This window comes from uncultured Rikenella sp., from assembly GCF_910579375.1.
GTDB lineage: Bacteria > Bacteroidota > Bacteroidia > Bacteroidales > Rikenellaceae > Rikenella.
In genome coordinates this window covers 1-55,301 of record NZ_CAJTUJ010000003.1, presented here as the reverse complement: position 1 = coordinate 55,301, position 55,301 = coordinate 1, and the positions used below count along the sequence as shown (strand labels likewise).

51 protein-coding genes, 2 tRNA genes and 1 other RNA gene are annotated in these 55,301 nt (G+C 55.0%); 36 read left to right on the top strand and 18 right to left on the bottom strand.

Going from position 1 to position 55,301, the window contains the following annotated elements; genetic code table 11:
- From QZ302_RS00845 to QZ302_RS00825, 5 genes are all read left to right on the top strand, one after another.
- Positions 1-552, top strand: a 552-nt coding sequence (locus QZ302_RS00845) for a 4-hydroxy-tetrahydrodipicolinate reductase (protein ID WP_294591425.1), incomplete at its 5' end; no start/stop codon positions are given.
- Positions 553-567: 15 nt separating this feature from the next.
- Positions 568-1,977 (top strand): signal peptidase I, encoded by a 1,410-nt coding sequence (gene lepB, locus QZ302_RS00840; RefSeq protein WP_294591422.1) that lies wholly within the window; start codon positions 568-570, stop codon positions 1,975-1,977.
- A gap of 55 nt (positions 1,978-2,032) precedes the next feature.
- On the top strand, positions 2,033-2,917 hold the full coding sequence (locus QZ302_RS00835) for an electron transfer flavoprotein subunit beta/FixA family protein (RefSeq protein WP_294591421.1): 885 nt from the start codon (positions 2,033-2,035) through the stop codon (positions 2,915-2,917).
- Positions 2,918-2,955: 38 nt separating this feature from the next.
- A complete protein-coding gene (locus QZ302_RS00830) occupies positions 2,956-3,975 on the top strand; it encodes an electron transfer flavoprotein subunit alpha/FixB family protein (RefSeq protein ID WP_294591419.1) in 1,020 nt (339 codons plus the stop codon).
- 17 nt (positions 3,976-3,992) lie between these two features.
- Entirely contained in the window at positions 3,993-5,747 is a 1,755-nt protein-coding gene (locus QZ302_RS00825; protein ID WP_294591417.1) for an acyl-CoA dehydrogenase family protein, read from the top strand.
- Between the two features lie 346 nt (positions 5,748-6,093).
- On the opposite strand, the gene QZ302_RS00820 is transcribed toward QZ302_RS00825, so the two are convergent.
- The 5 genes from QZ302_RS00820 to QZ302_RS00800 all read right to left on the bottom strand — a co-directional run bounded on the left by QZ302_RS00820 (position 6,094) and on the right by QZ302_RS00800 (position 11,563).
- The gene (locus QZ302_RS00820; protein ID WP_294591415.1) at positions 6,094-6,687 is read right to left on the bottom strand and encodes a peroxiredoxin; all 594 of its coding nucleotides are present in this window, start codon (positions 6,685-6,687) and stop codon (positions 6,094-6,096) included.
- A gap of 74 nt (positions 6,688-6,761) precedes the next feature.
- Positions 6,762-8,534, bottom strand: a complete 1,773-nt coding sequence (locus QZ302_RS00815) for a hypothetical protein (RefSeq protein WP_294591413.1) — start codon at positions 8,532-8,534, stop codon at positions 6,762-6,764.
- A 94-nt stretch (positions 8,535-8,628) separates the two neighbouring features.
- Positions 8,629-9,333, bottom strand: coding sequence for a hypothetical protein (locus tag QZ302_RS00810; RefSeq protein WP_294591411.1), 705 nt, complete (start codon positions 9,331-9,333; stop codon positions 8,629-8,631).
- A gap of 28 nt (positions 9,334-9,361) precedes the next feature.
- Positions 9,362-10,228, bottom strand: coding sequence for a 3-deoxy-8-phosphooctulonate synthase (gene kdsA / locus QZ302_RS00805; protein WP_294591409.1), 867 nt, complete (start codon positions 10,226-10,228; stop codon positions 9,362-9,364).
- A gap of 57 nt (positions 10,229-10,285) precedes the next feature.
- Positions 10,286-11,563 carry a replication-associated recombination protein A gene (locus QZ302_RS00800; protein ID WP_294591407.1) on the bottom strand — a complete coding sequence of 426 codons (1,278 nt, stop codon included), beginning with the start codon at positions 11,561-11,563 and terminating at the stop codon, positions 10,286-10,288.
- 65 nt (positions 11,564-11,628) lie between these two features.
- Here QZ302_RS00800 and QZ302_RS00795 point away from each other — a divergent pair, with 65 nt between their 5' ends.
- From QZ302_RS00795 to QZ302_RS00750, 10 genes are all read left to right on the top strand, one after another.
- The gene (locus QZ302_RS00795; protein ID WP_294591405.1) at positions 11,629-12,111 is read left to right on the top strand and encodes a metallophosphoesterase family protein; all 483 of its coding nucleotides are present in this window, start codon (positions 11,629-11,631) and stop codon (positions 12,109-12,111) included.
- A gap of 98 nt (positions 12,112-12,209) precedes the next feature.
- Positions 12,210-14,936 (top strand): N-acetylmuramoyl-L-alanine amidase, encoded by a 2,727-nt coding sequence (locus QZ302_RS00790; RefSeq protein ID WP_294591403.1) that lies wholly within the window; start codon positions 12,210-12,212, stop codon positions 14,934-14,936.
- Entirely contained in the window at positions 14,933-15,313 is a 381-nt protein-coding gene (locus tag QZ302_RS00785) for a VOC family protein (RefSeq protein WP_294591401.1), read from the top strand. Before QZ302_RS00790 ends, QZ302_RS00785 begins: the two co-directional genes overlap by 4 nt.
- Before the next feature lie 54 nt (positions 15,314-15,367).
- On the top strand, positions 15,368-16,123 hold the full coding sequence (locus QZ302_RS00780) for a hypothetical protein (RefSeq protein WP_294591399.1): 756 nt from the start codon (positions 15,368-15,370) through the stop codon (positions 16,121-16,123).
- Positions 16,120-17,565: a TrkH family potassium uptake protein gene (locus QZ302_RS00775; protein ID WP_294591397.1), complete on the top strand. Its 1,446-nt coding sequence runs from the start codon at positions 16,120-16,122 to the stop codon at positions 17,563-17,565. Before QZ302_RS00780 ends, QZ302_RS00775 begins: the two co-directional genes overlap by 4 nt.
- Positions 17,566-17,597: 32 nt before the next feature.
- On the top strand, positions 17,598-19,199 hold the full coding sequence (locus tag QZ302_RS00770) for a hypothetical protein (protein WP_294591395.1): 1,602 nt from the start codon (positions 17,598-17,600) through the stop codon (positions 19,197-19,199).
- Positions 19,196-19,660: an NfeD family protein gene (locus tag QZ302_RS00765; protein ID WP_294591393.1), complete on the top strand. Its 465-nt coding sequence runs from the start codon at positions 19,196-19,198 to the stop codon at positions 19,658-19,660. Before QZ302_RS00770 ends, QZ302_RS00765 begins: the two co-directional genes overlap by 4 nt.
- Positions 19,661-19,698: 38 nt before the next feature.
- Entirely contained in the window at positions 19,699-20,673 is a 975-nt protein-coding gene (gene floA, locus QZ302_RS00760) for a flotillin-like protein FloA (protein WP_294591391.1), read from the top strand.
- 81 nt (positions 20,674-20,754) lie between these two features.
- Positions 20,755-20,843, top strand: a tRNA-Ser gene (locus QZ302_RS00755).
- An 80-nt stretch (positions 20,844-20,923) separates the two neighbouring features.
- Entirely contained in the window at positions 20,924-22,252 is a 1,329-nt protein-coding gene (locus QZ302_RS00750) for an AbiH family protein (RefSeq protein WP_294591389.1), read from the top strand.
- A gap of 130 nt (positions 22,253-22,382) precedes the next feature.
- Here the strand turns inward: QZ302_RS00750 and dnaB are convergent, their stop codons facing one another.
- Genes dnaB through QZ302_RS00730 form a run of 4 tightly spaced genes read right to left on the bottom strand, consistent with a single transcriptional unit; the run spans position 22,383 to position 27,552 of the window.
- On the bottom strand, positions 22,383-23,903 hold the full coding sequence (dnaB, locus tag QZ302_RS00745; protein WP_294591429.1) for a replicative DNA helicase: 1,521 nt from the start codon (positions 23,901-23,903) through the stop codon (positions 22,383-22,385).
- A 47-nt stretch (positions 23,904-23,950) separates the two neighbouring features.
- A complete protein-coding gene (locus QZ302_RS00740; RefSeq protein WP_294591387.1) occupies positions 23,951-25,741 on the bottom strand; it encodes a YgiQ family radical SAM protein in 1,791 nt (596 codons plus the stop codon).
- Positions 25,742-25,751: 10 nt separating this feature from the next.
- Entirely contained in the window at positions 25,752-26,327 is a 576-nt protein-coding gene (locus QZ302_RS00735; RefSeq protein ID WP_294591385.1) for a DJ-1/PfpI family protein, read from the bottom strand.
- Positions 26,328-26,340: 13 nt separating this feature from the next.
- On the bottom strand, positions 26,341-27,552 hold the full coding sequence (locus tag QZ302_RS00730) for an S-adenosylmethionine:tRNA ribosyltransferase-isomerase (RefSeq protein WP_294591383.1): 1,212 nt from the start codon (positions 27,550-27,552) through the stop codon (positions 26,341-26,343).
- 37 nt (positions 27,553-27,589) lie between these two features.
- Between QZ302_RS00730 and QZ302_RS00725 the strand changes: the two genes are divergently transcribed.
- From QZ302_RS00725 to QZ302_RS00715, 3 genes are all read left to right on the top strand, one after another.
- Positions 27,590-28,792, top strand: coding sequence for a DUF2027 domain-containing protein (locus QZ302_RS00725; RefSeq protein WP_294591380.1), 1,203 nt, complete (start codon positions 27,590-27,592; stop codon positions 28,790-28,792).
- A 331-nt stretch (positions 28,793-29,123) separates the two neighbouring features.
- Positions 29,124-29,557: RNase P RNA component class A (gene rnpB / locus QZ302_RS00720), an RNA gene on the top strand.
- 280 nt (positions 29,558-29,837) lie between these two features.
- Positions 29,838-30,986: a DUF4784 family protein gene (locus tag QZ302_RS00715; protein ID WP_294591378.1), complete on the top strand. Its 1,149-nt coding sequence runs from the start codon at positions 29,838-29,840 to the stop codon at positions 30,984-30,986.
- A 270-nt stretch (positions 30,987-31,256) separates the two neighbouring features.
- Here QZ302_RS00715 and nadB read toward each other — a convergent pair whose 3' ends face one another.
- Positions 31,257-32,834 (bottom strand): L-aspartate oxidase, encoded by a 1,578-nt coding sequence (nadB, locus tag QZ302_RS00710; protein WP_294591376.1) that lies wholly within the window; start codon positions 32,832-32,834, stop codon positions 31,257-31,259.
- Between the two features lie 159 nt (positions 32,835-32,993).
- Here nadB and QZ302_RS00705 point away from each other — a divergent pair, with 159 nt between their 5' ends.
- The 10 genes from QZ302_RS00705 (at position 32,994) to QZ302_RS00660 (ending at position 39,938) form a co-directional block, all read left to right on the top strand.
- Positions 32,994-33,434 (top strand): SoxR reducing system RseC family protein, encoded by a 441-nt coding sequence (locus QZ302_RS00705; RefSeq protein WP_294591374.1) that lies wholly within the window; start codon positions 32,994-32,996, stop codon positions 33,432-33,434.
- A 6-nt stretch (positions 33,435-33,440) separates the two neighbouring features.
- Entirely contained in the window at positions 33,441-34,349 is a 909-nt protein-coding gene (locus QZ302_RS00700) for a Fe-S cluster domain-containing protein (RefSeq protein WP_294591372.1), read from the top strand.
- Positions 34,342-35,691: an electron transport complex subunit RsxC gene (gene rsxC, locus QZ302_RS00695; RefSeq protein WP_294591370.1), complete on the top strand. Its 1,350-nt coding sequence runs from the start codon at positions 34,342-34,344 to the stop codon at positions 35,689-35,691. The genes QZ302_RS00700 and rsxC overlap by 8 nt, the downstream gene beginning before the upstream one ends.
- 15 nt (positions 35,692-35,706) lie before the next feature.
- Positions 35,707-36,690 carry an RnfABCDGE type electron transport complex subunit D gene (locus QZ302_RS00690; RefSeq protein WP_294591368.1) on the top strand — a complete coding sequence of 328 codons (984 nt, stop codon included), beginning with the start codon at positions 35,707-35,709 and terminating at the stop codon, positions 36,688-36,690.
- Between the two features lie 4 nt (positions 36,691-36,694).
- On the top strand, positions 36,695-37,354 hold the full coding sequence (locus QZ302_RS00685) for an RnfABCDGE type electron transport complex subunit G (RefSeq protein WP_294591366.1): 660 nt from the start codon (positions 36,695-36,697) through the stop codon (positions 37,352-37,354).
- A gap of 9 nt (positions 37,355-37,363) precedes the next feature.
- Complete coding sequence (locus QZ302_RS00680) at positions 37,364-37,957, top strand: electron transport complex subunit E (protein ID WP_294591364.1); 594 nt, start codon at positions 37,364-37,366, stop codon at positions 37,955-37,957.
- 40 nt (positions 37,958-37,997) lie between these two features.
- Positions 37,998-38,570 (top strand): electron transport complex subunit RsxA, encoded by a 573-nt coding sequence (gene rsxA / locus QZ302_RS00675; RefSeq protein ID WP_294591363.1) that lies wholly within the window; start codon positions 37,998-38,000, stop codon positions 38,568-38,570.
- 90 nt (positions 38,571-38,660) lie between these two features.
- The gene (locus QZ302_RS00670; protein WP_294591361.1) at positions 38,661-38,855 is read left to right on the top strand and encodes a hypothetical protein; all 195 of its coding nucleotides are present in this window, start codon (positions 38,661-38,663) and stop codon (positions 38,853-38,855) included.
- Positions 38,856-39,006: 151 nt separating this feature from the next.
- The gene (locus QZ302_RS00665) at positions 39,007-39,486 is read left to right on the top strand and encodes a DUF456 domain-containing protein (RefSeq protein WP_294591359.1); all 480 of its coding nucleotides are present in this window, start codon (positions 39,007-39,009) and stop codon (positions 39,484-39,486) included.
- A gap of 146 nt (positions 39,487-39,632) precedes the next feature.
- Positions 39,633-39,938: a DUF4180 domain-containing protein gene (locus QZ302_RS00660; protein WP_294591357.1), complete on the top strand. Its 306-nt coding sequence runs from the start codon at positions 39,633-39,635 to the stop codon at positions 39,936-39,938.
- A 207-nt stretch (positions 39,939-40,145) separates the two neighbouring features.
- Here QZ302_RS00660 and QZ302_RS00655 read toward each other — a convergent pair whose 3' ends face one another.
- Entirely contained in the window at positions 40,146-40,805 is a 660-nt protein-coding gene (locus QZ302_RS00655) for an OmpH family outer membrane protein (RefSeq protein WP_294591355.1), read from the bottom strand.
- A 129-nt stretch (positions 40,806-40,934) separates the two neighbouring features.
- Here QZ302_RS00655 and ruvA point away from each other — a divergent pair, with 129 nt between their 5' ends.
- Together ruvA and QZ302_RS00645 are read left to right on the top strand one after the other, a co-directional pair.
- Complete coding sequence (ruvA, locus tag QZ302_RS00650) at positions 40,935-41,525, top strand: Holliday junction branch migration protein RuvA (RefSeq protein WP_294591353.1); 591 nt, start codon at positions 40,935-40,937, stop codon at positions 41,523-41,525.
- A gap of 127 nt (positions 41,526-41,652) precedes the next feature.
- Positions 41,653-43,893 (top strand): inorganic phosphate transporter, encoded by a 2,241-nt coding sequence (locus tag QZ302_RS00645; RefSeq protein WP_294591427.1) that lies wholly within the window; start codon positions 41,653-41,655, stop codon positions 43,891-43,893.
- 408 nt (positions 43,894-44,301) lie between these two features.
- On the opposite strand, the gene QZ302_RS00640 is transcribed toward QZ302_RS00645, so the two are convergent.
- The 6 genes from QZ302_RS00640 to QZ302_RS00615 form a co-directional block, all read right to left on the bottom strand.
- Positions 44,302-45,210, bottom strand: coding sequence for a fimbrillin family protein (locus QZ302_RS00640; RefSeq protein WP_294591351.1), 909 nt, complete (start codon positions 45,208-45,210; stop codon positions 44,302-44,304).
- Between the two features lie 68 nt (positions 45,211-45,278).
- Positions 45,279-46,190 (bottom strand): fimbrillin family protein, encoded by a 912-nt coding sequence (locus QZ302_RS00635; protein ID WP_294591349.1) that lies wholly within the window; start codon positions 46,188-46,190, stop codon positions 45,279-45,281.
- A 76-nt stretch (positions 46,191-46,266) separates the two neighbouring features.
- On the bottom strand, positions 46,267-47,250 hold the full coding sequence (locus QZ302_RS00630; protein WP_294591347.1) for a DUF5119 domain-containing protein: 984 nt from the start codon (positions 47,248-47,250) through the stop codon (positions 46,267-46,269).
- Positions 47,251-47,281: 31 nt separating this feature from the next.
- Positions 47,282-49,531, bottom strand: a complete 2,250-nt coding sequence (locus tag QZ302_RS00625; RefSeq protein ID WP_294591346.1) for a DUF3575 domain-containing protein — start codon at positions 49,529-49,531, stop codon at positions 47,282-47,284.
- Positions 49,532-49,861: 330 nt separating this feature from the next.
- Positions 49,862-49,935: transfer RNA gene (locus QZ302_RS00620), tRNA-Asp, on the bottom strand.
- 125 nt (positions 49,936-50,060) lie between these two features.
- The gene (locus QZ302_RS00615) at positions 50,061-51,470 is read right to left on the bottom strand and encodes a DHA2 family efflux MFS transporter permease subunit (RefSeq protein ID WP_294591344.1); all 1,410 of its coding nucleotides are present in this window, start codon (positions 51,468-51,470) and stop codon (positions 50,061-50,063) included.
- A 324-nt stretch (positions 51,471-51,794) separates the two neighbouring features.
- On the opposite strand from QZ302_RS00615, the gene QZ302_RS00610 reads away from it, so the two are divergent.
- The 4 genes from QZ302_RS00610 (at position 51,795) to QZ302_RS00595 (ending at position 53,436) form a co-directional block, all read left to right on the top strand.
- The gene (locus QZ302_RS00610; RefSeq protein ID WP_294591342.1) at positions 51,795-51,941 is read left to right on the top strand and encodes a hypothetical protein; all 147 of its coding nucleotides are present in this window, start codon (positions 51,795-51,797) and stop codon (positions 51,939-51,941) included.
- A gap of 137 nt (positions 51,942-52,078) precedes the next feature.
- Entirely contained in the window at positions 52,079-52,228 is a 150-nt protein-coding gene (locus tag QZ302_RS00605) for a hypothetical protein (protein ID WP_294591340.1), read from the top strand.
- A gap of 106 nt (positions 52,229-52,334) precedes the next feature.
- The gene (locus tag QZ302_RS00600; RefSeq protein WP_294591338.1) at positions 52,335-53,000 is read left to right on the top strand and encodes an MBL fold metallo-hydrolase; all 666 of its coding nucleotides are present in this window, start codon (positions 52,335-52,337) and stop codon (positions 52,998-53,000) included.
- On the top strand, positions 52,942-53,436 hold the full coding sequence (locus QZ302_RS00595) for a WG repeat-containing protein (RefSeq protein ID WP_294591336.1): 495 nt from the start codon (positions 52,942-52,944) through the stop codon (positions 53,434-53,436). The genes QZ302_RS00600 and QZ302_RS00595 overlap by 59 nt, the downstream gene beginning before the upstream one ends.
- On the opposite strand, the gene QZ302_RS00590 is transcribed toward QZ302_RS00595, so the two are convergent.
- Positions 53,430-54,719, bottom strand: a complete 1,290-nt coding sequence (locus QZ302_RS00590; protein ID WP_294591334.1) for a malic enzyme-like NAD(P)-binding protein — start codon at positions 54,717-54,719, stop codon at positions 53,430-53,432. The genes QZ302_RS00595 and QZ302_RS00590 overlap by 7 nt on opposite strands.
- A 22-nt stretch (positions 54,720-54,741) precedes the next feature.
- Between QZ302_RS00590 and QZ302_RS00585 the strand changes: the two genes are divergently transcribed.
- Both QZ302_RS00585 and QZ302_RS00580 read left to right on the top strand, forming a co-directional pair.
- The gene (locus QZ302_RS00585; RefSeq protein WP_294591332.1) at positions 54,742-54,996 is read left to right on the top strand and encodes a hypothetical protein; all 255 of its coding nucleotides are present in this window, start codon (positions 54,742-54,744) and stop codon (positions 54,994-54,996) included.
- A gap of 42 nt (positions 54,997-55,038) precedes the next feature.
- On the top strand, positions 55,039-55,191 hold the full coding sequence (locus tag QZ302_RS00580) for a hypothetical protein (RefSeq protein ID WP_294591330.1): 153 nt from the start codon (positions 55,039-55,041) through the stop codon (positions 55,189-55,191).
- The last annotated feature ends 110 nt before the right edge of the window (positions 55,192-55,301 follow it).

The following is a 55,301-nucleotide window of genomic DNA, read 5'->3' as shown; positions in this document are numbered from 1 at the left end:
TACGAGAATATCATGACCTGCCTCAAGAGCGGGATACCGGTCGTTTGCGGAACCACGGCGTGGCTAGACCGGCTGCCGGAGGTGACCGCGCTGTGCGAAGCGCAGAAAGGGGCGTTTTTTTACGCCTCGAATTACAGCATCGGCGTCAATCTCTTCTTCGCCATCAACCGGAAGCTGGCCGAGATGATGAATCGTTTTCCGGAATACGACGTCACTTTGAACGAAGTGCATCACGTCCAGAAAAAAGATGCGCCGAGCGGCACGGCGGTTACTTTGGCCGAGGATATCCTGGCGGGGATCGATCGGAAAACCGCATGGCATCTGGGAACGACTACTGCGCCGGACGAGTTGGAAGTCACGGCACAGCGGCGGGCGATGGTGCCGGGGATTCACACCGTGGTGTGGGAGTCGGACGCCGACATCATCACGCTCGACCACAACGCCAAGAACCGCAGCGGATTCGCTATGGGAGCGGTGTTGGCCGCAGAGTTTCTGGCCGATAAACGCGGCACGGGACGAGTTTACGGCATGAAAGACTTGCTGGGGTTCTAATCGAAACGACACGACATGAAAAAAGCTATCGAAAAGCTGCGCGCAATCTGGGGAAACAAGTGGGTTAAATTTTCGATCGTCAGCCTGATCTATATCCTGTGGTTCGTGGTCTGGACGCGGAACTTGTGGTGGCTGCTCGGCGTGGCGGTCATTTACGACCTATATATCACCCGGTTTATCGATCGCATCTGGCTGAACCGCTATCGGGCTTACAAAAAGGGACACAAAGGTTTCCGGCATGTGATGGAGTGGGTCGAAGCCTTGCTTTTCGCCGTGATCGTCGTCGTGCCGCTGAAGACCTACTTCTTCGGGATGTACGTCATCCCTTCGTCGTCGATGGAGCAGACCTTGCTCGTCGGAGACTATATTTTCGTGGACAAGACTTACTACGGGCCGAAGATGCCCAATACACCGCTCTCGTTTCCGTTCGTCCAGAACACCCTGCCGCTGACGAAGACCACGCCGTCGTATGTCGATTGGATCCAGTGGCCGTACAAACGCTTGGCGGGAAGAGGCGTCGTGAAGCGCGACGACGTGGTGGTCTTCAACTTTCCGGAAGGAGATACAGTCGCTTTGGGGACGGTGGCTGTGGCGGACGAATACGGACGGTCGATGGAGACCGACGTATCGACCACGAGTTATTACGATTTGGTGCGGATGTTGGGACGCGAGCAAGTTTACGACGAGCTGGAGGTACGCTACCGGCCGGTGGACAAGCGGGAGAACTACATCAAACGGTGCGTGGCTTTGGCGGGCGATACGGTGCAGGTGATTGACGGAGATGTCTACATCAACGGCCAGGCGCAGCGGTCGATACCGGGCGTACAACATCTTTATATGGTGCATGTTACGACTCCGATCGGCTCGAAAATATTCGAACGGCTGGGGATCGACCGCGAGGAGATCGGCTATCAGGCGGAGGCGGGGCGATACACCTTGCCGCTGACCGCTGAAGGGGTGGAGGTTTTGCAGGGACTGCCGGAGGTGACGAGTGTGACTCGATTCATCAACCGCATTCCGAACGAGGCGATTTTCCCGCACAACACCGATCTTTATCCGTGGACGGAAGACCAGTTCGGGCCGCTGTGGGTACCGCAGGCGGGCGTTACAGTGCCTTTGACGGTTGAGAATCTGCCGCTCTACGAACGGATTATCCGGAACTATGAGGGGAATGATTTGGTGGTCGACGAGGCGGATAGTTTGATTTACATAAACGGTTCTCCGGCAAAAGATTATACCTTTCAGATGGATTATTACTTCATGATGGGCGACAACCGGCACAACTCCGCCGACTCGCGCTTCTGGGGCTTCGTTCCGGTCGACCATATCGAGGGGAAAGCCTCTTTTGTATGGCTATCCATTACGCCCGGCAAGAATATCTTTACCGGCGTGCGTTGGGACAGGATGTTTCGGAAGATTCAATAACCGTTCCTCGGGCGAAAGTTAAACATGAAATAAATAAACCCAAACCTTTCATTTTATGAATGATACCCTAAAAATAGTCGTACTTGCCAAACAGGTTCCCGACACAAGGAACGTAGGCAAAGATGCCATGAAAGCCGACGGGACGGTGAATCGGGCGGCGCTGGCCGCTATCTTCAACCCGGAGGATTTGAATGCGCTGGAGTTGGCATTGCGCATCAAGGATCGACATCCGAAATCGACCGTTACGGTTCTGACCATGGGGCCTTTTCGGGCGGCGGAAGTGATTCGCGAAGCGATGTTTCGCGGAGCGGACGGCGGAGTGTTGCTCACCGACCGGAAATTTGCCGGGGCGGATACGCTGGCGACCAGTTATACGCTCTCGTGCGCCATTCGGAAGCTGAATCCCGACCTGATCGTTGCCGGTCGGCAGGCTATCGATGGCGACACGGCACAGGTGGGGCCGCAGGTGGCCGAGAAGTTGGGTTTGCCGCAGGTGACTTATGCCGAAGCGGTGGATAAGATCGACTTGCAGGCCGGCGAGATTACCATCCGCCGACGTTTGGAACGCGGCGTGGAGACCGTTACAATGAAACTGCCGGGGGTAGTGACCGTTAATGCCAGCGCACCGGCGTGTCGGCCGCGGAACGCCAAGATGGTGATGAAATACAAACACGCCCGGACGGTGAGCGAAGTGCAGGAGCAGCAGGAAGACTACTACATGGCTTTGCACAAAGACCGGTGCTACCTCTGCATTCCGGAGTGGAGGGCGAGCGACGTGGACGCCGAACCGGAATCGCTCGGCCTGAGCGGATCGCCGACCAAGGTCAAGACCATTGAAAATATTGTCTTTCAGGCCAAAGAGGCGAAGCATCTGACCGGAAGCGATACCGATATCGAAGGGCTGATCAAAGAACTGATCGCTTCGCACACAATCGGTTAATCCTGTTCACCTAAATTAAACCACCAACTGAAATTCTCATGAACAATATATTCGTTTACTGCGAGATTGAAGACGGCAAAGTCGCCGACGTTTCGCTGGAACTGCTGACCAAGGCTCGGGCTTTGGCCGAGACCTTGGGATGTCGGGTCGAAGCACTGGCCATCGGACATAACTTAGCCGGAATCGAAAAACAGCTGGCCCAATATGGGGCGGAGGTTGTGCATGTGGCGGACGGAGCAGAGCTGGCCCCGTTCCGGACACTGCCGCATGCGGCGATCATTTGCGGCGTGTTCAAGGAAGAGCAGCCGCAGATCGCTTTGTTCGGGGCGACTTGCACCGGACGGGACTTGGCGCCGCGGGTATCGTCGGCACTGCACAGCGGTTTGACGGCCGACTGTACCTCGTTGGAGATTGGTGACCACAGCGAGGCCAGGACGGGGAAGGAGTATAAAAACCTGCTCTACCAGATTCGACCGGCGTTCGGGGGGAACATCATCGCCACGATTATCAATCCGGATCATCGGCCCCAGATGGCGACCGTGCGCGAAGGGGTGATGAAAATGGAGCCGGTGGCCAATCCGAAGGCGGCGGAGGTAAAAACGATCGACTACAAAAAATTCCTGAACGACGGGGATTTTGCAGTCAAGATCATCGCCCGCGAGATGGAAGAGCGGAAAATTGATATCAAAGGTTCGCCCATTATCGTGGCCGGCGGTTACGGGATGGGGTCGAAAGAGGGGTTCGATCTGCTGTATCAACTGGCCGAAATGTTGGGGGCTGAGGTAGGGGCATCGCGCGCCGCGGTGGATGCCGGGTTTACGGAACACGAACGCCAGATCGGACAGACAGGGGTGACGGTGCGGCCGAAACTCTATATCGCCTGCGGGATTTCGGGCCAGATTCAGCATACGGCCGGGATGGACGGCAGTTCGATGGTCATCTCGATCAACACCGATCCGGAGGCGCCGATCAACAAAATCGCCGACTACGCGATTATCGGGGACGTGAACGCCGTGATTCCGAAGATGATCAAATATTACAAGCAGAATAGCAAATAATTCAGGGACTTACAGATATGGCTAACTTTTTCTTAGACAACAAAGACATACAGTTTCATCTGGATCACCCCCTGATGAAAAAGATCGTGGAGCTCAAAGAACAGGGGTTCCGGGATAAGGCAACCTACGAATATGCGCCGGTGGACTTCGAGGATGCGATCGACAGCTATCGGAAAGTGCTGGAAATTGTGGGCGATGTGGCGGCGAACACGATTGCCGTGAACGCCGACTCGGTGGACAAAGAGGGGCCGAGGGTGGAAAACGATCGGGTAATCTATGCGCGCGGGACGCAGGAGAATCACGATATGCTGACGCAGGCGGGAGTTTATGGAATTTCGCTGCCGCGACGGTTCGGAGGGCTGAATTTTCCGCTCGTTCCGTATGTGATGACCTGCGAACTGGTGAGCCGGGCCGATGCCGGATTCGGCAATATCTGGGGGTTGCAGGACTGTGCGGAGACCTTGCATGAGTTTGCCAGCGAAGAAATTAACGCAGAATTCCTGCCGCAGATTAACCAAGGGGCGACGGCGGCGATGGACCTGACCGAACCGGATGCAGGGTCAGATTTGCAGGCCGTGATGCTCAAGGCGACGCCCAATCCGGATAAGCCGGGCGAGTGGCTCTTGAACGGCGTGAAACGGTTCATTACGAATGGGGATGGCGATATTTCGCTGGTGCTGGCCCGGTCTGAAGAGGGGACGACCGATGCGCGGGGCTTGTCGCTGTTCGTGTACGACAAGAAACACATGGCGGTCAAGGTGCGGCGGATCGAGCATAAGTTGGGGATTATCGGCTCGCCGACCTGCGAACTGGTCTTCACCAACGCACCGGCCAAGCTGGTGGGCGATCGGAAGATGGGGCTCATCAAGTACGTGATGGCGTTGATGAACTCGGCGCGGCTCGGGATCGGAGCGCAGTCGGTGGGGATCATGGAGGCGGCGTACCGCGAAGCGTTGAAATATGCCAACGAACGGGAACAGTTCGGTAAACCGATTATTCAGTTCCCGGCGGTTTACGAACTACTGACCAACATGAAAGCGCGGTTGCAGGCCTCCCGGGCATTGCTGTACGAGACGGCACGGTTCGTGGATGTCTATAAGAACTATTTCCACATCGAAAAGGAACGGAAACTGACGCCGGAGGAACGGACGGAGATGAAGCAGTATCAGAAGCTGGCGGATGCTTATACGCCGCTCTTGAAACTCTTCTCGTCGGAATACAGCAACAGCGTGGCTTACGACGCCTTGCAGATTCATGGCGGTTCGGGATTCATGAAAGACTACGCCATCGAACGGATCTATCGGGACGCACGTATCACTACCATCTATGAAGGGACGTCGCAGTTGCAGGTGGTAGCGGCGATTCGCGGGGTGACGACGGGCGTATTGCTGGGGCAGATGCAGGCTTACGAAGCGATCAAACCGGTGTCGGAACTCGACGGACAATATCGGACGCTGGTTACTATGCGTGAACAGTACGAAGAGGCGGTGAAGCGGGTGCAAGAGACTTCGGCCAAGGAGGGGAGCGATGCCGACCTGCTCGATTTCCATGCGCGTCGTTTAGTCGAAATGGGAGGCTATATCATTATGGGACACCTCCTGCTGCAACAGGCCGGCCATGCCGAAGTAGGGGAGGGCTATCGCATCTCCGCCATCGCCTTCATCAAGGAGGGACAGACCAAGTGCAATGCCCATCTGAGCTACATCCGGGAGTTCGAACCGGACAGCTTGGGGTATTTCAAAATGGTATTGGACGAAAAGATCGAGGTTTAATTAACCTACTGTTTTTTGCATACCCGTTCTTTAGCTACGTGCGGGTACTGTACTTTCTGTGAACAGAAAGTACCAAAGAAACTTTCGAAAGTGCTTCGCACTTTAAAGCCATTCGGAGGACAAGGTTCTCGACCACTTGTTCTTCGGGCCAAGAAAAAAGGGCGCGCTAAGGTTTTTGATAGCCTCAAGCGCGCCCTTTTCCGTGGCCCGAAAAGTCAAAAGTTCAGATACTGTACCGAAATAGCGTTAGGATGCGCAAGCATCCTCGGAAGTCTTTCTGGTTCTCTTTCTTCAGAAAGAGAACAGTTCCATACAGTACTAAGGAACAAGTGCCAAAATAGTATGATTATTTAATACCCTTGTCACCCTTGTGCCAATCAATCGGACACGCCTCGCCGTACTCTTCGAAATGTTGCAACGCGTCGATCATCCGCAACGTCTCGTCTATGCTTCGGCTCAACGGCAGGTCGTTCACCACCTGATGCCGCACGACTCCGTTTTTGTCGATCAGAAAACTCCCCCGATAGGCTATCGCCGGCCCTTCGAACGACACTTCGCCTTCCTCATTGTAGAGATAATCGCCCGCCAGCACATCGTACTGCTGCATAATCGTCTTGGCCGTATCGGCCACCAACGGATACCTGACCCCCTCGATCCCCCCTTGTTTTACCGGGATCGACAGCCATTTCTGATGAACGAACTGCGAATCGCCCGAGCAGCCTACTACCGCCACGTTCCGTTCGTCGAACTCCGCCATCCGTTCCTGGAAAGCGAGAATCTCCGTCGGGCACACTGCCGAGAAGTCCGCCGGGTAAAAGAAAAACAGCACGTACTTTTTACCCGCATATGTTTCCAACGAAAAATCCGGGACGATTTCGCTCCCGTTTACCACCGCTGTAGCCCGGAATACCGGAGCCTTTCTACCGACTAATACTGACATGATTTCAAGAATTTAAGTATGTAGTCGATAAGAGTGCATAATTCATGCCACGAATCGAGCCCCTGTCGAAAAGATCACCGATAAGGAATCACCTGCGGCTTCTCAGGGGCGAAATCGATCTCTTTGAAGTCCGGCTCGCTGGAGATCGAGAAGGTACGATATCCCACGTCCGGCGGCCTGTTGAAAGCATACCCGAATCGAATCTCCACGTTGTTGAAAATCAGCCGTTCGTTCCGAATCCGCACCCCCGCGCCGATCGCTCCTGTAAATCGGTTGCGAAACAGATTGTTGTCGTATCCGAGCCATCCGACATCGCCGCAGAGGAAAAACGCGAATCGGAAATGGTACAGAAACAGCGGGGTGAAGACAACCGTCTCGGAACCGATCGTCAGCCGATTGTAACCCGTCATCCGCCAATCGGCCGAGAGTCCGCGAATTCCGCGCCCCCAACGATTCTCGTACCGCAACGCTTCGCGCTCGCCCTCCAGACGATGAAAACCCATGGTCGCCGACAGGGTTCCGAACTGCCGGATGTAGCTGGTACGCACCCGCAACAACGGCGTGAAGTACTTGATATGCCCCGTCGCCACCGACTGTTGCAACCGATAGTTCCGGGTGAAGTAAGAACCGAATGCCAGACTCGCTTCCAGATAGCTGTTCCGGATCAGGTTGCCCCAATAGCCCCGAACTCCCCAATAATCTCTCCCTCCGAGCTCCTCTTCCCACTGCCGTCCGCCGACCAACTCGAACCGGAAACCGTAAGGGATGTCCTCCGTCCGTCCGAATCCGTAGATCATGTTCCCCTGAAAATAGTTCCGCCGCGAAAAACCGAATCCGACCAGAAACTGCGTCGAATGGTGGTAATACGGATTCAGCTTCTCCGAAACCTCGGGCCGCTGAAGATAACGTTCCCGATCCAGCGAAGCCGTCACATAGACGTTCGTCCCGTTCCGCCAGTTCAAACACCACGACCTGCCGCCCCAACCGCCTAAGAAGAACCGTTCGATGTAGTGCGACGTATCCGTCCGGGTCATCTCTTCACGGCGGTAGGTGCGATCGGCCGTGAAGCCGAACCCCCATCCCGTGGGGAGAATAAACGGATGAACGACGGCGAAGCGGGCCATATTCTGATCGCCTCCGCTCCCCAATCCGATGGTCGCATCGGTAAAATGTCCCAACAGATTTCGGGCTGTGTATTCGACTCCGAAGCCGAAGCGGCTCAGCTGCTTGTCGCCGGCTACTTTCAACTTCAATTCGTCGCCCGTTCCGAGAAAGTTGCGGTCGAAAACCGAGAGGCTCTTCTCCCGACTCCCCCAATTGACATCCGCGCCGATCGACCAGTTATCGCGCGCAAAGATATGGATCGACACCCCCGTCGAATCGTTCCGGTCGGGCATGACGACGAAATAGGCGGTCGCCAGATTGGGCAGGCTACGCAGCAACTCTTCATTGATCCCCAGCACATACGGATTGAGCGTATCGCCGACCTGAAAAAGCAGGTTCTGAGCCAATTGGCGCGGTTTGGTCTGGATGTGGATTTTGTCAATCGTCCGTTGCAGCCAGCTCATGTTGCGCGTCGTATCGCGCGGCGAGAAGACGTTGGCCAACGTCCAATGAATGCCGGTGATTCTTTTTCCGGCAAAGAGTTCGAAGTAGTCTCGATTCTGTTTGAAGTCAAGCGAAGGAGTCCCCTCATCGCTGCTGTTTCGCCCCCGGATGAGCGAACGGAACAAAAAGCGTGTGAAAGCATTCTTGTATTTCCGCAGCCGCAGCGTGTCATAGAAAGCATCCGACCGGGCGCTCTGTTCCCGATAGTTGATCGGCACGATGGCCGTGTCGGCATGCAATTGGTTCGTATAATGCGGCGGAAGCTGTCCGCGAGAGGCAGGAACAGCTACTCCGAGAAGAGCGATCGAGAGAAAGAGAACGATATGTTTCCCATTACACATCGTCCGACCGGAACTGATACCCCATTCGTTTCCCCGTCTGGAGTTTCGAGTTCTCAATTTTGGTATTCATCTGGTCTACCGTCACCAGTTTGACCGTATCGTAAGGCGGCACCAGAAGATCGAAGTCCAGGGTATAAGCCATGGTGTTCTCGATAATCTCGGTCAGGGCATCCGGCGTAATAGCCCCCTGTCCGAAATTGTCGTGCCGATAGGTCACCTGCCGTTTCCCTTCGACCATGTACTGGAAATCGCGATTGATAAAGATCCGCGCCACGAGATAGCCCTCGTCCGCCGACCGGTTGTACCGGAACGAGTCCGAGAGGAAGTTGTAGATGTTGATCACCCCGCAATAAGCATTCTGCTTATCCTGCTTCACATAAGAGTTCTGCCAGATAATGTTTTCCCGCTCGAACTGGAAGACATTGGTGTGCATGCTGAAGATCAGGATATCGCCCGCCATCTGGAGCTGCGCCTCGAACTTCCCCCGATCCCGGTACTCCAGCTTGATACGCCGGTCGGAAGCCCCTTCGAGCTGTTCGTTTACCTCGACGGCGTATTCCTGCAAAATCTCCTTGAGTTGTCCGAAAACCTGCTGCGTGTTGTCGAAAATCTGCTGCAAGAGCACCGACTTGGTCTTCAGTGTCTCTACGATCTGTTCGCGTTTTCCGGCGGGTTTCGCCGTCTGTTTCTCTTCCATACAGTGAATTTGAAATCCTGTTTGGTGATTAAAACGAGAGGACGGTGTTCCGCAACGCCACCAGCCGCTCCAGCATTCCTTCCATCCGATCCAGCGCCAGCATATTGGCCCCGTCCGACAAAGCCTGTGCCGGATTCGGATGCGTTTCGACGAACAGGCCGTCCGCCCCCACCGCAATCGCCGCCCGGGCGATGGTTTCGATCATCTCCGGCTGTCCGCCCGTCACCCCGCTGCTCTGATTGGGCTGCTGCAACGAGTGGGTGATATCCACCACCACCGGAAATCCCGTCTGTTGCATGATCGGTATCCCCCGATAGTCCACCACAAGGTCGTAGTACCCGAACGAAGTACCCCGGTCAGTCAGCATCACCCGGTCGTTTCCCGTCTCGGTAATCTTCGCCGCGGCAAAAGCCATCGATTCGGGAGCCAAAAACTGCCCCTTCTTGATATTGACCCACCGTCCGGTCTCTCCGGCCGCGGTCAGCAGATCCGTCTGCCGACAGAGGAAAGCCGGAATCTGAAGCACATCCGCATACTCCGCCGCCATCGCCGCCTCCTCCGGATTATGAATGTCGGTCACCACCGGCACATGAAACTCCCGCCGCACCTTGGCCAACAACTCCAACGCCCGGATATCGCCGATGCCGGTAAAAGAGTCCGACCGACTGCGATTGGCTTTCCGATACGAAGCCTTGAAAATGTACGGAATCCCCAGTCGCGAGGTAATCTCCACCATCCGGCCGGCAATCTCCATAACGATCGCCTCGCTCTCCACCACACACGGCCCACCCATCAGAAAAAACATTCCCCGTTTTTTATTCTCCGTCGTAAAACCGGGAATCTCTACCCGAATATCCGCCTCGTCGGCCTTGTTCCGACAACAGTGCATGGTCATAAATGTCGCTTTTTTCTGTAAATTTAACCGTTTTTCCGCGAAATCCAAGCCTCGCGGCTAATATTTCCCGCCCCACAACTCCTCCATCCGAACTTTCAGCTTCTCCTCCGCCGGATTTTCGCCCGGCTCCCAAAACCTCGTCCCCGAAAGCCCCTCCGGCATGAATTCCAACTCCACGAAATGGCCCGGATAGTCATGTGCATATTTATAGCCCGTCCCATATCCCGCCTTCTCCATCAGCGGGGTAGGGGCGTTCCGCAAGTGCAACGGCACCGGCCGATAGCCCTCCCGTTCGACCTGCGCCAAAGCCTTGTTGATCGCCATGTAGGCCGAGTTGCTCTTCGGCGAAGTGGCCAGGTAGATCGTCGCCTGCGCCAGCGTAATCCTCGCCTCCGGCATCCCGATGTTGTGCACCGTATTGAAACAGGCCTCGGCCAGCAACAGCGCGTTCGGATTAGCCAGCCCGATATCCTCCGAAGCCAGTATACACAAACGCCGGGCGATAAACCGCGGCTCTTCACCCCCTGCCAACATCCGTGCCAAATAGTAGATCGCCGCATTCGGATCGCTTCCCCGCACACTCTTGATAAAGGCCGAAATGACATCGTAATGCTCTTCGCCCCCCTTATCGTACCGGGCGACGTTCTGCTGCAAAGCCCCCCGCACCGTCTCGTCGTTGATCACGATCAGCGCCTCTTCCTCCGCCATCCCGCACAGCATATCGACGATATTCAGCAGCTTCCGCGCATCGCCGCCGCTGAAAGCGAACAATGCCCCCGTCTCTTCGATCCGAATCTCCCGCTCCTTAAGGCAGATATCCTCCTTAATTACCCGGTCAAGTAACGCGCGCAAATCATCCTCTGCCAATGGTTTGAGGATATAGACCTGACACCGCGAAAGCAGCGGCCGGATCACCTCGAACGACGGATTCTCGGTCGTCGCCCCGATCAGCGTCACCACCCCCTGCTCGACAGCCCCGAGCAACGAGTCCTGCTGCGCCTTGTTGAATCGATGGATTTCATCGATGAACAGCACCGGAGGCGCCGAGTCGAAAAATCGGCTCGACTTCGCCTTCTCCAACACCTCGCGCACCTCCTTCACCCCCGCATTGATTGCACTGAGTGTAAAAAACTTACGTTCCAGCGACCGGGCCATAATCTGCGCCAGCGTCGTCTTGCCCACTCCCGGAGGCCCCCACAGAATAAAGGAGGAAAGGTTCCGCGACGCCACCAGTTTGCGCAACACCCCCTCCGGCCCGACCAGATGGGTCTGACCGATATACTGCTCCAACGTCGTGGGACGCATCCGTTCCGCTAATGGTATGCTGCTCGTCATGATATACAAAGATACTTCGGTTTCTCAAATTATTATAACTTTGGTGCGCAATAGCACCACTCCGTATGATCAAAATAGGATTGATTTCCGACACGCACGGAACGTTCGACGATAAAATCAGGCATTTTCTCGATCCGGTGAGCGAGATTTGGCACGCCGGCGACATCGGTTCGCTGGAGCTGGCCGACGAGATAGCCGCTTTCCGCCCCCTGAAAGCCGTCTACGGCAATATCGATGACCACCGCGTGCGGACCGTCTATCCGAAATTCCAGCACATCGTGTGCGAGAATCTGAGCGTCGTGATGACCCATATCGGCGGCTATCCGGGCCGTTACGAGCCCGAAGCCCGGATGTGGATCGAGCGGATCCACCCCGACCTCTTCATCAGCGGCCACTCGCACATACTCAAAGTCATAAACGACAAAAAGTACCATCTATTGCATATGAATCCGGGGGCGGCCGGATATGGTTATCAGGGAGTTCGCACCGCTCTGCGTTTCATGGTCGACGGCGACCGGGTGACCGAAGTGGAGGTCGGCGAGTTCTGACGATGAGACGATTTTTCCTATTATTAGTCGGTTTATTATTCAGCTCGATTTCAGTCGCTTTCTCCTTTTCATCAGAACCAACGCTTTCGGCGGCGAAATTGAAAATCGAACAGCAGAACATCCTGAAAAAACTCGGCAAGCGCCCCTCCCTGTTCGACCCGTGGCGCAGCGAATCGGTACGGAGCGTCGTGCTGGAGCGGGTGAAATTGAGTCCTGATAAAAAGCGGCTGGAGCTCTATTGCAATGTGGGGCTGGCACAGATCGCCATCCGACAGGAGTTGCTCGGACAATGGGCCGACGCCGTACGGGAAACTTTAGGAGCAGGGTATCAGAACTGCGACGTGCGTTTCTTCGCCTATAAAATTCCTGCCGAACGATTCATTCCCAATGCTTTCCGTCCGAAAGAGGGGCGCGATCCGAAACGGGCGAGCACGCCGATCCACATTCGCCCGCTGACCCGTCGTGCCGATCGCTCGGGGTATAGCCTCGGATTGGGCGGACGGCACATCGCCTTGTGGGGAGGCCACGGAAAATACTATCAGGAAGAGGAGGATTCCGCCTGGCTCTGGCAGCGCGCTCCGCTATTCACCACCATCGAAGACCTCAATACACAGGAGTTCGCCTCGCGTTATCTGGCTCCGATGCTGGAGCGGGCAGGCGCAGTCGTGGTGATGGCCCGCGAACGCGATCCGCAACCTGCAGAGATCATCCTCGACAACGATGATCCGACACAGGAGGGCCGGGAAATCGACACGGTCGGCAAGTGGGAAAAAACGAATTTCGGATTTGCCGTTTCAGACACCTTAGATCACCAAAATCCATTTCGTCAAGGCACCGTATCAAAGGCCGATATCTCAGCTCAATTCAAGCCACACTTAACCTATCGTATCGCTTTAGATCGGCCGGGGAATTACGGAGTCTATGTCAGCTGGAAAGCCCTCCCCACCAACCTGACGAACGCCCGTTACACGGTCTTTCACGCCGGCGGGCAGGCCGAATTCGAAGTCAATCAGCGAATCGGCGGCTCGACGTGGGTTTGGCTGGGACGATTCGACCTCGACAGCGCCTCGAAAATCGTACTGAGCGCACCGGAAAAGGCGACTACGGGGACACTGACCGCCGACGCCGTGAAGATCGGCGGCGGACTGGGCAACATTCGACGCGGCGGAACGACCAGCGGCGTAGCACGCTATGCTGAAGCGGCCCGCTACTGGATGCAATACAGCGGCGTACCGGACTCGATCTATGCACAGGAGACCTTATCCCTTGAAAACGAAGAGGGTAAACAGCTCGACTACATCGATAACTTCAAGGGAAACGGCGACTGGTGCAACTACATCCGCTACCAGAAAAACATCCCGCTGGATGCGGCGATCGGCCTGCACACGGACGCCGGCATCTGCGACTCGATCATCGGCACCCTCTCTATCCATTATACGAACCGGACGAAGGCGCAATACCGAAACGGAAAGAGCAAACTGGCGGCGCGCGACCTGGCCGACCTGGTACAGACCCAAATCGTGAGCGATCTGCGGACACGGCATGAGCCGCATTGGACGCGTCGCGCGATCTACGACAAAAGTTACGCTGAGATTTCGCGGCCGGATATACCGGCCACGCTGATCGAGATGTTCTCGCACCAGAATGCCGCCGACATGGCACTGGCGATGGATCCGACCTTCCGGTTCGACATGGCACGAGCGATCTACAAAGGGCTGTTGCGCTTTCTGGCCGACCGTTACGGTCGGAGGTATGTCGTCCAGCCGCTGCCGCCCTCGTCGCTCTATACTGAATGGGCGGACGGCGACTCCGTGCGGATCGGATGGAGCCCCACCGTCGACCCGCTCGAAACGACAGCCGTTCCGAATCGGTACCGAGTCTATCGGCGCATCGGCAGCGACGGGGCATTCGATGAGGGTTTCGAAACACGTACGGCCCGGGTCGAGTTGCCGATACCGCGGGACGGACGCGTTTACAGCTTCCGGATTACGGCCATCAACGAAGGGGGCGAGAGTTTTCCGAGCGAGATCGTGTCGGTGGGCCTGAGCCCGACGGAGCAGGGCAGGGCACTGGTGGTGAACGGCTTTACCCGGCTCAGTCCGCCGGGATTACGCCGAGACAACAAGTCGGGCAAATTGTTGGGATTCGATTTGGAGTCCGACCCGGGCGTTCCCTATCGGAACGACCTCTCGATCGTGGGGCCGCAGGTCGATTTCGACCCCTTCTCGCCTTTCGAAGAGAACGACCGACCCGGCTGGGGCGGCTCTTCCGAAACGTGGTATCCGCACGGAGCAGGCGGCAACTCCTTCGACTATCCGGCTGTGCACGGCGAAGCCTTGCTGGCTGCCGGTTACTCGTTCACGAGTTGTTCCCGAAAGGCTTTCGCCCGTCGGCAAATCCGACCTTCCGACTACCGATTGGTCGATTTGATTCTGGGTGCACAGCGGAGCTACCCGAAACGTTATCGAATTTTCGACAAGCTGTTATACAATAAGTTGCAGCAGATAGCTAAAGATTCGATTCCGCTTTTGATCTCCGGCAGTTACCTCGGCTGCGATCCGGGCGTTTCAGCCGAGATGCGGAAAGGCTTGGGCTACGGCCTTGCCGAAACGATTTCCAATCCGATCCCCAGACGGGCGGATCGTTACTTTACTCCGACCTTCGACCGGTTGCAGCCGACGGAGAAGGGTCATTCGATCGCTTCGGAAGATTGGCCGACGAGCGGCGTGCGGAACGGGAAAACCATCCTGCTCGGCTTTCCGGTCGAATACTTGGAAAAGAACGCTTTACAAAGTTTATTTCAACACATAATCACCACGCCATGAGACTGGGACATGCCGCATTGTGGTGCGCCGATCTGGAGGCCATGCGCATCTTTTACGAAACCTATTTCAACGGGCGCAGCGGCCCGAAATACGTGAATCCGGCCAAGGGTTTCGAGTCCTATTTCATCCGCTTCGACGGCGATGCGGCACTCGAAATCATGCGGAGCACGCAAGTCGGCGAACGAGCCGCAACACCGCTTCTCGGCTGGTGCCATATCTCCTTTACCGTAGGCTCCGAGGAGGCGGTACACGCCTTAACCGAACGTTTAAGAAAGGACGGTTATCGGATTCTTTCCGAACCCCGTAGAACCGGCGACGGATTCTACGAAAGCTCGGTGGCAGACCCGGAAGGAAATCCGGTCGAAATCTGCGCTTGAACCGAACGAAAAAAAAGCTACTTTTACAGTCGCTTAGCTGAACGATAAAAACACATGGGGGTCAAACATAAAATCCGCCTGGGCTTCACGGCCATCGGCATTCTGCTGTTTCTGTCCGGCATCATCTCGTCGCTCGAACTGGTGCGCTTCAACCGCACGACGCACAACCTGCTGGAGCGGAGCCAGAACTGTATCGAACGGTCGAAAGAGATGCTCGACGCCGTACAGGAACAAAACACGGCACTTCTGCTTCGGATCACCAACCGCAAACTGGGGGTCGTTTACGACTCCATGCTGGTCAAAAGCAACCGGGACTTCGAACAGGCCTTGCAAAGCGCGGGAGCCGATTTCCGCGACCCGTCGCAGCTGGAGAGCATCCGGACGGCGGCGCGCTACTACAACAGCATCGTCGCTCAGGCCAGCGATACGACCGACATCACCTGGTTTACGGACGTCTACAAAACCTCGTACTACAACCTGACCCACGCCATCAAAGAGTTTATCGTGCAAATCCAGCAGCGCACGATCGACTACACGGCACAACTGGAACGGAACGCCTATCGGGCTTCGATGGTCGGGATCATTGCCCTGGGCGGCGGGATTCTGCTGCTGCTCGTCTTCTATTTCATGCTGAACAGCTACTTTCTCGACCCGGTGCTTCGGATCACGCGCGCACTGAAAGGATACGTCGATTCGCGCCTGCCGTTCGCCGTGAACGTCGCCACGCAGGATGAGATCAACACCCTGCGGGAGAACATCGCCGCTCTGGTTTCGGCCCACAAAAAGATGAAACAAGACGGAGAACGATGAAATTCGGAGTCGTCATACGCTATGTCGGACTGGTGCTGCTGTTCAACGCCGCATTCATGCTGATCTCGGCCCTGATCTCGCTGTTCAACGGCCTCGACACGGGATTCTATCCCCTGCTGGTCAGCTTCCTCATCACCTCGATCATCGGTTCGTTCCCCCTGATCTTCGTACCGAACGACAACAACCTTTCGAATAAAGAGAGTTACGTGATCGTGACGATGGCGTGGGTGATGTCTTGCCTGCTGGGCATGCTGCCTTATCTGATCTGGGGCGGCGAATTTTCCCCGACCAACGCCTGGTTCGAAAGCACATCGGGATTCACCACCACCGGAGCGACCATTTTGAGCGACGTCGAGGCGTTGCCCAAAGGCCTTTTGTTCTGGCGTGCCTCGACCCACTGGGTCGGCGGCGTGGGCGTCGTTCTTTTCGCCCTGGTGATTCTGCCCTCGATGGGGCGGATGAAGATGAGCCTGACGAGCGCCGAGATGTCGATGATGGCCAAAGACAACTTCCGGTACACCACGAAAAAGATCCTGAAAATCATCGTCTTCATCTACGTCGGACTGACCCTGTGCGAAACCGCGGCCTTGATGCTCGTCGGCATGGAGCCGTTCGACGCCGTGACCAACTCCTTCTCCACGGTCGCCACCGGCGGATTCTGTATCCGGAATCAGAGCATCATGTACTATCACAGTGTGGTGATCGAAATAATCGTCATGTTCTTCATGGTCGTCTCCGGGATACACATGGGGCTGGTCTATGCCACGATATGCGGCAAACGCAACAACATTTTCCGGTCGGAAGTCACGCGATTCTATATCCTCTCGATCGTCATCTGCACCGCCATCGTGGCGGCCGGACTGCTGATGAATCACAACTATCCGACCTTCGGCGAGGCGATCCGATACGGAACCTTTCAGGTCGTTTCGCACATCACGACGACCGGATTCGCTTCGGCCAGCGATGCCTTGTGGCCTCCGCTGGCCGTTATTACCATCATCTACTGCATGATCCAGTGTTCGATGGCCGGATCGACCTCCGGAGGGATCAAAGCCGACCGGGTGCTGCTGATGTTCAAAGCGATCCGCGCACGGATGCTGAAACTGCAACATCCGAACGCCGTGATCCGCATCAAACAGAACGGCGTCACGCAGGACGACGGCATGATCAACGCCGCCATCCTGCTGGTCGTCATCTACCTGTTGAGTGCGTTGGGAGGCACCGTGCTGCTTACGGCGATGAACCTCGACCTGCTGACCAGCTTCACCGCCGTGATCTCCAGCCTGAGCAACGTCGGGCCCGGATTCGGCAAAATCAGCAACCTCGACAACTTCGGCGCATTGCCCGCGGCGGCCAAATGGCTTCTGACGGGACTGATGCTCTTCGGGCGTCTGGAATTTTTCGGATTCATCCATATTTTCATGCTTCGCAGTTGGAAATGACCGGAATAATATCTATTTTGCGTTTGCAACCGATGATAAAAAAGATTTCATACCGTATCGTATGTTTCGGCTGGTGTTGGCTGGCGGGAACGGGGATGGCGTGTGCCCAGGAGGTGCGGATGGCGGGATTGGCGGAGAATGCGGAATATACCCGCTTGCTGCGGGAGCAGGAGATGTTGAAGGCTTGCGAGGATTCTACCCTATCGTTGATCGAGCAGAATCGGCGGCTCTTTGAAGAGGGGAGCGATCGGGAGCGGGTCGGGGGAGAGATCGTGCGACTGGAGAGCGAACTCTTCGACGTACGGAGCAAGATCGGCAAGGTGGCGGCCCGGGTGGCGGCGATGGAGCAGACCTACCTGATCGAACACATGGATAACGAGGGAGAGGCGGAGACGAGTGTTGTCACGGGCGAACGGACATTGTTCGACAACCCGTTTTTCGTTGAAAACCTGAGTCGGAACGACCGGACACTCTTCGGATTGAGCCCGCGAATCGAACCGGAAGTCATGAAAATCAACCGGTTGGTTTTGAGCCTGTACGACCAGCTCTTGACCGTGAAACGGCAGTACGAGGCAGCGAGCGACGAGGAGACGATCGACAGTTTGTGGAGGCGTTCCGGCGAGCTCAAAGAACAGATCGAACAGGTCGATGCCTTGATGGAGCGGCTTTGGCTGGTGATTTACGACCGGAAACGGGACAACTATCCGGTATTGGTCGATCAGATAGGCACTCTCGACCGGTTACAGCTCGAACAGCTCGACCGAGAGAGCCGACAGGTGCGGCGAGCCGAGGGGTGGGCCGGCGAGCAGTTGGCGCCTCTGGTGGCGACCTACCCGTTGCAAAAGCAACTGATGCTCGATTACGAAATTGCGATGGCAGAGGCTTTAGAGTTGACTGCGGCGCGGGACTCGTTAGCGACGGAGCGGGGAAAATACTCCGCCGAGAAGCTGGCGGAAGAGATGACCTACCGGGACATTCGCTTCGAACCGCGGAGTTTGGTCGTCTACGCACCGATCACCAAGGCCGGGGAGGGAGAAAGTCGGAATTATACGACCGTCGCGGATATTCCGACGCTGCATGTGCCGAAGACGGGGATTTACTACACGGTGCAAATCGCCAACTACGCCACCGCGCCGAAAAGCATCGACGTTTTCAAAGGCATGACACCGGTCATGTCGCAAAAGGCGACCAACGGACAATGGCGTTATATGGCAGGCGGTTTCGACACCTATGCGGCGGCCAGTGCAGCTGCGGCACAGATGGTTCGAGGGGGATTCCGGGCTACGGTCGTGGCTTATGCCGACGGAAAAATCACGACACCGGCGAAAGCCAAGGCGCTCGAAGCGACAAAGAGCACTGCCGGCGGTGGAGAGGATAATAATAGTACGGCTTCTGCCGCGGCGGGACGACAGGGGAGATTCCATATCGAAATTATTCCGGCCGAACAACGCCTCTCGACCGCAATTCGTGAGATCGTCAAGGCGCGGGCGACCGGAACGACCATTGTGCGGAGTACGGTCGGGAATGACGTGGCCTACACCATCGGAGCATTCGCCACGCGGAAAGAGGCGGAAGCACTGATCGGCGCGTTGGGCGATCAACCGAATATCAAAATGAAAATCGTGACCTTATGACACTCTGGATCACCCTTCTGATTCTGCTCGGCCTATTGCTGTTCGTCGCGGAATTGGTTCTCCTGCCGGGCATCACGCTGGCGGCAGTGGGAGCATTCGTCTGCCTGGTGAGCGCTGCGACATGGGCTTTCGCGGGGGGAGGAGTGGTGACCGGATTCATCGTTATCGGAATTATTGTCCTCTGTTTGAGCATATTGACCTTGCTGTTTTTACGGCCGAAGACATGGAATCGGGTTGCGCTGAAAACCAACATCGAATCGCAAGTCCAACCGGTCGAGATCGAAAAACAGGTGGAAGTGGGCGTACAGGGCTATACATTGACCCGTTTGGCGCCGATGGGAAAAGTACAGATCGGCGACACGATTTTCGAAGCGAAATCGTTGGACAGTTACGTCGATCCGCGGCGCGAAGTGATCGTAATCGGATACGACAACGCCAGCCTCGTCGTCCGACCGCTTTGACCTCCCGCCACACATGTGTGAAATAATTTAACAACCATATGGAAATTTCAACAACCGCCATTGTCATCGCCGCAGTTTCGATTATCCTGCTGTGGCTGATTCTTTACTTCATTCCTGTCGGACTTTGGTTCTCCGCCTTGGTTTCCGGCGTACGAATCAGCCTGTTGCAACTGGTTCTGATGCGTTGGCGCAAGGTGCCGCCAGCTACGATCGTATCCGCCATGATCGAAGGGACGAAAGCCGGCCTCCATCTCAATCCGAACGAACTGGAGGCGCATTATCTGGCGGGCGGGCATGTGGCCAATGTCGTTCATGCGCTGGTTTCGGCACAAAAGGCCAATATTACACTCGATTTCAAGATGGCTACGGCTATCGATCTGGCGGGACGGGACGTATTCGAAGCGGTGCAAATGTCCGTGAATCCGAAAGTGATCAACACCCCTCCGGTGACGGCGGTAGCTAAGGACGGAATTCAGCTGATTGCCAAAGCGCGGGTGACCGTGCGGGCCAACATCAAACAGTTGGTCGGCGGAGCAGGCGAAGAGACCGTGCTGGCGCGGGTAGGAGAGGGGATCGTCTCCTCGATCGGATCATCCGATTCGCACAAGAGCGTGATGGAGAATCCCGATTTTATTTCGCGAGTCGTATTGGAAAAGGGGCTCGACGCCGGGACGGCATTTGAAATCCTCTCCATCGACATTGCAGATATCGACGTGGGGCGGAATATCGGAGCCGTGCTTCAGATGGATCAGGCCAACGCCGACAAAAACATCGCACAGGCACGGGCGGAAGAGAAACGAGCGATGGCCGTGGCATTGGAACAAGAGATGAAGGCGAAGGCACAGGAAGCTCGTGCGAAAGTGATCGAAGCCGAAGCAGGCATTCCGATGGCCATCGCCGAAGCATTCCGGAATGGAAACCTGGGGATTATGGACTATTATAAGCTCCGTAATATTCAGGCAGATACCTCAATGCGGGAGAGCATCGGCAAGCCGGGCGATGTGAGCAAGTAATAATTTTCGTTCGGCACGACGATTTTGATTTGGAAATAAGGAGTGAAAGCACTACTTTTGTCCTGCTTTCAGCGCCTTTCCGGAGAGATGGGTGAGTGGCTGAAACCAGCAGTTTGCTAAACTGCCGTACGGAGTAATCTGTACCGGGGGTTCGAATCCCCCTCTCTCCGCGGAACCTCAAAGACAAAATGAGGTCAAGCAATAACAAATCCTGTAAGATCAAGGTCTTACAGGATTTTTCTTTTACGATATGAATAGAATTATCATCATAGGCAACGGATTTGACAAGGCACATGGTCTTGCTACCGGATATAGAGATTTTATAGACAACTATTGGATCAACGTTTCCGGTCATATATTCAACGGTTACAAACGTGAGATTGCAACAAAATGGGGAGTAATCAATGATCCATCATCTTACGAAGACGAATTTGTATTATTCGAGGTGTTCCGAGACAAACTGCATAAAACGCCGGAGCCATCATACCCTCAATCAGATTCAACCCCATACGATGAGGTTCGAGAGCTGGTTGCCATATTCAATGATAGTACTAATATGAAGTATGACGGTTCGGTTCGCCTCACTTTCAAAAATAAATTCTTCGAACATATTTCCGGTCGTTGTTCTCTCAATACCTGGGTGGACATCGAGAACGAATATTATGGAAAATTGAAAGAGTTACTTGCGGAAGACGACACAGTTATTCGGAGTGAAAAGGTGCGGGCATTGAACCGAGAGTTCGATGCCGTAAAAAAGCACCTTGAAATCTATTTGACAGAGGTAGTCCAAAAAACGCAAACCAAACAATTTCCGTCTATTCAAGAGGCATTCAACAGTATAATTGATCCGATAGAAGTTGCTGTCGGAAAACAAAAAATGTTTGTCGATTCCATATCGAGCAATATTACTACTTTTGATAAAGTTGGTGCAATTCAATTAGATAAAAAAGAAGATCTAAATTATCTTTTTTTTCATTCACAGGACGAAGAGCGTAATTACTATGTCAAGAAGCATTTATCCGACAAGCATTTTCAAGAAATTCATTGCACACCTTCCAATACCTTAATCTTAAATTTCAATTACACCCAAACTGCAAAACAATTATATGCAAGAGATACCGATGAGATAATTGACATTCATGGAGCACTTAACAATGAACGTACCCCGATCATTTTCGGCTATGGCGACGAGTTGGACGATGATTACAAACGAATCGAGAAGTTACAAGACAATGACTTTCTCGAAAATATCAAGTCTGTACGCTACCATGAAACAGGCAATTACCGTCAGTTGTTGGGTTTTATTGAATCCGAGACGTATCAAGTAATTACTATGGGACATTCGTGCGGCAACTCCGATCGCACGCTGCTCAATACCTTATTCGAGCATCGCAATTGCATCTCCGTAAAAGTCTATTATCATCAGCGAGAGGATGGCACAGATGATTACAGCCAGTTGATTCGAAATCTTTCGCGCAATTTCAACGATAAACCTGCCATGCGAGACAAAGTCGTCAATAAAGAGTATTGTTTGCCTCTCGTTCCCATACCAAGAAAACATACAGAAGAATCGCTTTAAAAAATAAGTTATATCTGCAAAACAAGGAGTAGGAAATTCTTGCCCCTGTTTAATTCTACATCGTTATTGTTCCAACCCTCCGTAGAGGATGGACTCATAGAATCATTCCATTTGTCAAGTCTTTTGGGCACTAAAACGGCGGTTCGCTGTCGAACCCGCCGCCCGCCGAGGCAAACGGATCGATCGGCCCCGCACCTCCCGCAGCTCCTTCCAAAGTGGCCACACGTCCCCCCGCATCGAAATCCGATTCGAAACCGCTCGACGCAATCGTACTGTAACCATCCATTCCGCCGCCCACGATACCGCCGAAACCCGTATCGTCCCAGTCCACGAACTTCGCCTGCTCCTTCCGGAAACGCAGTTTAATCGTATCCACCGCCCCGTTCCGGTGCTTGGCCACGATAATCTCCGCCAACCCCTGCGTCGGCTGCCCGTCCTCGTCCATCGTCATCCCATAATACTCCGGCCGGTGGATAAACGCCACGATATCCGCATCCTGCTCGATCGCCCCCGACTCGCGCAAGTCCGAAAGCTGAGGACGCTTCGTCCCGCCCCGTGCTTCGACATTCCGGCTCAGCTGCGACAACGCCAGAATCGGCACATCCAACTCCTTGGCAATCGCCTTGAGCGTCCGCGAAATCGTCGCCACCTCCTGCTCCCGGTTTCCCCGGTTATCCGTCGTCCCCACCGTCATCAGCTGCAAGTAGTCGATAATCACCAGCTCGATATTATGCTGCGCCTTGAGCCGCCGCACCTTCGAACGGAACTCGTAAATCGAAAGAGCAGGGGTGTCGTCGATAAACATCTGCGCCGCTGCCAGCGGTTTGATCGACGTTTCGAGGTGTTTCCACTCGTCCGGTGAGAGTCGGCCGTTCTTGATATTCTCCGACGTGAGCCCCGACTCGCCGATAATCAGACGTGTCATCAGCTGCACCGAACTCATTTCCAACGAAAAGACCGCCACCGCCTTTTGGTAGTCGATCGAGATGTTGCGCGCCATGGTCAGCACGAAAGCCGTCTTCCCCATCGCCGGCCGCGCCGCGATAATCACCAAGTCCGACGGCTGCCACCCCAGCGTCAGTCGGTCGAGATCGGTGAATCCGCTCGGAATCCCGCTCAGGCCGTCCGGTTTCTGAGCCGCCTCCTCGATTTTCTGGATCGCCTTGCTCACGATATCGCGCGCACTCTGCACATCGCGCCGGATATTGCCCTCCGCAATCACGAAGATGGCCTGCTCCGCCTGATTGATCAGCTCATCGACGTCGATCGAGTCGTCGAACGACTGTTTCTGAATCTCCGTAGAAGCCGAAATCAGCTGCCGCTGGACATACTTCTGCGCCACGATCTTGGCGTGAAACTCCAGGTGCGCCGCCGACCCCACCTTCTGACTCAACTCTGCCAGGTAGGCCGGCCCGCCCACCATCGCCAGCTGCCCCTTTTTCTGAAGCTGCTGCCCGACGGTGTAGAGGTCGATCGGCTCGATCCGCGCCGAGAGGTCAAGAATCGCCTGATAGATAATCTGATGAGCCTCGCGGTAGAACGACTCGGGCACCAGAATCTCCTGAATCCCGAGAATCGCATGCTTTTCGAGCATCAGCGCCCCGAGCACCGCCTCTTCCAGCTCCACCGCCTGCGGCGGCGTCACCCCCATCTGCTGGCTCACCGCCGTGATCGACTCCGAGGTCTGACGCCGCGAAGCTATCTGCCGGGCTTCCGCCGCGGCCTTTTTGTTGTATTCTGCCATGGTCTTTCGTTTCGTTTCTTAACGCCCCCTTCTTGCCGAACCGCCGCCGGCCGTTTGTACCAGAAAAAATGGGCCTTCTGCCGCTCCTTCTCCTCCCGCGTGCGGGCCACGTAGAGTCGTTCTCCCGTATACGGATTCATCCCCGTATAGAACATCACCGAACTCAGGGTCATCGGCGTCGGCGTCAGATCCTGCACCTGTTCCAAGCGAAAATTCAGCCGTTTGGTGATCTCCGCCAGCTCCCGCATATCGCCCTCCGTACACCCCGGATGGCTCGAAATAAAGTAAGGTATCAACTGGTACGGCAGCCCCTCGCGCTCGCAAATCCCGCGGAACCGCTCGTTCAACTGCTCGAAAAGCGAGAACGACGGCTTCCGCATCAGCCCCAACACTTTGTCCGAGGTATGTTCCGGCGCCACCTTCAACCGCCCGCTCGTGTGGTACTTCACCACCTCGTCCAGGTACGGCGACCCGTCGAACAGGTCGTACCGAATCCCGCTCCCGATATAGGCGTGCTTCACCCCCTTTACGCCGCGAATCTTCCGGTAGAGCTCCAGCAACGGCCGGTGGTCGTTATCCAGGTTCGGACAGACTTTCGGAAAGATGCACGAAGGCCTCGTACACCGCCCGCACAACTCCTTGTTCCGCCCTCCCATCCGATACATATTGGCCGACGGCCCGCCGATATCCGACAAGTTGCCCCGGAAATCGGCCATCTGCGTAATGCGTTCCACCTCCCGCAGAATCGACCTCTCGCTCCGCGAAGAGACGAATTTTCCCTGATGCGCCGATATGGTGCAAAAGCTGCACCCACCGAAACATCCCCGGTGCAGATTGACCGAGTGTTTGATCATCTCATACGCCGCAATCGCCCCCTTCCCCTGATATCGCGGATGGGGCAGCCGCGTGTAAGGCAGGTCGAAACTGTGATCCATCTCGGCCTCCGTCAGGTAAGGGTAGGGCGGATTGACCACCACATACTTATCCCCTGTTTTTTCGGCCAACACCGAAGCCTCCACACGGTTCGATTCGGTTTCGATCTTCGTAAAGTTCTCGCCGAATTTTTCCGGGCTTTTCACGCAATCCTCATACGAATGTAGTTGCAAAGCCCCCTCCGGCACCGAATCCGATAAATAGGCCACCTGCGGCAAACGCGCCAATCGTTTGAGGTTGAATCCGTTGTGCATCCGCCGCGCCAGTTCGACCATCACCCGGTCGCCCATTCCGTAGGTCAACAGATCCGCCCCGCTCTCCACCAGAAACGACGGTCGGAGCCGATCTTCCCAATAATCGTAATGGGTCAGCCGCCTGAGCGACGCCTCGATCCCTCCGATAACGACCGGCACCCCCGGATAGAGCTCCTTCAATATCCGCGTGTAGACCAAAGTCGGGTAGTCCGGCCTTTGCCCCGCCCGACCGCCCGGCGTGTAAGCATCGTCCGACCGCCTACGCCGCGTAGCCGTGTAGTGGTTCACCATCGAGTCCATCGCTCCGGCCGTCACGCCGAAAAACAAGCGCGGCTTGCCCAACTTCCGGAAATCCCGCAAATCGTCCCGCCAGTTCGGCTGCGGCACGATCGCCACCCGATAGCCCTCGGCCTCCAACAGCCGCCCGATCACCGCCGCACCGAACGCCGGATGGTCGACATACGCATCCCCGGTGAAAAGAATGACATCCAATTCTTCCCACCCGCGCGCAGCCACCTCCTTAGCCGAAGTGGGCAAAAATGCGTTCGGTGAAACCATCAATAACAAATTAGACGGTATAGAGCCCGTTTTTTTGGAAAGCGTAATCAGCCTCGATCCGTTCCGGCGCATCGGCCTCCAGCAATAGCAACAGCTCACGAGAAAACTCCAAATATCCCGTCCCGTTCGCCGTCACGATCCCTCCGTCGGCCACCGCCTGCCGCTCCACAAACCCCGCCTCGTTGGTATACCGCTCTCCGCCCCACAACTTCAACTGTTCCACCGTATTCCCCGTATGCAGCACTCCGTTCAGAAATCCATGAGCCGCCAAAAACGAAGCCCCATTACAGATCCCCCCTACAATCTTCCCCCGCTCCCGCGCACGCTGCGCCAACTCCGCCACCCGTTCCGCCTCGGCCGACTGCCAGCCGGTGCCGCCGATCAACACCAGCGCAGCGTACTCCTCCGGCAGCGTTGCGAAATCGTAATCCGGCAACGTCCGGAAACCGCCGATCGAACCCACCGCCTCGCGCGTCGGCCCCACCACACGCGGTACATACCGCCCGCCGCTCCGCAATCCGGCAGCCAAAAAAGCGCTCTCCCAATCGGCATATTCATTCAATAAGACCAGCAAAACCTCTTTCATGCTATTTCCATTTTTACTTTTCGTTCGGTAACAACAACGACGAATCCCCGTAACTCAGGAAACGGAATCCGTGATCCAAAGCGTATGCGTAAATCTCGCGCCAACGCTCTCCGACCAAAGCCGAAATCAGGAGCAACAGCGTACTCTGCGGCTGGTGGAAGTTGGTGATCAGGCCCCGCATCGTCCGCCACCGGTAGCCCGGCACGATCATAATCTCCGTCGCCCCCTGCAACTGCGTCAAACCCCGCTTCTGCATCCACCCGGCCAATGCCGCCAAAGGTGCAGAAGCATTCGCCGCAGTAGCCCCGTTCTCGTAAGCCTCCCACTGGCCGACCACCCGCTCCGGCTCCGCATCTCCCCGGAGCAAAACTCGCTCGCCCAACACCGCCAGCGACTCCAGCGTCCGCACCGACGTCGTCCCCACCGCTACGATCCCCGCTCCGCCAACCGCCGCCGCCAGCCGTTCGAGCGTTTCTATATCAACCTGAAAAACCTCCGTGTGCATATGATGCTCCCGCGCATCCGCCGCCTTGACCGGCAGAAACGTCCCCGCCCCGACATGCAACGTCACCCGCTCCGTCCGAAATCCCCGCTCCGGCAACGACTCGATGATCTCCGGCGTGAAATGCAGCCCTGCCGTCGGCGCCGCCACCGACCCTTCCCACCGCGAATAGACTGTCTGATAACGCACCGTGTCGATCTCCTCGCTCTCGCGACACAAGTAGGGCGGTATCGGAGTCCGTCCCAGCAGCTCCAGCAGCTGACCGAACGTATGTTCCGAACTCCAACTAAAGCGAATAATATCCCCTCCCGACAAGTCGGGCATACGTTCCGCCGACAAAATTCCCCCGCCGTATTTGATCGCCAAAGGCCCCTCTTTCCACTTTTTGGAGTTGCCCACGATACAGTGCCACGCACAAGAGCCCCTCACCGCAAACGCCCGTTCGTAATCCGCCGGTTCGGCCGGTTCCAGACAGAAAATTTCGATCCGCGCCCCCGTCGCTTTATGGAACAGAAGCCGAGCCCGAATCACCCGGGTATCGTTGAACACGACCGTCGCCCCGGCCGGCAGAAAATCGGCGACCTGCCGAAAAACGCTTTCGCCGACCGCCCCCCCGCGGTAGAGCAAAAGTTTGGAATCCGCCCGCTCCGCCAGCGGAAAACGGGCGATCCGTTCGTCCGGCAGCGGATAATCGAATTCCGAAATGGCTATTGCCTTCTCCATCAAAACCGTTAATTTTGCACAAATTTAGCGATAAACTATGATTAAAGCAGGCAGCCGGGTAAAATTCGTATCGGACACGGGCGTGGGCATCGTGCGTTCCATACAGGGAAACATGGCCTACGTCGAAGTGGAAGACGGATTCGAGATTCCGGCCTTGATCAGCGATATCGTGGAGGTGGAGATCGAAGCCGAAAATGCGGCGATTGTCAAAATCGGCCCGTCCGACCCCAAACCGTTATCCTCCTCGGCCCATGCCGCGCATACGGGCGAAACGCCGAACCGCAAACAACGGGCGACGGTGCGGGGGTTGAATAATTACGGTCGGGTTTCGCTGGCGGACGATTACGAAGACGACGAGCCGATTGACCTGTCGAAATTCCGGAAGTCGTTCACCGCGTCCGTAGCGGAAACCGAGGTCGATGCCACGCCGGCAGCGCCGGAAAAGGCACCGTGGGAGGTGACGGATTATCTCGTGAAACTGCTCTTCGTTCCGGTGGCGGATACGGATAAACCGGCCGAAAATGCGGACCTGGAGGCGTGGTTGGTGAACGACAGCAGCTACACGCTCTTCTACAACATCGCAAGGCGGGAACAACGGGGCGGAGGGGTTTTCGTGCGGACGATCGCCAGCGGAACGTTGGCAGCGGATTCCAAACAGCAAATCAAGCTCTACCGGCGGGCGGAGCTGGCCGAGATTTCGACCTTGCACATCAGTCTGTTGCCGTACAAACCGACGGCATTCGTGCCGCAGGCTGTGGAGGCATTCGACCTGGAGCTGCACCCGCTGAAATTCGTGCGGGCGGCTTCGTTCGTCGAAAACGATTACTTCGAGGCGGCGGCCTTGGAGTTCGTGCTAGCGTCGTCCAATGAGGCGACCGATACGGCGGCTCCGGTTATTCCGACGCGGGTGCCGAAACCGAAGGAGAATACCGTTCCGCACAAGCCTTCGACGAAAGACGAGGAGGTGGTAGACTTGCACGCCGAAGCGATTCTCGACTCGACGGACGGAATGGCTCCGGGCGAGATACTGAAGGCTCAGTTGGCGCGTTTTACGGTGGCTCTCGACGGCGCTGTCAAAGCAGGCCGACAAAAAAGGATCGTCTTTATCCATGGGGTAGGAAAGGGGAAATTGCGGTACGAGATCGAAAAAGAGCTCAAACGCAACTATCCGAAGTTGCGGTATCAGGATGCTTCGTTTGCGGAGTACGGATACGGAGCGATTATGGTTTTCTTGAAATAACTTTCTTAACCTATGGACGGTACTGTTCTCTTTGTTCACAAAGAGAATCAGAAAAACTTCAGACGGATGCTTGCGCATCCTCCAGCTGCCGGAGACCCAAATCTCGGTTAGTTCGTTGGGCTGTGGTTTTCCGGCGCAGCGCGCTAAATAATTGTTGGGCATAATACCCTAAGCGCGCTCGCCGAAAACCCAGCCCAACAGACTCGCAAAACGTGAGGACTGCGGAGCCTAAGGAGTAGCGTAGCTATCATGAAAGTCTTTTGGGTACCTTTTCTTCAGAAAAGGTACGGTTCCAGCAAGGGCAAAGAATTGTTTAATTTCAATTAAATAGAAGCAAGGGGGCTCTGCCGCTGCTTCCGACGCTTTCGGGTGAATCGGGAGGGGAGGAAAGTCCGGGCAACACAGGGCACCGCACTGGTGAAACTGCCAGACGGGCGCGAGCTCGTGCAGATCGTAACAGAAAACGACCGCCGCTATCCGTAAAGGACAGCGGTAAGGGTGAAAAGGCGGGGTAAGAGCCCACCGGTGCCGACGGCGACGCCGGCAGCCGTACGAACTGCGGGTTGCAAGACCATGTACACCGACGCCGAGACGCATCGCGCGTTTCCGAAGGGCTGCCCGTCCGAGTCGGGGGGTAGGTTGCTGACGATCCGGCGGGAGACCGCCGGGCTGGATAAATGGCAGAGGCTTTTCAGAGCGGGTAAGCACACTCGCGCAGTGCCGCCGCGAAAAGTACAGAACCCGGCTTATACCCCTTGCTTTTTTATTTTTTACTATCTTTATGGCATAACAAAACCACTTGCCGATGAGATAAACCTCTCTTTGTAAGACATACATAAAAGCGTTTAGCTTACTTTTTGCTATCCAAAATCGCCAATTTTAGAAGCAACCAAAAGTAAAGCGGTAACGCTCACGTGGCGACACGTGGGCTTTACTTATTTGGTTGCACGGTGTTTGGCGATACCTGGATAGCAAATAAGATTCAAGGCCCACGCTTTTTGTTTGTATACGTTCCTTTTTACTCACCAAAACAAACAAAAAAGCCATGAGAAAAATTCTGGTACTGTTGAGTTTGGGCCTCGTCGCCCTGAACGGCTGTAAAAAAGACTCGACCCCGTCGTTGGTCGAAAACACCGTTTTGCCGCCTGCCACCGAAACATTCGCGCCGGGAGCAGCGGTAACTATCAAAGGATCGGGCTTCACCGCTGCGGACGAAATTTGGTTCCGCGCTCAGACCAAAGCCACGGACGACATTCAGGCTACGGTCACCAAACAGACTGCCACCGAAATTACCTTTATCGTCCCGCAGGGACTTCCGGCGGGCGAACAGACCGTTCTGCTCAAGCGCGACGACCGGGAGATGCCCCTCGGAAAAATTACCGTAGCCGAACCCTCCGCCGCCGCCAAACTCTACGGTATCGGCTCGTCCGATGACGGTAACACCACTGTGTTTTGGGAAATCGACAAAACAACGGGAAAACTGACCGAAATCATATCCATCCCCGGCAATCAATATGCACAGTGGGAGTCTTTGGTCGCAGATCCAACCAGTGGTCTGATATATTGCAATAAGAGCTTCGAAGATCCCGAGAACGACTTTGCAGAACAATCGGAACTGTACCGAATAGACCCCGACAAGAAAACCATAGAAAAAGTCGGATTACTGACCGACCAGGAAGACACCCATTACTCGCTGTGCCTGATCGACGGTCAATTGCACGCACTGATCGATCAAAAAACCAATGAGGAAGAACATCACGAAATCTTGTTTTCATTGGTTTCCATCGATCCGAATACAGCGGCACAGACCAGTGTAGCCGACTTCGGTTCGTTGCAGGAAGCCTTGGGATTATCGAACTTGATCAACATCGACACGGAAAGAGACCTTCATCCCTTAGTATACGATCCGATTTCGAAAAGCCTGATCGTTCCGATCTGGATCGAAGAAGAAGACAATGACGTCATTCAATTGACCCAACTGAACATCGCAGATAAAAAAATTATCCCCGGTGAAAAAAGCCTCGAATACTTCATTCCGTTCCTGATGGACAATGAGGTTTATGGAGCATTCTATACGGAGAACCGTCAAAGCATCGATTTTCGTGCGATCAACACCGAATCATTAACCATAGGAAGTTCAATCGGACAAGCAACACTCTCCGGCAACGATCAATTCGGTGATGAAGACGCCTGACATTACGACGCAGAAACGGGAATAGGGTATTGTATCGTTTGGAAAGCGTTCACCACGAACGAACACAGCGCACTCGGCACTTATCACTTCAACTCCAAAGAGTTCAAGGAAGCAGCAGAATATTCAGAGGAGATAGAGTTGTGGTGGTTGTGTAATTGATCGAATCATGGCTTTATAACGAGTCCGACGACCTGACTGCCAGAAAAACAAGCGGCTCGCCTTTTCTCTTACACGTAGAAAAGACGAGCCGCTGCTTTTGCAGAAACCCATTCAGAACCGCGACAGCATCGGATAGTCCAGCGAAAAGTGCAGCCCCACACTCTCCTTGAGCTGCTGCGCCTGCTTGATGATCAGATAAGCCACCGCAATCATGTTCCGCAACTCGCACAACGTCTTCGACAACGTCGAACGCCGGTAGAGGTGCTCCGTCTCCTCGTAAATGATCTGCAAGCGGTGCATCGCCCGCTCCAACCGGATGTTCGACCGCACGATCCCCACATAGTTCGACATAATCTGCTGCACCTCCTTGAGACTCTGCGTGATGAGCACCATCTCCTCCGGATGCGACGTCCCTTTGTAGTCCCAGTCCGGCAGCCCCTCCTGCAACGTCAAGCCGTCGAGTACCGCCAGCGAATGGCGCGCCGCCTGTTCGGCATAGACCACCGCCTCAATCAGCGAGTTGGAGGCCAGCCGATTCGCTCCGTGCAGCCCCGTCGAAGCCGTCTCGCCGATCGCATAGAGCCGCTTAATGGATGTCTCGCCGTTCATATCCACCTTCACCCCTCCGCAACAGTAGTGCGCCGCCGGCACCACCGGGATGAAATCCCGCGTGATATCGATCCCGATCGACAGACACTTCTTGTTGATATTCGGAAAGTGATCCCGCGTCAGTTCCGGATCCTTGTGCGTCACATCCAGGTAGACGAACTCCTCCCCCCTGGTCTTGAGCTCATGGTCGATGCTCCGAGCCACCACGTCCCGCGGCGCCAGCGACCCCATCGGATGGTATTTCTGCATGAACTCCTCGCCGTCCTGCGTCCGCAGAATCGCCCCGAAGCCGCGAATCGCCTCCGAAATCAAGAACGACGGCCGCTCGCCCGGATTGTAGAGCGAAGTAGGGTGGAACTGGATGAACTCCATGTTCTCGATAATCCCTTTGGCCCGGTGCACCAGCGCGATGCCGTCGCCCGTCGCCCCGGCCGGATTGGTCGTCGTGTGGTAGACGTTCCCCGTCCCGCCCGTGGCCAGTACCGTAACCTTGGCCCGCACCGTGAAAACCTCCTGCGTATCGAGTTTCAGTACGTAGGCCCCGTAACACTCCGTCCCAGGAATCGACCGCTTGACCAGCTTCCCCAAGTGATGCTGCGTCAAAAGGTCGACCGCGAAATGCTGCTCCAGAATCTCGATATTCGGATGCTCCCGCACCCGGTCGATCAGGCGATTTTCAACCTCGGCCCCCGTATAATCCTTGTGGTGCAGGATCCGATGCTGCCGATGTCCCCCCTCGCGCGCCAGCTCGTACCGCGCCGGATCATCCGCCCTACGGTCGAAATCGACCCCCCAGTCTATCAACTGTTCGATCTGCCGCGGGGCATTCCGCACCACCAGCTCCACCACCTCCCGATTATTCTTGTGCGAACCGCAAACCATCGTGTCTTCGATATGCTGTTCGAAATCGTCCGGCTCATAGGTCACGCTGGCAATCCCCCCCTGCGCATGATAGGTATTGGTATCGTCCAGCCGGCTTTTGGTCACGAGCAGCACCCGCCCGCGGTCGGCCACCTTCAAGGCATAGCTCAGCCCGGCCACGCCGGAACCGATCACCAAAAAATCGCACTCTCTGTTCATTATATAACTAAGGTAAATCTTTCGTTTAGGAACGGGTAAAGTTACGCATTATCGGCGGAAATATCTGCCTATATTTGCAGCGTGTTTGACCGGCTGCGACGAATTTTAATTCCCGATTCCCCGAAAACTTATTAATTTTGTGACTGCAATTCGGAAATCATGAATCGAAACTCGGAACCCATCCGCCAAAGCGCCACCATTGTCCGCGTCGATGAGACGGAGGTCGAGGTCGAAGTGTGCCGCCCGGAGGCGTGTGCGGCGTGCAAGGCCCGGAGCGTGTGCAGCGAGGGGGGATCGGCGGAAGGCGGCGGACGACGGATGACCCTCGCGAACGACGGACAGGGATATACGGTCGGAGAACGGGTGACGTTGGTGATGCGGCGTTCGGCGGGATTCAAGGCGGTCATAATCGCCTATTTCATTCCGGTCTGCCTGATCGTGGCCGCCCTGCTGGTCTTCCAGCAGACCGAGGTGCGGGAGACGGTCGCCGGATTGGTCACACTCGGAATCGTCGGAATTTATTACCTGGTTGTCAGACTCTTTCGAACGAAACTGAAAGGAGAGATGACCATTGAAATCGAAAAAGAAATCGAACGATAATTAGACATGGATGGAACGTTGATTTACACCTGGACCGTCGTTATTCTGGTAGGTCTGGGTCTGGTAGCGGCCGTGGTGCTCTACTTCGTGGCGCAGAAATTCAAAGTGTACGAAGACCCGCGGATCGACCAGGTCGAAGCGATGCTGCCGGGGGCCAATTGCGGCGGATGCGGATTTCCCGGTTGCCGCGGGATGGCCGAAGCGCTGGTCAAAAACGACGATATTGCGTCGCTCTACTGTCCGGTAGGCGGGGCGAGTACGATGCAGGCCATCGCGGAATTTCTCGGCAAAGCGGTCGCGGAAAAGGAACCGATGGTCGCCGTGGTGCGATGCGGCGGGACATTCTGCAACCGGGCCCGGATCAATACGTTCGACGGGGCGCGGTCGTGTGCGGTCGAGGCTTCGCTGTATGGCGGAGAGACGGGCTGTACTTTCGGCTGTCTCGGGAACGGCGACTGCACGCGCGTTTGCAACTTCGACGCCATCCACATGAACCCGGAAACGGGGCTGCCGGAGGTCGACGAGGAGAAGTGTACGGCCTGCGGAGCATGCGTGAAGGCTTGCCCGAAGCACATCATCGAGCTGCGCAAGAAGGGGCTGAAGGGGAGACGCGTTTATGTCAATTGCGTCAATCAGGACAAAGGAGCGGTTACGCGGAAGGCTTGCGCCGTGGGGTGTATCGGCTGCGGCAAGTGCGTGAAAACCTGCCCGTTCGAAGCGATTACCTTGGAAAATAATTTAGCTTATATCGATTCGGCCAAATGTCGGCTGTGTCGGAAATGCGTGGCCGTTTGTCCGACGGGAGCGATTGTGGAAGTCGGCTTCCCGGCGCGCAAACCGGAAACGGACACAGCGGCGGCTGCGACAACTCAGGAAACCAAAACGGCTGCGGAAGGAGGCGAACAACATGCTTAAGACTTTCAGACTGGGTGGCGTTCACCCGCACGACTATAAAATCAGCCGCGACGCGGCGATTCGGGTATTCGACGTGCCGGCGTCGGTGACGATCCCGCTCGGGCAGCATATCGGCGCGCCGGCCACGGCGACGGTGCAGAAGGGGGATAAAGTACGCGTGGGAGATGTGATCGGAACGGCGACAGGATTCGTGTCGGCCAATATCCACTCTTCCGTATCGGGAACGGTGACGAGTGTGGATACGGTTCCGGACGGAGCCAATTTGCGGAAGCTTTCCGTTACGATTGCGGTGGAAGGAGACGAATGGAATCCGGAGATCGACCGGACGGATACTTTAATAAAGGAGTGTACGCTGGAGCCGAAAGAGATTATCGCACGGATTGCTGCGGCGGGGATCGTAGGGCTGGGGGGCGCTACGTTTCCGACCCAGGTCAAACTGTCGGTGCCGCCGGGGAAGGTGGCTGAGGCGCTTATTATCAATGGGGTAGAGTGCGAACCGTACCTGACGGCGGACTACCGGTTGATGATGGAGCGGGGCGAAGAACTTCTGGTGGGGTGCGAAATTCTGATGCGGGCGTTGGGGGTAGAGGAGTGCTATATCGGGATCGAAAACAATAAGCCGGAGGCGATCAAGCACCTGAACGATATACTTGCCGGCGGATCGTATCATAAAGGGATTCGCGTGGTTCCGCTGAAGATGCGCTATCCGCAGGGGGGCGAGAAGCAGTTGATCGCGGCTATTATGAAGCGGGAAGTGCCGAGCGGCGCGCTGCCGATCGATGTCGGAGCAGTGGTGCAGAATGTGGGGACGACTTATGCGGTGTATCAGGCGGTACAGAAACGGCGTCCGATTGTAGACCGGGTGGTTACCGTTACGGGGAAATCGCTGGCCCATCCGTCGAACTTGCTGGTGCGGATCGGGACACCGATCTCCTCGCTCATCGAAGCGTGCGGCGGGATGCCTGAGGATACGGGCAAGGTGATCAACGGGGGGCCGATGATGGGACGCGCCATGGCCAATATCGAAGCGCCGGTTACCAAAGGGACTTCGGGCGTGCTGCTGATGGACGAAAAATCTTCGGTGCGCGGCACCGAAATGCCGTGCATCAGCTGCGCCAAGTGCGTGGACGTTTGTCCGATGGGCCTGGAGCCGTACCTGATCTCGAAACTCTCGCGACTCGGACGGTATGACCGGCTCGAACGGGAACGCACGGCGGATTGCATCGAATGCGGCTGTTGTTCGTTCACCTGTCCGTCGAATTTGCCCCTTCTGGACTACATCCGTCTGGGAAAAGCGGAAACCATGAAACTCATTCGTGCCCGACAGGCGCAGGCCAAATAAAGAATTTTCATCCTCATGAGTAATAGAATCGTAGCTCCTTCGCCCCATCTTCACGGGGACTTTTCCACCCCGCGGATCATGCGGGACGTGGTGATCGCTTTGGTGCCGGCATTCGCATTTTCGGTATTCGTCTACGGCTGGTCGGCCCTTTTCGTCACCGGAATCGCCATCTGTTCCTGTATGCTGTTTGAATGGCTGATCGACCGCTTCATGCTGGGCCGTTCGTCCACGTTGGGCGACTGGTCTGCGGTGGTGACCGGTACCTTGCTGGCTTTCAACCTGCCGGCCACGATCTCGCCGTGGCTCATTATGCTCGGCGCGCTGGTAGCGATCGGCATCGGTAAGATGTCGTTCGGCGGCCTCGGTCGGAACCTGTTCAATCCGGCTTTGGTGGGACGGGTATTCCTCCTCATTTCGTTTCCGGTGCAGATGACCCTGTTTCCGGATACGCCGGGAGTCGATGCCATTACAGGGGCTACGCCGCTAGCCTTCGTCAAGGAGGCTTTGAAGACGGGGACAGCGGTGACCGAAATCATGCCGAATATCGACCTCGGAGGAATGCTCCTCGGGTTTAAGGACGGATCGATGGGGGAGATCGGAGCCGTGGCACTGCTGCTGGGCGGGATTTATCTCCTGATCCGGCGGGTGATTACCTGGCGCATTCCGGTGTTCGTATTAGGCAGTATGCTGGTATTCGCAGCTATTCTGTGGCTGGTTGACCCGACCAAATATATCAACCCGCTGTTCCATGTTTTTGCAGGCGGGGCGATGCTGGGGGCGATCTTTATGGCCACCGACTACGTCACCTCGCCGATGACGAAAGGCGGACAGACCATTTTTGCCATAGGTATTGGCGTGATTACCATCCTGATCCGCGTATGGGGGGCTTATCCAGAAGGGATTTCGTTCGCCATCCTGATTATGAACGCCACCGTTCCGCTCATCAATATGTACGCGAAACCCAGTCGTTTCGGCGGCAGCAACGCTAAAAAGAAGTAGAGCCATGCAAAGTTCACTCAAGAATATGGTGATCGTGCTGGGTACCATTACGTTGGTGGCCAGCGCCGCAGTCGGAGGCATCTACCTCCTGACCAAAGAGCCGATCGAAGCGGCACAGCAAAAGAAAGTCAATGACGCGATCGCACAAGTGCTGCCCGAGTTCGACAACCGACCGGCAGACAACGTTGTCGAAGTGGAAGTCGATGGAAAAATCGTGAAAATCTATCCGGCATCCAAGGATGAGAATGCAGTAGGGTATGCCGTCGAAACCTTCTCGAAAAAGGGATTCGGCGGATTGATGACCTTGATGGTCGGCTTTCTTCCGGACGGGACGATTAAGGATATCTCGGTCATCTCGCACGCCGAGACGCCTGGATTGGGAGATAAGATTCAGAAATCCAAATCGAACTTCGCCGTCCAGTTTGAGGGAAAAAATCCGGAATCGTTTCGGCTCGCCGTGCGGAAGGACGGGGGAGATGTGGACGCCATCACGGCATCGACCATTTCGTCGAAAGCCTTTACTGATGCGGTGGAACGGGCATATCTCGTTTTGCAGGGATATTTGCAGGGCGATTCCGCGGAAGAGGCGGTAGAAGCCGTTTCGGGAGCGACGGCAACACACAACTATACGAACGACGAGCACAAACAGGAAGAGGGGAGGTAAGAGAAAGCCATGAACAAATTGCAACTGATTACCAAAGGGTTAATTAAAGAGAATCCGACATTCGTCCTGCTGTTGGGGATGTGCCCCACGTTGGGAACGACCACCTCGGCCATTAACGGGATGAGTATGGGACTCGCGACGATGTTCGTGCTCATTATGTCGAACATCGTGGTATCGCTGGTGAAAAACGTGATTCCGGCGAAGGTGCGGATACCGAGTTTCATCGTCATCATCGCTTCGTTCGTGACCGTCGTACAGCTTGTCATGCAGGCTTATGTACCCGATTTGTACAACACCTTGGGGGTATTTATTCCGCTGATCGTGGTGAACTGCATTATTCTGGGGCGGGCCGAAGCCTTCGCCTCGAAACACGGGCCTTTCGCCTCGATGCTCGACGGGCTGGGAATCGGTTTGGGCTTCACCTGCTCGCTGACCTTGCTGGGGATTGTGCGCGAGATGTTGGGCGCAGGTTCGGTGTTCGGAGCCAAATTCCTGCCGGCGGGGACGGACGGAATCCTGATCTTCGTTCTCGCACCGGGAGCGTTTATCGCGTTGGGATACCTCCTCGTGCTCTTCAACAAATTCACCGCCCGGCTGCGGTAATCGGCGGCTCTCTTATTCTCTTTGATTCGGAAAAACGACTATGGAATATTTCGTAATCATCATCAGCGCGATCTTCGTCAACAACATCGTGCTGGCGCAATTCTTGGGGATCTGCCCGTTCCTGGGCGTCTCGAACAAAGTCTCCACCTCGATGGGGATGGGGATGGCCGTGACCTTCGTCATGACCATCGCATCGTTGGTGGCTTATGTCCTGCAATACGGCGTGCTGGTTCCGCTGGGGATCGAATACATGCAGACCATCGTCTTCATTCTGGTGATCGCCGCGTTGGTGCAGATGGTGGAAATCGTGCTCAAAAAGGTGAGTCCGGCCTTGTATCAGGCGCTGGGGATTTTCCTGCCTTTGATTACGACGAACTGTGCCGTGCTCGGGGTGGCTATTTTGCTGGTACAAAAAGAGTTCAACCTGGCACAGAGCGTGGTTTTCTCGGCGGCGACCGCTTTGGGATTTACACTGGCTTTGGTACTGTTCGCCGGTTTGCGCGAAAAGCTCGAACTGACCGACGTGCCGAAAGCATTCAAAGGGGTGCCGATCGCTTTGATTGTAGCCGGGATTTTGGCCATGGCTTTCATGGGCTTCTCGGGGCTGGTGTAGACACTTTTTTAGCGGGGAGAAGTACTCTCCTCTCGCTTTCGTTTGCCAATCCCTATTCCACCGAGTTGGTTCGCGGAGGAATAGGGATTATTGCATCTTCCCGCCCCGGGCTACCGCGACCGCGGCGAGGGAACGTTGTGGAGCGTCGGCAGCTACGGGTACAGTCAGTCATCATGGACGAACGGCCATAACGGCGTATGGTTAGAATTTCGTCCCACACTGCTTGATCCCAGCTTCACGTTCAGCCGCGCCTACGGTCTTCCGTTGCGTTGCCTCTCGGAATAAACGGGAGTGTTATACACGCAAAAATCAAAAAATACCCTACCTTTATTCCCGTATTCCCGGACACAACCCGCACAAGCGAATCGGCGTACGCATACTTCCGTGTCGGCACCCGATGAGGTCGCCCAACGAAACCATTCAATGAATTAGCCCTATGGATCTCTTTTTGATTATTCTCGCCTTTATTATTCTGCTGCTCGGTCTGATCGGATCGATCGTGCCGGCTCTTCCCGGCGTACCGCTGGCCTATCTGAGCCTCTGGATCGGACGGTGGAGCGGCTATACGCCTTTCAGCGACAACTTCATGCTCATTATGACCGGCGTCTGTCTGGTCGTTTTCTTGGCGGACTACTTTTTACCTCCGCTGATCCTGAAACGCGCCGGAGGCAGCAGTGCCGCGACCTGGGGTTCGATTATCGGGATGATTCTCGGCCTGTTTTTTCTGCCCATCGGGATGCTGTTCGGCATGATACTGGGCGCCTTTCTGGGCGAACTGTGGTACGCGAAAAAATCGGGCGGCGCAGCCTTGAAAGCTGCTGTCGGCACTTTCATCGGTTTTTTGCTCGGTACAGGGCTGAAACTGTTGCTCTGCTTCTACATCCTCTACCGGATGGTGGTCGCTCTCACGGCATAAAGAAATATGAAAGTTGTCTCTCTATCGCCCCAATAAGCCATATAATATGACATTTCGTTCGGTAACAAGAAACCACATTACATGCGCAATAGTAGAAAGTGATTCCATAGTCATCACAGATGCCCAATCGGCACTTGACTTATATAATGACCGCACAATATGAAGTAGAAACAAAGAACATCGTGATAGATAAAAAGTTGATTACGGAAGACTTCTTTGTCCTCAGCAGTGGCATTGCAGGGGAAATCTTGCAGAAATATATAAATTACGGGGGAAGGATTGCAGTATATGGTGATTATTCACACTATACAAGCCAACCGCTGAAGGATTTCATTTATGAGAGCAATAAAGGGAAAGATATTATTTTCATAGACACGAAGGAAGCTGCGGTGAATATGTTAACGAAAGGAAAACAGGGAGTCCTGAAGACAAACGCCTCGAAAGGTAAATAATTATGTATAATCGCCCGATATCCGCCTTCACCGCCTCCTCGTCTGTCGCCAGCAACGCATATTTTCCGACAACCCCAAAGCATATTTTCCCCGCTTCTGCACACCCTTAGCCATCATACTACATAACTCCATACAAAAAAGGCCTCCCGTGAAAAGAGGCCCTTGTCGCGAAAAATTGCGTTCAATCTATTCTGTCATACCAACGAACTACTTCGTCGCCGCCTGCTTCATCGTATCCAGCTGAAGACGGTACTCGTCATTCAGCCCCTTCAGCAAGTCGTCCGTAATGTTCAACGACGGATCGGCCAGCAAAACCGTATTCCCACCCTGCGTACTGATAATCATGCTGTATTTCTTCTCTGCATTGTATTTCCGCACATACTGCATGATCGCCTCGCTGATCCGGTTCATCGTTACCGCCTCTTCTTCCGCCAACTCCTGCATCTTCCGATCCCGATAGTCCATCACCGCCTGCTGTTTCTTCTGTAATCCCGCTTCGATGTCCTGTGCCTGGAACCGCGTAATCAACCCCTTCTGCGCCTTCTCCTGATAGTCGCGCATCTCGCGCTCCAGACTCCGCCCCTTTGCCGTCAGTTCATTCTGCGCCTTTTTGCTCTTTTCGGCCAGAGCGTCCAGCAAATCCTTCGCCAACCCATAGCCGCTCATAACGGAGTCGATCTGTACGTAAACGATCTTTCCGTTATATTCGATCGCGTCCGTCGTCGCAGTCGTTTGCGCAGAATCCGCCGCATTCGCTGCCCCCGTCGTCGAATCCCCCTTATTCGAAGAGGTTCCGCAGCCGACGAAAACCGATCCCAGCGTCAAAGCCGCTGCCAACGATACGATGTTGAGTGTCATTTTATTCATTCCCGTTAAAATATTGAGTTTCCGATTTTATGGTGCAAATATGGTAAAAATATTCCATCTCCCCGCGCGGTTTCCCGAAATCTCCGGGAAAAAGTTATCTTTGTTCCGGGCTCACTCACTCCAACTTTTATGTACGAATACATCAAAGGCCGAATCGCCGAACTGACCCCCACCTATGTCGTCATCGAAGCGGCAGGGATCGGCTACCTGCTCCAAATCTCGTTGCAAACCTACACCGCCATTAGCTCGGTGACCGAAACGACCCTCTACATCCACCACATCCAACGCGAAGACGCCCAGATATTCTTCGGGTTCAGCCAGCAGAAAGAGCGCGAACTCTTCCGCCTGCTGCTCTCCGTATCGGGAGTCGGGGCCAATACCGCCCGGATCATGCTCTCGTCGTACGGGGTGGAGGATATGGTACAGATCATCGCCACGGGTAATGTGGGAGCTTTAAAAAGCGTCAAGGGGATCGGCGCAAAGACCGCCGAACGGGCCATTGTCGACCTGAGAAACAAAGTGCTCAACGTGGCGGCCGTGTCGGATGCCGCGCCGGGCATCTTCGCCGAAGTGACCGAAAACATCGACGAAGCGATATCGGCTCTCACCATTCTCGGCTATCCGAAATCGGCCTGCGAAAAGGTCGTCAAGGCGATCTGCCGCGAAAATCCGTCACTCACTGCCGAAGCCATTATTCGCCAGGCACTTACCCAACTGTAACCGCACAATCGCCTATCGTATCTTGGTAAATCGAGATTAATTCGGTATTTTCGTCGGGGATTTCGGTCGATGGGCCCGAAAAGCTTTTCGCCGCCCCGCCTTTTTAACCACACACCTTGTGTCTTCTATGGACAATATCTATCTGTTTGTCTTGGTGATTCTGATGGCTCTCGCCGTTTCCGACCTTGTAGTGGGAGTTTCGAACGACGCCGTCAATTTCCTAAACTCGGCCTTAGGCTCGAAAGCCGCGCCGCGATACGTCATCCTGCTCGTCGCTTCGGCAGGGATTCTCCTCGGCTCCATTTTCTCCAGCGGTATGATGGAAGTGGCACGCCGGGGAGTTTTCTTTCCCGAAAACTTCTACTTCCACGAGATGATGATGATCTTCCTTGCAGTCATGTTCACCGACGTGATCCTGCTGGATATGTTCAATACTTTCGGGCTTCCTACCTCGACCACCGTATCGCTCGTATTCGAACTGCTGGGCTCTGCCGTGGCTGTAGCACTTGTAAAAATCTGGAATGCAGGGGGAAGCATGGCAGAACTGCCCATCTACATCAACTCCGGAAAGGCATTGGGGATCATATCGGGAATATTGACATCCGTCATCGTCGCATTCATTACCGGTACCGTGGTCATGTACGTGACCCGCGTGATCTTCTCGTTCCATTACCAGAAATCATTTCGCTACATCGGGCCGCTGTGGTGCGGGATCGCACTTACGGCGATCTCATACTTCGCCATCTTCAAAGGGATGAAAGACACCTCGATCATGCCGCACGAACTGATGGCGTGGATGAACGCCCACACGGGATTGATGATGGTCTACTGTTTTATCGGATGGACTATCCTGATGGGCCTGATCCATTACTTATTTAAGATCAACATCCTCAAGCTGACGGTATTGGCGGGAACTTTGTCGTTGGCGCTGGCTTTTGCGGGTAATGACCTGGTGAATTTTATCGGGGTATTCGTGGCGGGTTTCGACTCCTACAACATTGCTTCGAATGCGGCGGCTGCGGGAGTTGATATTTCAACCCTCAAAATGTCGGAACTGGCAGGGGCCGTACCTGCCAATCCGCTGATCCTGTTCATCGGGGGGCTGATTATGGTCATCACCATCTGGCTCTCGAAGAAAGCCCGGTCGGTTTCCGACACCGAAATCAATCTGGCACGGCAGGACGATGGAGTAGAGCGATTCGGCTCTACGTCGCTGTCGCGGGCCTTGGTGCGCGGAGCGGTCAATTTTAACAAAAATTTCGCCAAATACGTGCCGGAACGGGCACAACGGTTCCTCGCGCGGCGATTCGAGCCGATGGCGGTGATCGAAGCAGCGGAGAAAGCACCGTTCGACTTGATCCGGGCCACGGTCAATCTGGCGGTCGCTTCGATCCTGATCGCATCGGCCACTTCGTTGCGGTTGCCGCTTTCGACCACCTACGTTACTTTCATGGTGGCGATGGGTTCTTCGCTGGCCGACCGCGCATGGGGACGCGAAAGCGCCGTGTATCGGATCACGGGGGTATTGACGGTGATCTCGGGCTGGTTCCTGACGGCGGCGGTGGCGTTTACGGTGGCGTTTATCGTCGGGCTAGTGCTGATGTACGGCGGAAATATCTCCATCTACGGGCTGGCGGCGGTCTGCGCTTTCATCCTGTTCCAGAGCAAGGTGCTCTTCTCGCGGCGGCAGAAGAAAGCGGCAGCGCGCGAAGCCATGTACAACGGGGATGACAAGGAATTGAACATTGTGGATGAATCGACGCAGGAGATTTGCAACGCCATGCAGACGATGACCAAGCTCTATCAGGAGACGATCGAGGGGCTGGCGAGCGAAGACCGTCGGAAACTGAAAGATACGATGCGGGCGGCGGAGCAGATGTATCAGGAGGCACACGAGCGGAAGTATCGGTTACTGCCGATCTTGCGCAAGCTGGAGGCCAACAACATCGATACGGCTCACTATTACGTTCAGGTGGCGGACTACGTGAACGAAGTGGCGAAGGCATTGGTGCATATCACGCGGCCGAGCTTCGACCACATCGACAACAACCACGAGGGATTGAGTCCGGCACAGTTGTCCGATCTGCAAGAGATCAACAAACGGGTTTCGGATATTTACGACGAGATTATCCGGATGTTGCAGACCAAAGATTTCAGCCATTTGGACGATGCGTTGCAACACCGGGACGAGTTGTTCGAGATACTGGCCAAGGCGATCAAAAACCAGATTTATCGAGTACGGGACAATGCGTCGAGCTCTCGGAGCAGTATGCTGTATCTCGACATCATCAACGAGACGAAAACGATGGTGCTTCAGTCCAGGAATTTGCTGAAGGCTCAGAAGCATTTCTTAGCGGCGGATGAATAGTCCGGCGCCGATCACGACATACGGGCAAAATTCCGTTTCGAAAATCCGACCCTTTGTCTCTTTCCGAGGCAAAGGGTTATTTTTTCCAACCTATTAGATGCTTCTGGGAGTTAACAAGGATATGGAAAGCAGCGTCGGAACGGGGTAAAACGATCGATAATCAGAGATTCAATATTCTGGAAACTCTCTCTTTCGACTAGGCCTACTTATTACAAGGAGAGATTCATAGATTTACTTCAACAATGAATGATCCGTGCGACATTTTACTCGCGGTTCAGCAACCTGATTTCCCAATATGTGTCCGAATAGGGTAGAGTACTACTAAATTTCCACCGTCAGAAACCCACAAAAACAGTAGGGGTCGGTATTCTCAAGAATACCGACCCCTTATCCATTTTTACCTTAAATCTATTTGATAATCACATCGTTGCCAGCCGCTACATCTTCCCAATCCACCACCTCTGGATCGAATTTAACCGGTGCTTCACCATTCGGATTCAGCGTAATGGTATAGAGATAAGATTTCCCCGGTTTGAGAGTCAAGGTATAAGAACCGGTAAACGTAGGCTGATCCGGAACACCCGTCACAGTCGCATTCACGGTCATCTTATCACCCGTCGCCAGAACATACGATTTCGCGCCCGTCTTATCCGTCAATTTCTCGGTCGGATCCGCCCCCGTAATCTTCCCCGTCTCCAAATCCAATGTCCCGGTCTTATAAAAACCGGTAACTGTCATCTGGGCATTGCTCAAATCCATCGTCGTCCCAGCCTTCGGTTTCAATTTGAACCCGACCTGTGCTCCGGCATGTCTGAATTCCAAGTTCACCCGTGTCGCCCCCGGCACTGCTTTTACCGTCTTCTTCCCCCACAAGATATCCGTTCCATGATTCACCGGTATTCGATGAGCGTCGCTCACGGTCTGAACCTGCGGTGAATAGGCCAAGATATCATACTGAATCCCCGAGGTCAGAATCACGCCACCTGTGCCCCCCGATAGAACAATCTGTCCGCTGGAATTACAAACGAACGGCAGATTTTTCCACTCTGCTGCATTCAAATCCCCCGCACCCGCAGTCTCCGGAGTATTCCGAATATAGACTCCCAAAGAGGTACTGGCCGGCAATTGCCCTCCCGCGCGTGTTTCCACTTGTTTTACCGCCGAGACAGAGGAAGCGGTCTCAGGATCATTGTCGCTGAATGTCACTTCTCCGTTCAAAATCAATTCAGAAGGAACTTTTTGATCCCTTTCCGTATCTTTTTTGGTACAACCGGTCACTGTCAGAAAAAGAGCCGCAAGTACGTAAAACGTTTTCATAATCTCACTCTCGATATTTGAAGATAATGATACCCCCCAAAGGGGGCAGATTTCTATGCGCTTTGGTGTTATTGTCCGAGTTCCAAATCTCCCTCTTCGTCTTCTTCCCACGGAAGCAATGTACTGTCATCCAGATCCAAATCGGTGTCCAAATCGAGTACTTTAATCTTGACCTGATAATGTCTTCCGGCTTCGAACTTCTTCTTATAGACACCCGAGAAGGTAGTTCCGTCGGCCAAAGTCACTTCCGCGTTCAACTGCAAATTTTCTCCCGGCACGAAATAGATTACATCGGTCTTCAGATCAGTATTATTGATCCCGGTCAAAACGATCGTCGGATCAACCGCCCCGAGGGTCATCGCACCGGTGGTCAAATCTACGGTCCCGTCCTTAACAAACCCCGTCACCTTGAATGTCGCTCCCGCCAAGTTCACAGAATTTCCCTCTCCGGTAGTCCCGCCATCCACCAGTTCGAATTCGATCTGCGATACTTTATGTTGAAAGGTCAATGCCGTGCTATGTGTCTTCGCATTGGGTTTCTCACCGGCGCTCTTCGCCCAGATCATATCGTTCCCATGCGCGACTTTTACTCCGTTCGCAGCCACCACCGCCGGATCATGCGGCCCGTAAGCGATCATATCGTATTCCCAACCCGTGGTCAAGATAATCGGAGCGCCGGTATTAATCAACGCCCCCGACGCATCGGACACATGCTTCAAATTGGACACCCCCGCCGTCCCCACATTTTCGCCCGAAGTCCGATTCACCACATATATCCCGGTTTCGAAATTATTCGCCAACGGTTGGGTAGTGGTCGCCTTCTGCGCCTTGGTCACTCCCATTTGCTGGGTTTTTCCGGTCAGCAACAACTGAGATTTTTCTCCCGCCGGAATCTCCAGTTCCTTTTTGGTACAACCGCTCACTCCTACAGCCACGGCGCATATCGCCGTCAGTGCCGAGAACCAAGTGATTTTTTTCATGATCATCTATATTTCCCCCCGATTAATTTTAGTTCGTATCCAACAGTCTCCCCCCGTTTCTCACCCCGCCTATCACCTAATTCCCCGCACCGCTGGTATTTGGCCGGTTATTCACGATCATATCGTCGGTAGTCACCTCGAAATCGGTGATTTGAGCCGTAAATCCGCCTTGAGAAGTAGCCGAAACTTCCACATCGATATCAATCGTTATTTCGATGGCATCCGGATTATCGATAATTTCCGGCCCAATCTCTGCTTCGATTTGCTGCGAGCCGCCATTGTCGAAATTCAAATCCAACCGCACGCTATTCGATCCCTGACTCTCTCCTTCCGAAGGCCGGATTCCGAAGACCAAAGCATTCGCCGAATAGAGCACAGAGCCATCCACCTGCTCCACCTGATGGTTCAAAGGTACCACCGCTTTATATCCCCCCGTACACTCTCCGGAGCACAACCGGATCGAAGAAGCCACTCCAGTCAAAGCCATCTGTAAGCCGGTCACCTTATCCGCATCGCCATTCACAAGAATCTTTACCACCACCCGCTGTACCCGCGGTGCCGGCGCCAATGTGGTCACGACGGTATCTTCTTTCGCAACGGTCAATTCCGCGAACTGTCCGCTATAAAGCCATCCGCCCGCCTCCTTGATCCACTCATCCTCTTCCAAAGCCTTGTTATTCAACGGCAGCGCATAAGCATATGCCTTTTCAAAGCTTTCAATATCGGCAAATTTGATCCCTTCGATCCCTTCGTTAAAAGCCAATACTTTATATTTCCCCGATGCTACCGTCCCCTGATAAGAGCCGTCTTCTCCGGTCTCACCGTGATACAGTTTGCTGCCATCTTCGTTATAGAGGTAGACCGACATTTTCTCCGGCGCCGTCGTTCCTTCGACTTTGTTTTTCCAGTCGAAATTCACAATCACGCGCCCTTCGTCCGGTTTGGTGTACAAATTCCGTCTGACACACGATGTCGTCCCCAAACCGCTCCAAGCAGCCGCCACAGCCATGACAATCACCCCCAGCTTTTTCGATCTTCCGAAATGTAGTATCTTGTTCATGATAAATCTGCGTTTCCCTATTCAAAAATTACTACCGGCCCAAGCCGAAACGGTATACCAATGAAACTTTCGCTCCCGTCAGACCGAAATAGTTGGCCGACTTCGACGATTCATATATATAGGTCGAAACTTCTTTGTGGTAACGGTCGTAATTCGCCCGTACATATCCCCCTCGCAAGCCGAGTTCCATCCCGAAGTGAGGAGTGAAAGGCAGATAGCCCCCTACCGAAATCCCGGCACCGTAGTAGTCCCCGGTCTTACCGCCCGTAAGGCGATCTTTGGACATGTAGTCGAACTGTCCCAAGTGTCCATATACCCCAACGTACAAGCCACGATATTGTCCCGCTTTCCGGGTTGTCCAATAACGTACTTCCGGGCTGATTTCGTTGACAGCGTAGTGCTTCTTGTAGAGGTTCATGTTCCAATCGGTATAAACCCCTTCGACCATCGCCGACCAACGTTTAGCGAAGTAGAATTCGACTTCGGCATTCGCCGCAACTCCCGCCCAGTAAGCCAGGTTAGTCTTCGCCGCCACCAACGGCCGTACCAAAGTCATCGGCTCATGCGCCGTTTTGATTTTGGCCGGTTTTTCCGCTTTCACCGGTTTAACAGGCTTAACCTTTACCGGTTTAACCTCTTCTTTTTCTTTCACTTTTGCGGTTTCGACCTCTTCGACCGGTACCACTTCGATAGCCACTGCTTTCGACGGCTTGACAGGCTTCACCTTCACCGGTTTAACCTCTTCTTTTTCTTTCTCTTTGATCTCTTCTTTGGCCACGACTTCAGCCGGTACGATCGGCGTAACGGCGATCACTTCTTCCTCTACCTTGATCTTCTCTTTTTCTTTCGCTACTACGACCGGTTTCTGTTTAGCCAGTTTTTCCGCTTTCACCGGTTTCGCTTCCACAACCGTTCCTGCTTTCGCCGGCTTCATTTTAATCTTCTTCGCATCCGCCATCCCTGCCACGAAAGCCGAGCTACCTGAAATTTCGAGCTCCATAATCGCCTTCTGTTTGGCATTCGAAGAGCGCAAGAGGGTAGTGCTGATCTCTTCCAACACCACTTTATTGGTCTTGTCGTCGGTTCTGTTCCCCAACTCCAGACCGGCGATATTCGTCGCACCGCCTCTCCCCGCAGGAACGGTCGCCGTAGCAGTCGCTCCTTGTTCTTTGAGGAGTTGCTGTACGAGCGCATCGATCTCCGGATTGCGTCCCTGCTGTGCATAGCTGTTATCCGCTACCACCGCCGGCCGCACAGGCTGCACGTTCGAAACCTTCGGAGTCTCTACCACAACCGCAGGAGCAGGAGCCACCGCAGTCGCCTCTTGTTTCCGTTTCACTTCCAGCTGGGCCAATGAGTCGATAAAGCGCTGCAATTCCGCATCCAGAGCTTTCTTTTCCTCTTTGGTCGGTTCCCACAACGGTTCCGCCGGAGCAACAGGCGTTACAGCAACCGCTTCCGACTGCCGAACCGGTTCCTTCTTATAATCGTCTTTCGGGGTCGATTTATTATTATCGACCGGCAAAATTACTTCCGACTCCCGCTCTGCAACCACCGGTTTCGTCTGAGCAGGCTGCTGCGGTTCCGCCGGACGCGCAACGACCACTTCCTGCCGCGGTTGTTCCTTAGCCGAGAAAGCGTGTTTCGGCACTACTTCAACCGCCACCTGCTGCGGTTCGCGATGAGTGTCCGCCTGAGCCGCCGTTTGCTGCTGCCGCGAAGTCGTTCCGAAGACGTTGCTTCCGCCGAACGGCGACATATATCGACTTTCGTCGCTCCCCATCGTCCCACCGCCGTTGGTCGTACCTTTCTTCGCCAGGCTCGACCCGTTCATATAAACGGTAACGGTCACCTTTTTCAACATCCCGAATACCTGGTCCGGCATCATGACGTTGTTTTTGGCCACGACGTTCCCCGTCACGACCACCGCCTGACGCAGCTGCGAGTTCCGGATCACCGGATCGACATACGCTTTAACCGCAGACACCCGCTGTTCCGCCACATCGACGTTCCCGAGCGGGTTCGTAGCCGTCGAATAAGCGGTAATCACCACCGAGTCGATCCGTGCCGATGCCGAATTGGCCACGTCGCGCACCAATTTATCGAATTTGGCCATCGCTGCGGCATTCTGACCATAATTCACGCTCAGTTCCGAGTTCCCCAAGCCGAATGCAAAATCGACGGACTGTTTCTGCGGCGCCCCCAGCCCCTGTCCCTGCGCAAATGCCCCCCACACACAGCCCCCCAACAAGCCCAACAAAGCCGCCGTTACGATTCGCAACGACCGCTTTCTACCGTTCGAAAAATTTGATTTTCTGCGTTTTGCAAAATCCATATCCGTTCAATTTATGCCCGAATCCTCTGCGAGAGAGGATATTTCACGCGGCTAAATTAATAAATTTTAGTCAGTAATCCACACTTATTGTCAGATTTCACTTTTTTTCGTCGCCGAATCCCGGAGTTCGACGCCTGAAGCCGGCCCGCCCGAATCAGCTCGGACGGCGAAAGCAAGAGCCCTCCGACAATTTTCGTGCAAATCCCGCTCTATGTCAAAAAGGCTCATACGAAAAACGCCTCTTCCATCCACAAGAAGAGGCGTGTTAAAAACGCGCGGTGCGGACGAGACTCGAACTCGCGACCCCCTGCGTGACAGGCAGGTATTCTAACCAGCTGAACTACCGCACCGAATCCGCAATACCCGATTCGGCATTGCGAGGACAAATATAGAGTCTTCTTTTTATTCTACCAAACGTTCGACCGTTTTTTTCGCAAATTCCGCCGGACGGTATGATGCGAACGGAGGCCAAATCTTACTCTTTCTTCTTGATCCTGACGGCATTTCCGGCCGAGGGACGCAAAAAGGTGTAGCCGAACAGATGAATAACACCCAGGATGGCCACAGCAAAGAATGCCAGCCGAAAATCCAATACCGTATAGTGTCCGGGCACGCCGCCGTCGAACTGGTTGGCGAACCGCAGCATCACGGCGCCGACGGCGATCCCCATGCCGGTGGACATCTGTTGCACCGTACTATATAAGGTATTGGCCGATGTCATTTTCCGTTCGGCGATATCGGCAAAGGCGAGGGTGGTCAGCGAACTGAACTGCATCGATCGCACCAGACCGGCACAGAAGAGGGTAACCACGATCATCCAAACGGGCGTTTCGGGGGAAAACAGGGCGGTCAGAAAGGTGAAAAGAGCTACTAAGGCACCGTTTACCAATAAAATATTGCGAAAAGGGAAACGGCGGATCAGCCAGACGGTCGCGGTCTTCATCGACAGGTTGCCGGCCATCGTAGCCAGAAAGAGGAGCCCGGAACGAAAGGGACTCAGCCCGAAACCCTCCTGAAACATCAGCGGCACAAGATAAGGAAAGGCTCCGATCACGATTCGCGATACGGAACCGACCCAAACCGTAATGCTGTAGGTTCGCACCCGCATGACTGAATAGTCGATCAGCGGCGTCTCCACCCGGGCCGCGTGCTTCACGTTCCAGTAAAGCAACAGCAGGCTCAGGCCGACGACCGAACCGGAAAAGGCATACGAGATGCCTGATTTGCTGAACATTTCGACTCCGTACATAAACCCGGCCAGCGCACTCCCGCTCAACACGAACCCGCCCCAATCAAACGGCGGCTTTCGTTTCGCGTCGCGCGGCGTCTCTTCGGGAATGTAGTGCCAGGCCAACAGAATACAGGCGATTCCGATCGGCACGTTCAGGTAAAAAATCCACCTCCACGACCAAAAGGAGGTCAGATAGCCGCCCACCACGGGCCCCATAATCGGAGCGACGAGTGCCGGAATGGTAATATAGTTCATGGCGGTGGGCAAATCCTCTTTGGGCGTGGCTTTGAGCACGGCCAGCCGACCGACGGGCGACATCATGGCTCCGGCCATCCCCTGCATGATGCGATAGGCGACGAACTGCCACAAACTGTGCGAGGTGCCGCAAAGGGTAGAGGAGAGGATGAAAAAGGCGACCGAGGAGCAAAAAACGCGACGGGTTCCGAAGCGTTCGGCGATCCAGCCGCTCACGGGGATAAAAACCGCCAACGCCATCAGATAGGAGGTCACGCCGGTACTGAGCCGGATGACATCCACCCGGAACGTGTCGGCCATGGCCGGAATGGCCGTATTGACCGCGGTGGTGTCGAGAAATTGCATGAAAAACGCAACAGCTACGACCAGCGAGACTCGAATCGTCGTCTGTTTATCCATCGATAATTTGTCCGAAAAGCGCTCCGAAATTACACAATTTATGGTTTACTGCGATTCTTCGTTCAAATCAGGAAAGGGCGGGGCAGTGCCGCCCCGGGCTTCCGCGAGAGAGCCAATGGCGGGCTGAGCTACGTCGGCAACGGCGGGTTCAGCTATTCGTCGTCGGTGAGCGGCAGCAATGGGGTGTACTTGGATTTCTACGTGACGGGGCTCAATCCCAGCTACGCGTACCACCGCGGCTACGGTTTTCAGTTGCGTTGCCTCTCGGAATAAACGGAGACAAACCCCGCCCCGGGCAACCGCCTTTCGAACTCGGGCGATCTGATGGGCGTCGGCTACACCGGGTTCAGCTGGTCTTCCGTTACGGGCGGTGTCTACGGCCTGGACTTGAATTTCTTTTCGCAGCACCTCCTCACCAGCAACTCGGACAGCCGCGGCCACGGTTTTCAGTTGCGTTGCCTCTCGGAATAAACGGAAGCACGGCGTCTTTTAATGGCCGTGTCTACCCTAACTTGAAGCCGAGGCAGGCCTATTGCTTAGGGTAGAGGCGGCCGGTAAAAACACCCTGCGGGCGCGCCCCGGGCCACCGCGGTTACGGTTCAGGCTCGGTGTGGGTGGTCGGTAACGGCGGCTACAGCTGGACTTCCACTGTCAACGATATCTATGGCGTATACTTGTACTTCGACGCGACGGGACTCGGCTCAAACTATCCGGTACACCGGGCCAGCGGTCTTCAGCTGCGTTGCCTCTCGGAATAAACAGGACAGCCTCCAACCTCAGCAAAAATAGCCCCTCCATTTTCCCCAAAAACGCTCCGATTTCGGCACGAAAAATGCTACCTTTATTCCCAAACCCCCAAACATCATGAAAGCACAACCCGACACCACCGATTACTACGGCCCGATCAGCGTGACGCGTATCAGCCATGCGGCGCTTTATATAGGCTATGAGGATGAGCTAATCGCCGTCGATCCATACGGAGAGGGGGCCGATTATACGATGCTTCCGAAAGCCACGACGGTTCTCATCACCCACGATCACTATGACCATTACGACCCCGAGGCGCTACGCGCCATCGCGACCGACCAGACCGTCTTTATCGCACCGCCGAAAGCCGCAGAACGGCTGCGGGCCGACGGATTCACCCAACGGATCATCACACTGGCCAACGGCGATACGACAGACTACAACCGCTCGATCCGCATCCGGGCCCTGCCGGCCTACAACATCGTCCGGGAACGGAGACCCGGCGTACCGTTCCACCCGAAAGGGGAGGGAAACGGTTATCTGCTGACCATCGACGGAAAACGGATTTACATCGCCGGCGACACCGAACTGATTCCGGAAATGCGGGAGTTGAGCTTTATTTTTATCGCTTTTCTCCCCCTGATGCTGCCCTATACGATGAGCGAAGAGGAGTTTATCGAAGCGGCCAAAATCATCGAACCGGAATACCTCTATCCATATCATTATGAGACGGTGGATCGGGAACGGATCCAGAAACAGCTGGCCGTCGTCCGGGTACGATAAGCAGAAAACCGCCATGAACCGCCTCACCGTCATCCTCTGCGCCGGCGCGACACTTGCGCTCTGCGGCAGTTGCGCCGGTTATCGCTCCGGCCTCCGTCGCCATGATCCGAAAACCGCCGAACTGGCCGACCGGGAGAGTCGCAAAAAATACGATGCCTACCTATTCGACAACGGCCCGGATTATGTTTCGGAAGGTCTGTTTCGAATCGTAGGACGCAACGGACGAATCGGATATGCCGACACGACGGGTCGCGTCGTGATCCGACCGCACTACGAAGCCGCCTATCCGTTTCAGGACGGACACGCTACTGTGGCTCGCCAGGCACGCAAGGTCTGGATCGGCGAGCACTTCTATTGGGAGAGCGACCGATGGAAGGAGGTCGATCCCAAAGGCCGAAAAGTCAAAGGGTCGGTCTCTCTTCACCGCAATCAATAACGCCCCTGCCGGATGCGGTCGGCCAAGCGTGCCAGACCGGTCGCATAGGCCTCCCAATCCGTAATGATTTTGGTCGCGACACCCGATTCGACCGCCGCCTTGGCCACGGCCACCGAGACCGTTACAAGCAGGCGTTGATCCAACGGTTTGGGCAGCAGATAGTCCCGTCCGAAAGCCAGCTCCTCTAAATTATAGGCCCGAAGCACCTCATCCGTGACCGGCATTTTCGCCAGCCCGGCGATCGCTTGTGCCGCCGCTACTTTCATCTCCTCGTTGATAGCCGTGGCTCGTACATCCAACGCCCCGCGAAAGATGTACGGAAAACCGAGCACGTTATTGACCTGATTCGGATAGTCGCTCCGCCCGGTGGCGAAAATCAGGTCGGGACGCGACGCTTTGGCCGCTTCATACGGAATTTCCGGATCGGGATTGGCCAATGCAAAGACAATCGGGTCATCGGCCATCGTCCGCACCATCTCAGCTGTCAGCACCCCTGCTTTGGAGACGCCCAAGAAAAGATCGGCGCCGACCAAAGCTTCGGCCAGCGTATTCACCTCGCGCCGGGTCGCAAACTGTGCCTTTTTGGGCGTCAGGTTCATTCGTCGCACGCTGATCACTCCTTTGCTGTCGCACATCACCAGATTTTCGGGCCTAACCCCCAGGTGCAAATAGAGCCGCGCACAAGCTGTCGCAGCAGCTCCCGCGCCGTTCACAACGACCTGAATCCGGTCGATGCGTTTCCCCACGATCTCCAAAGCATTGAGCAGGGCGGCCGAAGTAATGATCGCCGTTCCGTGCTGGTCGTCGTGCATCAGCGGCAGGCCGACCTCTTCTTTGAGCCGTCGTTCGATTTCGAAACACTGGGGCGCTTTGATATCCTCCAGGTTGATCCCCCCGAAGGTCGGCGCAATCGCCTTGACGGTCTCCACGAACCGCTCCACATCCGTGGTGTCGATCTCGATGTCGTATACATTGATTCCGGCCAGCACCTTGAACAACAGTCCTTTCCCCTCCATCACAGGTTTTGCGGCCGCCGGGCCGATATCGCCGAGTCCCAACACAGCCGTGCCATTCGAAATCACAGCCACCAGATTGCCTTTGTTGGTATATTCGTAAATTTTCTCCGGATCGTCGTAAATTTCCATACAGGGCACCGCCACGCCCGGGGTATAAGCCATCGAGAGGTCGTGTTGGGTGGTGTAGGGTTTGGTGGGAACAACGCCCAGTTTTCCTTTGGGTTCGGAGCTATGATAGAGCAGCGCTTCTTTATCTTGCTTTTTCATCGGATGAAAGATATGATATTCAGTGGTAAAGTTAGTCAAAAAACGTCATTCGTTGTCCTCTGCAACGAATGATTCGACTCGATTTCCCCAACGTTCCGCCCCGGGTCTCCTCAGCGATGTCTCGGGCATAGTGATCGTGGGCGGTAATGGGTACAGTTGGTCTTCCGCCACAAACGGCATCTACGGCATCCGACTGGATTTCGACATGACGTGGCTCGGACCGAGTCTCGCGTACCGCCGTGTCTACGGTTTTCAGTTGCGCTGCCTCTCGGAATAAACAGAGCAAGCTGCCCCGGGCGTCCGCAACAGTACTTCGGGCATGCTGGAGCTCGTCGGCAGCGGCAGCGCCAGCTGGTCTGCTTCAATTAGCGACACCAACGGCATAAACTTGGGCTTCGGTGTGACGTGGCTCGTTCTCAACGATGCGAATGCTCGTGGCTTCGGTCTTCCGTTGCGTTGCCTCTCGGAATAAACGGGGGCCGAGCAGCACGTAAAACTGGCTATATATAGCTGAACTTTAGCGGGCCGGAGCCAGCGTGGGCCAAACGAGCACCGCGAAGTGGCGGCCCTACGCCGGGGGTG

What these genes read in the sequence shown, in the direction of transcription:
- QZ302_RS00820 (WP_294591415.1), bottom strand. Translation starts at nt 6,687, where the DNA reads ATGTCAGTATTAGTCGGTAGAAAGGCTCCGGTATTCCGGGCTACAGCG.
- QZ302_RS00775 (WP_294591397.1), top strand. Translation starts at nt 16,120, where the DNA reads ATGAAATTCGGAGTCGTCATACGCTATGTCGGACTGGTGCTGCTGTTC.
- QZ302_RS00630 (WP_294591347.1), bottom strand. Translation starts at nt 47,250, where the DNA reads ATGAACAAGATACTACATTTCGGAAGATCGAAAAAGCTGGGGGTGATT.
- QZ302_RS00765 (WP_294591393.1), top strand. Translation starts at nt 19,196, where the DNA reads ATGACACTCTGGATCACCCTTCTGATTCTGCTCGGCCTATTGCTGTTC.
- QZ302_RS00700 (WP_294591372.1), top strand. Translation starts at nt 33,441, where the DNA reads ATGGATGGAACGTTGATTTACACCTGGACCGTCGTTATTCTGGTAGGT.
- QZ302_RS00635 (WP_294591349.1), bottom strand. Translation starts at nt 46,190, where the DNA reads ATGAAAAAAATCACTTGGTTCTCGGCACTGACGGCGATATGCGCCGTG.
- QZ302_RS00595 (WP_294591336.1), top strand. Translation starts at nt 52,942, where the DNA reads ATGAGACGGTGGATCGGGAACGGATCCAGAAACAGCTGGCCGTCGTCC.
- QZ302_RS00750 (WP_294591389.1), top strand. Translation starts at nt 20,924, where the DNA reads ATGAATAGAATTATCATCATAGGCAACGGATTTGACAAGGCACATGGT.
- ruvA (WP_294591353.1), top strand. Translation starts at nt 40,935, where the DNA reads ATGTACGAATACATCAAAGGCCGAATCGCCGAACTGACCCCCACCTAT.
- QZ302_RS00580 (WP_294591330.1), top strand. Translation starts at nt 55,039, where the DNA reads ATGCTGGAGCTCGTCGGCAGCGGCAGCGCCAGCTGGTCTGCTTCAATT.
- QZ302_RS00835 (WP_294591421.1), top strand. Translation starts at nt 2,033, where the DNA reads ATGAATGATACCCTAAAAATAGTCGTACTTGCCAAACAGGTTCCCGAC.
- QZ302_RS00715 (WP_294591378.1), top strand. Translation starts at nt 29,838, where the DNA reads ATGAGAAAAATTCTGGTACTGTTGAGTTTGGGCCTCGTCGCCCTGAAC.
- nadB (WP_294591376.1), bottom strand. Translation starts at nt 32,834, where the DNA reads ATGAACAGAGAGTGCGATTTTTTGGTGATCGGTTCCGGCGTGGCCGGG.
- dnaB (WP_294591429.1), bottom strand. Translation starts at nt 23,903, where the DNA reads ATGGGGGTGACGCCGCCGCAGGCGGTGGAGCTGGAAGAGGCGGTGCTC.
- QZ302_RS00705 (WP_294591374.1), top strand. Translation starts at nt 32,994, where the DNA reads ATGAATCGAAACTCGGAACCCATCCGCCAAAGCGCCACCATTGTCCGC.
- QZ302_RS00685 (WP_294591366.1), top strand. Translation starts at nt 36,695, where the DNA reads ATGCAAAGTTCACTCAAGAATATGGTGATCGTGCTGGGTACCATTACG.
- QZ302_RS00725 (WP_294591380.1), top strand. Translation starts at nt 27,590, where the DNA reads ATGATTAAAGCAGGCAGCCGGGTAAAATTCGTATCGGACACGGGCGTG.
- QZ302_RS00800 (WP_294591407.1), bottom strand. Translation starts at nt 11,563, where the DNA reads ATGACGAGCAGCATACCATTAGCGGAACGGATGCGTCCCACGACGTTG.
- QZ302_RS00660 (WP_294591357.1), top strand. Translation starts at nt 39,633, where the DNA reads ATGACCGCACAATATGAAGTAGAAACAAAGAACATCGTGATAGATAAA.
- QZ302_RS00665 (WP_294591359.1), top strand. Translation starts at nt 39,007, where the DNA reads ATGGATCTCTTTTTGATTATTCTCGCCTTTATTATTCTGCTGCTCGGT.
- QZ302_RS00780 (WP_294591399.1), top strand. Translation starts at nt 15,368, where the DNA reads ATGGGGGTCAAACATAAAATCCGCCTGGGCTTCACGGCCATCGGCATT.
- QZ302_RS00590 (WP_294591334.1), bottom strand. Translation starts at nt 54,719, where the DNA reads ATGAAAAAGCAAGATAAAGAAGCGCTGCTCTATCATAGCTCCGAACCC.
- QZ302_RS00640 (WP_294591351.1), bottom strand. Translation starts at nt 45,210, where the DNA reads ATGAAAACGTTTTACGTACTTGCGGCTCTTTTTCTGACAGTGACCGGT.
- QZ302_RS00690 (WP_294591368.1), top strand. Translation starts at nt 35,707, where the DNA reads ATGAGTAATAGAATCGTAGCTCCTTCGCCCCATCTTCACGGGGACTTT.
- floA (WP_294591391.1), top strand. Translation starts at nt 19,699, where the DNA reads ATGGAAATTTCAACAACCGCCATTGTCATCGCCGCAGTTTCGATTATC.
- QZ302_RS00810 (WP_294591411.1), bottom strand. Translation starts at nt 9,333, where the DNA reads ATGGAAGAGAAACAGACGGCGAAACCCGCCGGAAAACGCGAACAGATC.
- QZ302_RS00600 (WP_294591338.1), top strand. Translation starts at nt 52,335, where the DNA reads ATGAAAGCACAACCCGACACCACCGATTACTACGGCCCGATCAGCGTG.
- QZ302_RS00615 (WP_294591344.1), bottom strand. Translation starts at nt 51,470, where the DNA reads ATGGATAAACAGACGACGATTCGAGTCTCGCTGGTCGTAGCTGTTGCG.
- QZ302_RS00825 (WP_294591417.1), top strand. Translation starts at nt 3,993, where the DNA reads ATGGCTAACTTTTTCTTAGACAACAAAGACATACAGTTTCATCTGGAT.
- QZ302_RS00680 (WP_294591364.1), top strand. Translation starts at nt 37,364, where the DNA reads ATGAACAAATTGCAACTGATTACCAAAGGGTTAATTAAAGAGAATCCG.
- rsxC (WP_294591370.1), top strand. Translation starts at nt 34,342, where the DNA reads ATGCTTAAGACTTTCAGACTGGGTGGCGTTCACCCGCACGACTATAAA.
- kdsA (WP_294591409.1), bottom strand. Translation starts at nt 10,228, where the DNA reads ATGACCATGCACTGTTGTCGGAACAAGGCCGACGAGGCGGATATTCGG.
- QZ302_RS00735 (WP_294591385.1), bottom strand. Translation starts at nt 26,327, where the DNA reads ATGAAAGAGGTTTTGCTGGTCTTATTGAATGAATATGCCGATTGGGAG.
- lepB (WP_294591422.1), top strand. Translation starts at nt 568, where the DNA reads ATGAAAAAAGCTATCGAAAAGCTGCGCGCAATCTGGGGAAACAAGTGG.
- rsxA (WP_294591363.1), top strand. Translation starts at nt 37,998, where the DNA reads ATGGAATATTTCGTAATCATCATCAGCGCGATCTTCGTCAACAACATC.
- QZ302_RS00645 (WP_294591427.1), top strand. Translation starts at nt 41,653, where the DNA reads ATGGACAATATCTATCTGTTTGTCTTGGTGATTCTGATGGCTCTCGCC.
- QZ302_RS00610 (WP_294591342.1), top strand. Translation starts at nt 51,795, where the DNA reads ATGGGCGTCGGCTACACCGGGTTCAGCTGGTCTTCCGTTACGGGCGGT.
- QZ302_RS00730 (WP_294591383.1), bottom strand. Translation starts at nt 27,552, where the DNA reads ATGGAGAAGGCAATAGCCATTTCGGAATTCGATTATCCGCTGCCGGAC.
- QZ302_RS00830 (WP_294591419.1), top strand. Translation starts at nt 2,956, where the DNA reads ATGAACAATATATTCGTTTACTGCGAGATTGAAGACGGCAAAGTCGCC.
- QZ302_RS00655 (WP_294591355.1), bottom strand. Translation starts at nt 40,805, where the DNA reads ATGAATAAAATGACACTCAACATCGTATCGTTGGCAGCGGCTTTGACG.
- QZ302_RS00785 (WP_294591401.1), top strand. Translation starts at nt 14,933, where the DNA reads ATGAGACTGGGACATGCCGCATTGTGGTGCGCCGATCTGGAGGCCATG.
- QZ302_RS00740 (WP_294591387.1), bottom strand. Translation starts at nt 25,741, where the DNA reads ATGGTTTCACCGAACGCATTTTTGCCCACTTCGGCTAAGGAGGTGGCT.
- QZ302_RS00770 (WP_294591395.1), top strand. Translation starts at nt 17,598, where the DNA reads ATGATAAAAAAGATTTCATACCGTATCGTATGTTTCGGCTGGTGTTGG.
- QZ302_RS00795 (WP_294591405.1), top strand. Translation starts at nt 11,629, where the DNA reads ATGATCAAAATAGGATTGATTTCCGACACGCACGGAACGTTCGACGAT.